This is a genomic window from Micromonospora sp. NPDC048843, from assembly GCF_040649965.1.
Lineage (GTDB): Bacteria > Actinomycetota > Actinomycetes > Mycobacteriales > Micromonosporaceae > Micromonospora > Micromonospora hortensis.
In genome coordinates this window covers 1-55,538 of record NZ_JBEZGJ010000020.1, presented here as the reverse complement: position 1 = coordinate 55,538, position 55,538 = coordinate 1, and the positions used below count along the sequence as shown (strand labels likewise).

Here is a 55,538-nt window from a genome sequence, read left to right as displayed (position 1 = left end):
CGCCGCTACCGCCAGGGCGGGGACAGCGTGCCCGAGGCGGCGTTGATGGCGTACGTCGCGGCCGCCGGCTACCCGGTGCCCATGGTGTACGACGCCCAGGGACCCGACCTGGTGCTCGAACGCCTCGACGGCGAAACTCTCCTGGCGTCGACGCTCGCCGGGCGCACCGGCATCGGCGCGGCCGCCGACCTGCTCGTGGGCCTGCACGACCGCCTTCACAGCGTGCCGGTCCGGTTCAGCGCCGACCCGGCGGACCGCGTCCTGCACCTCGACCTGCATCCACAGAACATCATGGTGACCTCACGCGGGCCGGTGGTCATCGATTGGCGCAACGCGACCGAAGGGCCGCCCGACCTGGACGTGGCCATGACCGCTCTCATCCTCGCCGAGGTGGCGATCAGCACGGACCCGCAGCTCGCCGATCCTGCTCGGGACGGCCTCGATGCCTTTCAGCGACGCGCCGAGCCGCCCCGGGCCAGCCAACTACGGCACGCCGTGGGTCTGCGTCGGGTCGACCCCGCGCTGTCCGCCGTCGAGAAGGCCGCCCTGGGTCGCGCCGCCGCCCTGGTCCACGCCCGCGTCGGCTGAGGCAGAGCCGAGCCCCGGCCGGGCTCGGCGCCACGTTGACGCCCGCGTCGTCGGCGATGTCCCGGACGGTGGTGGCCGCGTAGCCGTCCCGGGCGAAGCGCTGGCGAGCGGCGTCGAGCAGCAACTGCCGGGTCTCGGCCGCGTCCCGACGGCGACGCTGGGCCGGTTCGCCGGCGGTGTGGCTGGTCGCGAGGACAGGCGGTTCTGCTGCTGTCACGACGCGTTCTGCAAGGGCTGCCCACCGACGCGGCGTTCGGTTCGACCTCAACCTGCTCGCGGCGCGCCCAGTCGGAGCTGCCAGCGTGCGCCCTGGCTGGTGAGCCGGACGACGGCCAGGGGCTCCACGTCCACCTGCCGGTACGTCGTCATCGGAAGACCGAGGGCGTGCACCACGGCGACCCGGATCACCAGTGGGTGGGTGACCGCGATGACGCGTCCGCCGGCTCGGTGCTGCTGGTCCAGCCAGCTTCCGACCCGATCCCGCACGGCCGTGACGGACTCACCGCCGTGGGGCGCGGAGTCCGGTGCGGACAGCCAGTCGTGCAGCGCCTGCGGCTGCGACTCAGCGATGTCCTCAAGCGACCGTCCGGACCAGCCCCCGTAGTCACAGTCGGCCAACGCCGTCTCGATCGTCGGCAGCAGGCCAAAGGCGTCGGCGGTCTGTCGGGCGGCCACCGCGGGGCTGGACAGGCAGGTGGCGTTCACGCCGAGGGGCCCACGCCGGTCCGCGCCCGCGCGGGCCTGGGCGAGGGCGGCCCGCAGGCCACCCTCGTCCAGGCCGTCGTCGACGCCGCCGAAGTGGGCGCGGCGCAGCGCGGCGGTGTGACCGTGGGCGACCAGCCGGAGGCTGGTGCCGGTCACGTGCCGGGCAGTGCGGTGCCGGCCCGGCGACGGCGCTCGCGGTGCATCAGGGCCGCGAACAGCAGGCCGATGCCGGTCCAGAGCACGACCTGGGTGCCGAGCGAGGCCAGTCGGAAACTCCACAGCAGGGTCGCCGGGAAGTCCGCCGGAACCTCCTGGAAGGACGGCATCACCACGTACGAGACTGCCGTGACCAGCAGGAACCCGCCCACGGCCGCGGCGGCGCGCAACCACGTCGGCGCCTGGCCGCCGACCGACCGGTAGCCCAGCGAGCCGGCCCACACGGCCACCAGCCCGAGCACCACCATCAACAGGTAGGTGACGGTCCGTTGGTTGATGGTGGCCGGGTCGCCGACCGCCGGTGGGTTCGCCGGGTACTTGAGGAACGGCACGATCACCGCGCCGACCAGCGCCGCACCGGCCAGCAGCAGACCCGACCGCCCGTCGTCGTCGCCGCGCCGTCGACGGGACAGCAGGACGTACGCCGTGGCCAGCAGGCCACCCATCGCGGCCCCGAACAGGCCGGTGGCCAGGAACAGGCCGCCGCGCTGACCCGTCCGGCTGACCAGGGCGTCCTCGTGATCGTGCGCACCAGCGGCGGGCTCGGCGTGCGTCGCCGCCTCCTCGATGGCGATGGCCGCCTCGACGTGCGGTTCGCCGGCGACGTACGCGAACGCTCCGGCCAGCAGGCCGGCGATCAGGCCGGCCAGCAGCCCGCGGACGAGGACGGCGAGGAACGGGGGAGCGGCGGTGGTGTTCAGTGGCACGGGACGCCCAGCAGGTGCCGGCCGTCGTGCATCAGCTCGTGCAGGTACATCCCGCTGCGCGACACCGCCCCCTGGTCGAAGGCGACGAGGTACGCCAGCAGGGTGAGCACTGCGACGGTCGCCAGAGCCGTCCACAGCAGACGGGCACTGCCAGCGGGGTGCACCACCGGCTGGCTGGAAGCGGAGCTAGACATGAATACACGAACCTCCCCAGGGATGACGCGTCCCCATCGCAAGGCTGCGGACGACCGAGCGTCCTGGCTCGCGGGCCCCGGTTGTGGTTGGGGAACGCTCACAGTGGCGCGACCGCGCCGGATTCACACCGGCTTCCCTCGCGTCGCCGCAGATAGTGGGTCGACGGTATCGGTGCCGCCTCAGGCGGTCAACCCGGGCCCCGCGCCCCGAACGCGTCCACATACCGGTAGGCCGACGAGGCGGATCGGCCGCAGGTGCCAGTGGATTCGTCAGACCAAAAGGCGACACTGCCGGAAGCTGGTCGTGACGCGCGTTCCGGGACTCAACAACAGTCTGTTACCGCTAACATGGTCAACCTGCCAGATCGACTCTGTGGCTCCGGGTTGACCCGGAGGGCTCGATCAGCGGCTGGGCGGGGTGTGGGGTGGACGAGAACGCGCCAGGGCGGGTCCGGTGACGACCGGTGACGTCGCGCGACGACCGGGCATCGTCGACGCGCATCATCACCTCTGGGTCCGGGCGCGGCACCCACAGCCCTGGATCGATCCGCACACCATGGCCGCGATCGACGGCGACTTCACGCCGCTCGAGCTCGCCCCGGCGACCCGGGCCGCAGGGGTCACCCAGACCGTTGTCGTCCAGTCCGTCGCCGTTCGGTCGGAGACGCCGGAGCTGCTCGGCATCGCGGCCGACGACCCGCTCATCGCCGGGGTCGTCGGCTGGGTCGACCTCACCGCCGCCGATGTCGACCGTCGCCTCGCCCGACTACGAAGGGCGCGCGGAGGCGAACGGCTGGTCGGGGTCCGGCACCTGGTCCAGTCCGAACCCGACCCGACCTATCTCGACCGCCCCGACGTGCGGCACGGCATCGCGGCGGTCGGTGCCGCCGGACTCGCGTTCGACCTCCTGGTGCGCCACAGTCAGCTTCCGGCAGCCGCCCGGCTCGTCCGCGACATGCCGCAGGTGCGGTTCGTCCTGGACCACCTCGGCAAGCCCCCGCTCGGGCGCGCCGATCCCGGTGACTGGCGGCGCGACCTGCGGGCGCTCGCGGCCGAGCCCAACACGACGGCGAAGCTCTCCGGTCTGGTGACCGAGGTGCACGGCGGGCCCTGGACGACGGCCGACCTGCGGCCCGCAGTCGAGCACGCCCTCGACGTGTTCGGGCCGGATCGGCTGATGTTCGGCTCGGACTGGCCGGTGTGCCTGCTCGCCACCTCGTACACCCGATGGGTCACCGTCCTCGGTGACCTGCTGGACCCGCTGTCCGATGACGAGCGGGCCGCGATCTGGCGCCAGACCGCCGGCCGAGTCTACCGGCTGGCCCCGTCCTGAGGCTGCAGCGCTTTTCGACCTGGGGACATAGGATGTTATCGATAACATGCTAGCGGCTGCAGTCGATGTCGATTTGGTCTGACGTATGGCTTCGGTGGTGCAGGTAACGATGGCAAAACATGCTCGCAAGACCTTGGCAACATACGTGAATGCGTGGCAAGGTAACGCCTGATCGTGGGAAACATCCGACCTATCCCCAAGGGGTGTGCGGGCGCCTAGCCGCACCACCATCCGAGCGGGGTCGGTCGCTCACAGGCGTTCGGCTCGTCGGCGGGTCCCCGTCGGGCGCCGGCGCCACGCTTGGGGAGGTCAGGGCCGACGATGAGTAGCGCCGAGGCAACCGCCGACACGCAGCGCGGCGAACTCAGCGACTGGTTCCGGGAACGGATCTCCCACGCCGTCTCCGAGTTCACCGCCGCGACCGCGCTGGTCGTCCTGTTCATCGCCCTGACCTTCGCGAGTCCGTACTTCCTGACGGCGGACAACCTCTTCAACATCGGGGCCCAGACGGCGGTCATCGCCATCATCGCCACGGCCCAGACGATGGTCATCATCACGAAGGGCATCGACCTGTCCGTGGGATCGGTCGCCGCGCTCGCCGGTGTGTTGGGCGCGATGGTCGTGCGCGACCTCGGCTTCTCGCTCTGGGCGGCGACGGCGGTCGCGATCGGCGTCGGCGCGCTGGCGGGGCTGTTGAACGGGCTGCTGGTGACTGTGGCCCGGATTCCGCCGTTCATCGCGACGCTGGGGACGATGTCCGTGGGCCGCGGCCTTGTCTTCATCATCACCGGCGCCGTCGGCGTCTACGGCCTGCCCCGGTCCTTCCAACTACTCGGCAACGGGCAGATCCTCGGCATCCCGTTCGCCGTGGTGATCACCGTCCTGGTCGCCGTCGGGGTCGCCTTCCTGCTCTCCCAGACCCGCTTCGGTCAGTACACCTACGCGATGGGCTCCAATCTGGAAGCGGCGCGCCGCTCCGGCATCCGGGTCGGGCGGCACCTCACCGGGGTGTACGTGCTGGCCGGCGTGCTGGTCGGGCTGGGCGGCATGATCGCGGCCTCCCGGGTCAACTCCGGCCAGCCCAACTACGGGATCTCGCTGGAGCTCGACGTCATCGCCGCCGCCGTCATCGGCGGAGCCAGCCTGTTCGGCGGGCAGGGCCGCATCGTCGGGACCATCATCGGCGCGTTCCTCATCGCCCTGGTCCGCAACGGCGCCGTCCTACTCGACATCAGCATCCACTACCAGCAGGTGATCGTCGGCGTGATCATCTGGGCCGCCGTCTACTTCGACCAGTACCGCCGCCGGCGGCTGGAATCACGGGGTTGACATGCCATTTCGAGAGTCCGAACGAGAAGGGACACACACCATGGCACACACCACCACCAGCCGGCGGACGCGAGGACGACTCCTGCGCGCGCAGGCGATCCTGGCCGCGGCAGCGGCGACCGCTCTGCTCAGCGCCTGCGGCGGGGTCGAGGTCCGGGACGGCGGCGACGGCGCGACCAAGGACGCGAGCGGCCCGTTGAAGCTCGCAGTCGTACCCAAGGCGGTCGGGGCCGACTACTGGAACACGGTCAAGGCCGGCGCCGAGTGCGCCGCGCAGCGCGCGGGGGACGTCACCGTCCAGTGGGACGGGGTGACCGCCGAGACCGACGTCGAGGGCCAGGTCAACCTGATCCAGAACTTCGTCACCAAGAAGGTCGACGGCATCGTCTACGCGGCGACCGACTCCAGCGCGCTGGCACCGGCGACCGACAAGGCGCTCAGCGCCAACATCCCGGTTGCCATGATCGACTCTGGCACCAGCCCGCAGCCCTCGAACGTGCCCCTCTTCGCCACCGACAACCGTGCGTCGGCGACCGAGGCGGCGAAGCTGCTCGCCACCGAACTCGGCCCCGGCAACCACGAGGTGGCGCTCGTCGAGTTCCAGCCCGGATCGCAGACCAACACCGAGCGGGTCGACGGCTTCAAGGCCGGCCTCGCCCAGTACCCCAACCTGAAGTTGGTCGGCCAGCAGCCGAGCCGCAGTGACGTCAACGAGGCCCGACGGGTCACCGAGAACATCCTCACCGCCAACCCCAAGCTCGCCGGCGTCTTCGCCGCCAACGAGCCGAGTGTGCTCGGTGCCGCGCAGGCCATCCAGGCGGCCGGCAAGTCCGGCAAGGTGGTCATCATCGGCTGGGACGCGGCCCCGGACGAGATCGCCGGGGTGCGCAACGGCCAGATCTCGGCGCTGGTGGTGCAGAACCCGTTCAAGATGGGCTACTTCGGCGTCGACAAGATGGTCAAGCACCTCCGGGACAAGGCGCCGCTGGCATCGGCCGACACCGGCGTCACGTTCGTCACCAAGGAGAACATCGACTCGGCGGAGATCAAGGCGGTGCTCGAGCCCAGCTGCGCCAACCCGCCGGTGCAGTGATGGTCGCAATCCCCACAACCACCGCGGACAGCGATCAGCAACCCACCGAGGCGGAACCGCCGGTCCTCGAAGCCCGCGGCATCGTCAAGCGGTTCGGGCACGTCGAGGCGCTGCGTGGCGCCGACTTCACGGTCCGCCGCGGTGAGGTCGTCGCGCTGATCGGTGACAACGGCGCCGGCAAGAGCACCCTGATCAAGACCCTGTCCGGTGTGCACCCACCCGACGAGGGCGAGATCAGGGTCGGCGGTCGCCCGGTCCAGTTCTCCACTCCGGTCGATGCCCGACGAGCGGGGGTGGAGACGGTCTACCAGGACCTCGCCGTCGCCGACGACCTCAGCGTGGCCGCCAACCTGTATCTCGGCCGGGAGATCCTTCGCTCCGGACCACTCGGCCGGCTCGGGCTGTTGGACAAGCGCGCCATGCGCCACGGCGCCGCCGCCGCCCTGGACGAACTCGGCGTACGCATCCCTCGGGTCACCACCCCGATCGCGATGCTCTCCGGTGGTCAGCGGCAGTGCGTGGCGGTGGCCCGCGCCATCATCTGGGCGACCAACGTGGTCATCCTCGACGAGCCCACAGCGGCCCTGGGCGTGGTCCAGACCGGGCGGGTGCTCGACGTCGTCCGGCGCGCCCGCGACGCCGGCATGTCGGTGGTGCTGGTGAGCCACAACATGCCGCAGGTGCTCGAGATCGCCGACCGGGTCGAGGTCCTGCGCCTCGGTCGGCGCGCTGCCCAACTCCGCGCCGACGAGGTCACCACCGACGATCTGGTCGCGGCGATGACCGGCAGCACCAACGTGGATCGGGAGGAACGGTGACGGCTGTCGCCCAGCGGGATGCACGCGATCCCGCCCGTCCGGCGACCCGCAGCGGCGTCGTGCCGCCGCTGCGGCTGAGCCCACTGGGCTTCGGCGCCTCGCAGGGCGGCAATCTCTACCGGGCGACCTCGGACGAGCAGTTCGCCGCCGCCGTGGACACCGCCTGGGCAGGCGGCATCCGATACTTCGACACGGCACCGCACTACGGCCTGGGCCTGTCCGAGCGACGCCTGGGCGCGGCCCTGCGCTCCCGCCCGCGCGGCGAGTACGTGGTGTCGACGAAGGTCGGCCGGCTGCTCGTGCCGTCACCGGAGACGGCGCACCGGCGGGACCCGGAGGGGTTCGCCGTTCCCGCCGACCACCGCCGGGTCTGGGACTTCAGCCGCGACGGCGTACGCCGTTCCCTGGAGGCGAGCCTTCGGCGCACCGGCCTGGACCGGATCGACGTGGTGTACCTGCATGATCCGGACGAGCATTGGGCGCAGGCCGCGCACGAGGCGATCCCGGCGCTGGTGGAGCTGCGGGAGCAGGGCGTCATCGGTGCCGTCGGTGCGGGGATGAACCAGTCAGCGATGCTGGCCCGCTTCGTTGCGGAGACCGACGTGGACGTGGTGATGTGCGCCGGCAGGTACACCCTGTTGGAGCAGGGCGCGCTGACCGACCTGCTGCCCGTCGCGCAGGCCCGCCACGTCGGTGTGGTGGTCGCCGGTGTCTACAACTCCGGGCTGCTGGCCCGGGACATGCCGCCGCCCGACGCCGTCTACGACTACCAGCAGGCGCCGGCAGAGGTGATCGACCAGGCCCGCCGGATAGCGCGGGTCTGTCAGATGTACGGCGTCACGCTGCCCCAGGCGGCGTTGGCGTTCGTCCGTCGTCACCCGGCCGTGGTCTCGACAGTGGTCGGCATGCGGGACGAGGCCCAGGTGGCCGAAACCCTGCGCCGGTCTGGTGGCGACGTCCCGGATCAGCTCTGGACGGCGTTGTACGACGAGGGACTGCTCGACGTGCAGCCGTGAGGGTCGGCCGTCACGACCGCGCCGTCACGATGCTGGCGTCAGCGTCGTCGGGTAACCCCTGCAACGACTCCTCCACGCCGATCAGGTGGTTGGCCATCCGGGTGCGCGCCCGCTCCGGGTCGCGCGCCACGAGGGCCTTCAGGATCGCCACGTGTTCGTGATGGGTGCGCAGGTCCGCGCCCTCCTCATGCAGACTCCGCCAGAGCCGGCCGCGGATGGTGCGCCCGGCGAACGCCTCGATCAGGCCGACGAGCACCGGATTCTCGGCGTGCACCGCGATGATCCGGTGGAAGGCGATGTCGATCTCCATGATCCGCTCGTGGTCCGGCGGTGACTGGCCGATCAACCGGGCCGCCTCGTCGAGCAGGTCACCCGCCTGGGCCAGGGCCTCGTCGGTGATCCTGGTCGCCGCCAGACAGGCGGCCTCGCACTCCAGCAGCCGGCGAACGGTGTGGATGTGCCGGGGGTCGCCCTGGCCCTGGAAGTCCACCACGAAACCCATCGGGGCCAGCAGTTGTGGCGCGTCGAGGTTGGTGACGTAGGTGCCGTCACCCTGGCGGATGTTGACGATGCCCAGGATCGACAGGGCCGACATCCCCTCGCGCAGCGACCCCCGCGAGACACCGAGCTGCTCGGCGAGGTCCTTCTCGATGGGCAACCGGTCCCCGGGCCGGAACTGCCCTTCGAGGATCATCCGCTTGATGCCGTTGACCACTTCGTCAGTGCGAGACATATTTCCCCTAGCGGCCGGCGGGGGTGGCCTTCCCACCCGCAGTCACGTACGCCGCCTCCGGAGATGACACGGTAGTCGGGTCTGTCGCGCCCCAGTAGTGGCCGTCGGGAAACCGGTAGAGCGCCACCGACTCCTGACGCATCCGAGTGGAGTAGCCGGGCTGGCTGGGCAGGACGTATCCGCTGCCGGAACCGGTGTCCCGGATGATGCACGGGTCGGTGAAGTGCTCGTGCAGATGGTCGACGAACTCGGTGACCCGGTTGGTGAGGTCTCCCGAGATCGCGACGTAGTCGAGCACCGACACGTGTTGGACCATCTCGCACAGGCCGACACCGCCGGCGTGTGGGCACACCGGGACGTCGAACTTCGCGGCGAGCAGCAGCACGGCGACGATCTCGTTGATGCTGGCCAACCGGCCGGTGTCGAGCTGGCAGAAGTCGATGGCCTCGGCCTGGAACAGCTGCTTGAACATCACCCGGTTGTGGCAGTGTTCGCCGGTGGCGACGCCGATCGGAGCGACGGCGCGGCGGACGGCTGCGTGGCCCAGGATGTCGTCGGGGCTGGTCGGCTCCTCGATCCACAGTGGCGTGAACTGGGCGAGGGCGGTGACCCAGTCGATGGCCTGACCGACGTCCCACACCTGGTTGGCGTCGATCATCAGGTTGCGATCCGGCCCGAGGATCTCGCGCGCGATAGCGCATCGGCGGATGTCGTCGTCGAGGTTTGCGCCCACCTTGAGCTTGACGTAGCCGTAGCCGGTGTCCACCGCCTCCTGGCACAGTCGGCGCAGCTTGTCGTCGCCGTAGCCGAGCCAACCCGCGGAGGTGGTGTAGGCGGGGTAGCCGGTGCGGTCGAGCTCGGCGAGGCGGGCGGCCTTCGTGCCCTCCTTGGCCCGCAGGATGGCCAGTGCCTCGTCGCGGGTCAGCGCGTCGGACAGGTAGCGCAGGTCCGCGATGTCGACGAGTTGCTCGGGGGACATGTCGACGAGCAGCCGCCACAGCGGCTTGTCGGCGACCCGGGCGACCAGGTCCCATGACGCGTTCAACACGGCCGCCAGGGACAGGTGGACGACGCCCTTTTCCGGGCCGAGCCAGCGCAGTTGCGAGTCGGAGGTGAGGAGGCGGTAGACCGCGCCCATGTCCGCTGCCATGGTCGCCACGTCCAGGCCCACCAGAAGCTGTGCCTGGTGGACTGCGGCCGCCGCGACGATGTCGTTGCCTCGACCGATGGTGAAGGTCAGGCCGTGCCCCGCGAGTGGCGCCCCCGCGCCGTCGACGCCGTCGGTGTGCAGGACGACGTAAGCCGCCGAGTAGTCGCCGTCCTTGTTCATGGCGTCTGACCCGTCAGCGGTCAGGGAGGTGGGGAAGCGGACGTCTTCGACGGTGACGGCAGTGATCTGCGGCATGCGCTCCTCGCCCGGCTAGGCTAAAGATCAGATGATCACTGGGAGTATACGGAGGGCTGCTCCAGCACGTCAACGATGTCGATCACCGCTGACCCGCAGACGTATGATGTTTGCGTCGCCGAGCCGCTCCGCCTTATCGCCCATCGTGCCGGTAGGCGGGGGAAGGTGGCGGGGGTGGCGGGGCGTGGAGATCGGATGTTCCACCTCGCGCCGAGGCATTGACGTCGACGTATGGGAGTACTTTGCGGTGCCGTGGCTCCGATACATCAAATCTTTGTCGACTGTCGACACTCGCGCGGAGAGTCCGGTCTCTGGTGCCCGGCCTCGGTCGGCGTGGGGTGGTTGGCCGCGGTGGTGACGGTGGTCACCGAGTGAGCAGCCGACACGCCCGAGACCGACATGTGGGGTGTGACAACGACTGCGTCCCTATATATGGTGTCGAGCGCAGCTGGTTCGGCCGCTCATCCAGTGCGGTCGAGGCAACAGGGAACCCGGTGGAAATCCGGGACTGTCCCGCAGCGGTGAGTGGGAACGACCGCCGTCATCAGCACTGGGCCACCAATCGGCCTGGGAAGCGACGGCCAGTAGGAGACCGGCGAGCCCGGTCGTGCCCGCGAGTCCGAAGACCTGCCAGCGCGCCGCGTACCCGCATCCGGGTGGGCGGCGGTCCGAGGCCGCGTGGGACGGCTGACGCCACCTGACCCACGCCGGGCTGGCGTGGCGTCCGTCGGTGTCTGTCTCCTCGCGTCCGGGCCACCAGGTCTCGAACTCCGAGGAGCGAGTGGTGACAGTCACCGAGGTAGTCCCGGCCAGCGGCGACGCGATCCTGCGGCGGACGCCGATGCGGGTCCGCAAGCGCGACGGCGGCACCGAACGAGTGGACGTGAACAAGATCGTCCGGGCGGTCGAGCGGTGGGCCGACGACCTGGCCGACGTCGATCCGATGCGGGTGGCCACCCGCACCATCAGCGGCCTCTACGACGGCGCGACCACTGCCGAACTGGACCGGCTGTCCATCCAGACCGCCGCCGAGATGATCGGTGAGGAGCCGCAGTACTCACGCCTCGCCGCGCGGCTGCTGGCCGGCTACGTCGACAAGGAGGTGCGTCGACAGGGCATCACCTCGTTCAGCGCGGCGATCCGGGTCGGCCACGCCGAGGGCCTGATCGGTGACGACACCGCCGCGTTCGTCGCCGCACACGCCGCGACGCTCGACCACGCCATCGACCCCGACGGCGACCGCCGGTTCGAGTACTTCGGCCTGCGCACCGTGTACGACCGCTACCTGCTGCGCCACCCCACCAGCCGACTGGTGCTGGAGACCCCGCAGTACTGGCTGCTGCGGGTGGCCTGCGGCCTGGCCCGGACGGCGGACGAGGCTGTCGGCTTCTACCGGCTGATGTCCAGCCTGGCCTACCTGCCCAGCTCACCGACCTTGTTCAACTCCGGCACCCGGCACACCCAGATGTCCTCCTGCTACCTGGTCGACTCCCCGCTCGACGAGCTGGACTCGATCTACCAGCGGTACGCCCAGGTCGCCAACCTGTCCAAGTTCGCCGGTGGCATCGGCATCGCGTACTCCCGGGTCCGCTCCCGGGGAGCGCTGATCCGGGGCACGAACGGGCAGTCCAACGGGATCGTGCCGTGGCTGCGCACGTTGGACGCGAGCGTCGCCGCGGTGAACCAGGGTGGCCGCCGCAAGGGCGCGGCCTGCGTCTACCTGGAGCCGTGGCACCCGGACATCGAGGAGTTCCTGCAACTGCGGGACAACACCGGCGAGGACGCCCGACGCGCCCACAACCTCAACCTGGCCAACTGGATCCCGGACGAGTTCATGCGCCGGGTCGAGGCCGACGAGCTGTGGTCGCTGTTCGACCCGCACGAGGTGCCCGAGTTGCCCGACCTGTGGGGGGAGCGGTTCGACGCCGCGTACCGGGAGGCCGAGGCGCAGGGCCGCTACGTGCGGCAGATCCCGGCACGGGAGCTGTACGGGAAGATGATGCGGACCCTCGCCCAGACCGGCAACGGCTGGATGACCTTCAAGGACGCCGCCAACCGGCTCTGCAACCAGACCGCCGAGCCGGGCAACGTGGTGCACCTGTCGAACCTCTGCACCGAGATCATCGAGGTGTCCAGTGACACCGAGACCGCCGTGTGCAACCTCGGCTCGGTGAACCTCGCCGCCCATCTCACCGCCGACGGCATCGACTGGGATCGGCTGCGCGCCACGGTGCGGACCGCTGTGACCTTCCTCGACCGCGTCATCGACATCAACTACTACCCGACCGCGCAGGCGGCGGCGAGCAACCCCCGCTGGCGGCCGGTCGGACTCGGACTGATGGGCCTACAGGACGCCTTCTTCGCGCTGCGGCTGCCGTTCGACTCGCCGGCCGCCCGGGAGCTGTCCACCCGGATCAGCGAGGAGCTGTACCTGACGGCGCTGGAGACCTCCGCCGACCTGGCGCGCGACTTCGGCGCGCACCCGGCGTACCCGCAGACCCGGGCCGCGCGGGGCCAGCTCCAGCCCGACCTGTGGGGTGTCGAGGGCACGCAGACCGCGCGGTGGGACGCGCTGCGTGAGCGGGTCGAGGCGTACGGGCTGCGCAACTCGCTGCTCGTGGCGGTCGCGCCGACCGCCACCATCGCCTCGATCGCCGGGTGCTACGAGTGCATCGAGCCGCAGGTGTCCAACCTGTTCAAGCGAGAGACCCTGTCCGGGGAGTTCCTCCAGGTCAACACCGCTCTGGTACGCGAGCTGAAGGCCCGCGGTCTGTGGACCGAGCGGGTCCGTTCGGCGATCAAGCGGGCGGAGGGGTCGGTGCAGGACATCGCCGAGCTTCCGGTCGGCGTACGGGAGCTGTTCCGCACCGCGTGGGAGCTGCCGCAGCGGGCGCTGATCGACCTGGCCGCCGCCCGCGCCCCGTTCATCGACCAGTCCCAGTCGCTGAACCTGTTCCTGGCCGCGCCGACCATCGGCAAGCTCTCCTCGATGTACCTGTACGCCTGGAAGGCAGGGCTGAAGACCACCTACTACCTGCGCTCGCGCCCCGCGACGCGGATCCAGCAGGCCACCGTCAGCGCCATCGCACCCGTCGTCGTCGACGCGGAGGCGCTGGCCTGCTCGCTGGAGAACCCCGAGTCGTGCGAGGCCTGCCAGTGACCCCCACCGACGCCGCCACCACAGACGCCAGCACCACCGACACGAGGACCACGCACATGCTGCTCGACCCCGGGATGGACCTCACTCTCCGCCCGATGCGCTACCCGCACTTCTTCGACCGGTTCCGCGACGCGATCCGCAACACCTGGACGGTCGAGGAGGTCGACCTGCACGCCGACCTCGCCGACCTGGACAAGCTGTCGCCGGCCGAACGGCACCTGGTCAGCCGCCTGGTGGCGTTCTTCGCCACCGGTGACACGATCGTCGCCAACAACCTGGTGCTCAACCTCTACCAGCACGTCAACAGCCCGGAAGGTCGCCTCTACCTGTCCCGCCAGCTGTTCGAGGAGGCAGTGCACGTCCAGTTCTATCTCAACCTGCTCGACACGTACGTGCCGGACGAGACCGAGCGCTTCGAGGCATTCGCGGCCATCGAGAACATCCCCTCGATCCGTCGTAAGGCCGAGTTCTGCTTCCGGTGGATCGACTCCCTGAACGAGCTGCGGGAGCTGCGGTCCCGCGAGGACCGGCGTACGTTCCTGCTCAACCTGATCTGCTTCGCGGCCTGCATCGAGGGGTTGTTCTTCTACGGCGCGTTCGCGTATGTCTATTTCCTGCGCTCCCGCGGTCTGCTGCACGGCCTCGCCTCGGGCACCAACTGGGTGTTCCGCGACGAGTCCATGCACATGGCGTTTGCGTTCGACGTCGTCGACACCGTTCGCGCCGAGGAGCCGGACCTGTTCGACGACGACCTCGCCGACCAGGTTCGCCGGATGCTCACCGAGGCGGTCGAGTGTGAGGTGCAGTTCGCCGAGGACCTGGTGGGCCAGGGCGTGCCCGGTCTGACGTTGGCCGACATGCGGGAGTACCTCCAGCACGTCGCCGACCGCCGCCTCGCCCAGCTCGGTATCGCGCCGCACTACGGGTCGAGCAACCCGTTCGGCTTCATGGAGTTGCAGGACGTGCAGGAGCTGTCCAACTTTTTCGAGCGGCGGGTGTCGGCGTACCAGGTCGGGGTGACCGGCACTGTCGCCTTCGACGACGACTTCTAGGCGGCGACCTCGGCCCACGCGTTGCCCGTGAGGACCGCCCCGTCCGCGCCGATCTTGCAGTTTCAGTTGCCGATATGCGCGCAATGCCCTTTTGTGTCGCAACAGGAAGTGCAAGATCGCGGGGAAGGGGCGGTCCGGTCTCGTCGATCATGGAGTTATGGTGCCTGATTTGGTGTTGTGCGGGCACTTTGTCACCGACCACAACTCCATCATCGACGAGGCAGCAGTGCGGGGTTGGCGAACAGCCAGTCCGTCGAGACGCGACGGTACTGGGCTACTTCTCATCAGTCGATCACGGAAGCGGCGCGCTCAGCTCTGGGCTGCTGCGACGTAGACACCTTTGCCTGGATGGCCCTCGACCAGCTCGCGGTCTTTGAGGATCGTCATGACCCGATCGATGGTGGAGTTTCGGCAGCCCAATCTGATCACGGTGAGCTGTGCGGCGCGTTCGACGCCGACTTCTAGGCGGCGACCGATCCGGGGGCCTGGCGCCGCTTGGTGAGCCACCGCATCACGTGCAGGGGGTGCGACGCCGGGTCCGGGATCGGGTGGAAGACGTGTTCGACAGCACCGTCGGCGACGATCAAGGTCAGCCGCTCGTAGAGCGTCATGTCGCCGGCGGCGCGGGTCGGCAGCCGCAGCGCCTCGGCCAGGGTCAGTCTCGGGTCGGGGATCAGCGGGTAGGGCAGCCGCAGCCGGTGCGCGAGTTCCCGCTGATACCCGGTCGACTGCGCGGACAGGCCGTACACCCGGGCGGCACCGGCCGCGCGGAGTTCCGCGTGGTGGTCGCGGAACCAGGCGGCCTGCTCGGTGCTGCCGCGGGCACCGTGGATCTCCAGCAGGCCGTTGGGCAGGTCCACACCCGGTCGTCCGGTCAGTGGGTAGACGAAGATGACGCTGCGCCCGGCCCCGAGCGCGCCGAGATCGACCGGGCGGCCGTCGGTGCCGTAGAAGGACAGCGGTGGCAACCTGACGCCGACCAGCGCGGTGGGGTCGGCGCCTTCGGCGGGAGTGCCGGGTACGACCTGGGTCGCGGCGGCGTCCAGGCGTGCGTCCAGCGCGTCCCGCTGGGCGGTCAACTTGCCGATCCGTTCCTGGAGGTTCGTGATGGTGCTGCGGTACGTGGCCACCGCCGCCGCGCACACGTCGGTGTCGTCGGAACCATCGGCGATCGACTCGACGAACGGGCGGGTCTCCTCGACGGTGAGGCCGAGCGCCATCAGCTCGCGGATCTGCGCCACCAGCCGCACCGCGATCGGGTCGTACTCCCGGTAGCCGTTGCTCAGCCGCCGGGGTACGACCAGCCCGGCCGACTCGTAGTAACGCAGTGCCCGGACCGTGGTTCCGGTCCGGCGTGCCAACTCACCCACCCGCATCCCGCGACCCTAAACCCGCACCCCGGGGTACGGGTCAACGTGTCCATCGTCGCGGTGTCAGGGCCGCCGTTTCCTGCCAGTCTGGCTGCGAAAAGGGCAGCTTGAACAGGGAGTGTGTGATGACGGCAATCAGTCGGGTGTGGGCTCGGCAGATCCTCGACAGCAGGGGCAACCCGACAGTGGAGGCCGACGTGGTCCTCGCCGACGGGTCAACCGGCCGGGCGGCAGTGCCGTCCGGCGCGTCGACGGGGGCGAACGAGGCGGTCGAGCTGCGCGACGGGGACCGGACGCGTTTTCACGGCAAGGGCGTGAGCACTGCCGTTGCCGCTGTCAACGGCGAGATCGCCGACGCGGTGCTCGGGCTCGACGCGGAGGATCAGGCCCTGATCGACGAGACGATGATCGCTCTCGACGGTTCCAAGGACAAGTGTCGACTGGGCGCCAACGCAATCCTGGCCGTTTCCCTGGCGACCGCGAAGGCGGCGGCGTCGGCCCACCGGCAGCCGCTGTACCGCTACGTCGGTGGCGTCGGCGCCCGCCTGCTGCCGGTGCCGATGATGAACATCATCAACGGTGGAGCGCACGCCGACAATCCGCTCGACTTCCAGGAGTTCATGATCGCCCCGGTCGGAGCGCAGACGTTCGCCGAGGCGGTCCGGATGGGCGCGGAGGTCTTCCACACCCTCAAGGCGTCCCTGGCCGCGGCCGGGCACAACACCAACGTCGGTGACGAGGGTGGCTTCGCGCCGAACGTCACGGACGCCGACGAGGCGCTGCGGTTCGTGCTGCGCGCCATCGAGGACACCGGTTACCAGCCCGGCGTCGACGTGCGGATCTGCCTCGACCCGGCCAGCTCGGAGTTCTTCCGCGCGGGTGTCTACGACTACGTCGGCGAGGGACGCCAGCGCACCGTCGAGGAGCACATCGACTACCTGCTCGACCTGGTCTCCCGGTACCCGATCAGCTCGATCGAGGACCCGATGGCCGAGGACGACATCGCCGGCTGGAAGCGGCTGACGGCGGTGGCGGGGGAGCGCGTGCAACTGGTCGGCGACGACGTCTTCTGCACCGACGTCGACCGGCTGCGCGACGGGATCGACGGCGGCTACGCCAACGCGATCCTGGTCAAGGTCAACCAGATCGGCACCCTCACCGAGACCCTGGCGACGGTCGACGCCGCACACAAGGCGGGGTACCGGGTGGTGATGTCGCACCGATCCGGGGAGACCGAGGACACCACCATCGCCGACCTGGCAGTGGCCGTCGGCTGCGGTCAGATCAAGACCGGCTCGCTGTCGCGCTCCGACCGCACGGCCAAGTACAACCAGCTCATCCGCATCGAGGAAGAGCTCGGCGAGCGCGCCAGCTACGCCGGAGGCCGTTGAGGACTGTGCTCCGGTCGGGTGGCGAGGTTCAGCTCGGTGAGGAGCTTCTCCACCCGACCCCGGATCTCGTCACGGATCGGGCGCACGGCGTCGACGCCCTTGCCGGCCGGGTCGTCGAGCTTCCAGTCCTCGTAGCGCTTGCCGGGGAAGACCGGGCAGGTGTCGCCGCAGCCCATGGTCACGATGACGTCGGAGGACTCCGCTGTCGCGTACTCCAGAAGTTTGGGGGTCTGGTCGGTGATGTCGATGCCGACCTCGCGCATGGCCTGCACGGCGGCAGGGTTGATCGTCTCGGCCGGCGCGGAGCCGGCGGAACGGACCTCGACGGTGTCGCGGGCGAGGTGGCGCAGCCAGCCGGCGGCCATCTGGGAGCGGCCGGCGTTGTGGACGCAGACGAACAGGACGCTGGGCTTGTCACTCACGGCGGGTGCCTTCCGGGTTACGCGGTTGCGGTGTTCGTGGAGGTGAAGAAGCGGCGGCGTGCCCACAGCGAGACGTAGACGAGGCCGACGAGGACGGGTACCTCGATCAACGGGCCGACGACGCCGGCGAGGGCTTGGCCGGAGGTGACGCCGAAGGTGCCGATCGCGACGGCGATGGCGAGTTCGAAGTTGTTGCCGGCGGCGGTGAACGCCAGCGTGGTGGTGCGTTGGTAGCCGAGGCCGATTGCGCGGCCGAGGGCGTAGGAGCCGGCCCACATGAGCGCGAAGTACACCAGCAGGGGCAGGGCGATGCGGACGACGTCCAGGGGTCGGCTGGTGATGGCGTCGCCTTGCAGGGCGAACAGGATCACGATCGTGAAGAGCAGTCCGTAGAGGGCGGCCGGGCCGATGCGGGGCAGGAAGCGGGCCTCGTACCAGGTGCGGCCCTTGGCGCGTTCGCCGAGGCGGCGGGTGAGGTAGCCGGCGAGCAGCGGGATGCCGAGGAAGACGAGCACGTTACCGGCGATGTCCCACGCCGAGACCGTCAACTCGGCGCCGGAGAGCCCCAGCCACTGGGGGAGCACGGCGAGGTAGAACCAGCCGAGCAGGCCGAACGCGACGACCTGGAAGACCGAGTTGAGGGCGACCAGGACGGCGGCGGCTTCCCGGTCGCCGCAGGCGAGGTCGTTCCAGATGATGACCATGGCGATGCAGCGGGCCAGGCCGACGATGATCAGCCCGGTGCGGTACGCGGGCTGGTCGGCCAGGAAGATCCAGGCCAGGGCGAACATCACGGCGGGACCGACGAGCCAGTTGAGGAACAGCGAGGAGATCAGCAGCCGGCGGTCGCCGGTGACGGTGTCGAGCCGGTCGTAGCGGACCTTCGCCAGCACCGGGTACATCATGATCAGCAGGCCGACCGCGATGGGTAGCGAGATCCCGCCGATCTGCACCGCGTCCAGAGCGCTGTTCAGCCCGGGGATCAGCCGACCGAGGAGCAGGCCGGCGACCATCGCCAGCCCGATCCACACGGGTAGGAACTGGTCGAGTCGGGAGAGCCGGCCGACGACGGCGCTTTCGGTCGGGTCGCTCCGGAGGGTCGTTGTCACGTCGTCGGCGTCACGGTGAGTAGTGCGGCGAGCTGGCGCAGGATGGCCGGCCGGGCGCGGTAGTAGACCCAGGTGCCTCGGCGCTCGGCGTCGACGAGTCCCGCTTCGCGCAGCGTCCTGAGGTGGTGCGAGATGGTCGGGCCGGTCAGGTCGAACGCGGGGGTCAGGTCGCAGACGCAGATCTCGCCGCTCTCGGCGGAGGCGATCATCGACATCAGTTGCAGCCGCACCGGGTCGCCGAGGGCCTTGAACGCGGGCGCGAGCACCGTCGCGGCCTCGGCCGGTACGCGCCGCTCGGTCAGAGGGGGGCAGCACGACACGTCCATGGTCGGACCTGCTTGATTCGACATTCCTCTAGGTTGACACTTCTCTAATCAGTGTGCAACCGTCTGTTTCGACGGACGTCGAGACAGTCCTCCGATCTCTTCCGGAAGGCAACCCGCTGATGGCCGACATCATCGTGCGCCCCATGACCGACGACGACGCCGACCGAGTGCTGGCGATCTACCAGGACGGTCTGGACGCCGGCAATGCCAGCTTCGAGATCACCGCCCCGACCTGGGCGGCGTTCGACGCCGCGCGCCTGAGCGCGCACCGCTTCGTGGCAGTCGACAGCGACGGGGTGGTGCTCGGCTGGATCGCCGTCTCGCCGACCTCGACCCGCGCGGTCTACGCCGGTGTGGTCGAACACTCCGTCTACGTCGACCCGGCCGCCCAGGGCCGGGGCATCGCCCGGCTGCTGCTGACCGCGCTGATCGCCTCCACCGAGGCCGCCGGCATCTGGACCATCCAGTCCGGAGTCTTCCCCGAGAACACCGCCAGCCTCACCCTCCATCGGCGGGCCGGCTTCCGGGTCATTGGCGTACGCGAGCGGGTCGGTCGCCATCACGACCGCTGGCGCGACGTCGTCCTGCTGGAACGTCGAAGCCCCACCATCACCTGACCAGCCTTGGCCGTCACGACGGGCCACCACACCGAGGAGCCACTGATGAACGCTCTGGACGACAGTCCCACCATCGTCATCGGCGCCGGCCCGACCGGTCTCGCCGCCGCCGCGCACCTGCACGAACGCGGCCTGCCCTTCACCGTCCTCGAAGCCGGCGACACCCCGGGTGCCGCGGTACGCCAGTGGGGGCACGTGCGGGTCTTCTCGCCGTGGCGCTACAACATCGACCCGGCCGCCCGTCGGCTCCTCGACGAGGCCGGCTGGGTCGCCCCCGACCCGGGGGCACTGCCCACCGGCGCGGAGCTGGTCGACGACTACCTCCGGCCCCTCGCGCAGCTGCCACACCTGAAGCCACACGTGCGGTACGGGGCACGCGTCGAGGCGATCAGCCGGCTCGGCCTGGACCGACTGCGTACCGCCGGGCGCGACACCGCACCGTTCCTGCTCCGCCTCGCCGACGGCGACGAGCTGGTCGCCCGCGCCGTCATCGACGCCTCTGGCACCTGGAGCACGCCGAACGTCCTCGGCGCGTCCGGTCTGCGCGCGCGAGGGGAGGCCGATGCGGCGGCGTACCTGGAGCACGCGTTGCCGGACGTCCTCGGCGCCGACCGGGGCCGGTTCGCCGGACGGCACACTCTGGTGGTCGGCGCCGGTCACTCGGCCGCGAACACCCTGCTGTCCCTGGCTGAGCTAGCCGCAGTCGAGCCTGGCACCGAGGTGACCTGGGCCATCCGGGCCGCCGCGCCGACGCGTACCTACGGCGGCGGGGACGCCGACGCCCTCCCGGCGCGGGGCGCGCTCGGCGCACGGCTGCGTTCGCACGTCGACGCTGGCCGGATCCGGCTGCTCACCGGCTTCTCCGTGCAGGCGCTCACCCCGACGGACGGCCGGGTGAGCGTGGTCCTGCGGCACGGCGACGGCAGCGTCGAGTCGATCACCGTCGACCGTGTTGTCGCGGCTACCGGCTTCCGCCCCGACCACAGCATCGCCGCCGAGCTGCGGCTGGACCTCGACCCGGTGCTGGGCGCCACCCGTGCCCTGGCCCCGCTGATCGACCCCAACGAGCACTCCTGCGGCACCGTGCCACCGCACGGCGTGGACGTGCTCGCCCACCCCGAGCAGGGCTACTACGCCGTCGGCATGAAGTCCTACGGCCAAGCGCCGACGTTCCTCATGGCCACCGGCTACGAGCAGGTCCGCTCCGTGGTCGCCGCGCTGGCAGGTGACTGGACCGCCGCCCGCGACGTCCAACTCGACCTGCCCGCGACCGGTGTGTGCAACAGCAACCCTGCCGACTCGGTGGGCGACGACTGCTGTGGGCCGCAACCGACGGGGCGTGGACTGTCCACCGGCATCTCCGGAGGGCTGCGGTCCGCACCGATCAGCCTCATCGCCCTCGACGCCGCGCCCGCAGGAGGTTGTTGCGCCAGCTGATCACCGGTTACGACGGTGCCCGCTGCGCGGCGCGAGGGCGCTCCCGGAGGCCTCATGAGAGCGAGACGCCGGGCAGCCCGCGCAGTCGGACGGTGCACCGTCACCGTCGGCTGGCACAGGCGACACACGTACGCGCGGACGGGCGGGCGACGAGTCGCTCGGCGGGAATCGGCCGGGCGCACCGTTCGCACACGCCGTAGCTGCCGTCATCGACCCGTCGCAGCGCGACGTCCAACTCGGCCAGGCGTCGGCGGGTGGCGTCCAGGACGGCGGTGAGCTGCGCGCGTTCGAAGGCGATGGTGCTTCCCTCCGGGTCGTGCTCGTCATCGGCGTTGGACGACCGGGACGCCTCGAAAAGGCTCCGGAGGTCACCGTCCAGGGCGGTGGCCTGGATTTCGGTCTGCTCGCGAAGCCGCAGCAACTCCTCGCGGACCGCGCTGGAATCCCTGTTCATGGCCGTTCCAGAGTACCTGGGGGATGACGGTGGTCACATCACTGGCATTCCGAGACGACCGGTCATATCGTGGTGTCCGTCAGTCAGCCGGAACCCCGGGCGAGAGGAGTGCCACGAGATGCCACGAACGAAGTCGCCGGCCTCCGCCGGGACCCGGCAACGGTTGTCCGACGCCGCGTTGGACCTGTTCCACCTGCGGGGCTACAACGGGACGAGCGTCCAGGACATCGTCGCCGCGGCCGGGGCACCCAAGGGCACCTTCTACAACCACTTCGCCAGCAAGGAGGACCTCGCCCTCGACTCGGTGGCGAGATACTCCGCGGCGATGGGGCTGGAGATGCTCGACGAGAAGCAGGGCGGCACCCCGCTTGAGCGGATCACCGCTCATCTGAGTTACATCACCGGCCTCGGCGACACCATGGGTGACCGCGGATGCCTGCTCGGCAACTTCGCCACCGAGATCCCGGCGCACAGCGATGTCCTGCGCAACGCCGTCGACGCCGGTTTCGGCCGCTGGGTCGCCGCGCTCGCCAGGGTGATCGAGCAAGCACGGGCTGCCGGTGAACTGCACGGCGACGAACCCGCCACTGATCTCGCCGGCTTCGTCGTCTCCAGCTACGAGGGCGCGGCAGCGCGGGCGAAGGCATCCGGTGACCCGGCCGCCCTCCGCGAGTTCTTCACCATCACCACGGCCCGGATCCTCACCTGATCCGCGTCCGATCCCAGCGGTGACAGTCCGCGTCGTTCCAACCGACGCGGCGCGTACCCAATCCAAGACGACCGGTCGTACGCCTTCGACCGGGAAGCTACACCTGCATTGAGGAGTGAGACATGAGCACGTACCTGATCAATCACCTGCGTATCCCGGGCGGAGTGCCGACCGAGGAGTCCCTGCGTTACCTGGAGCAGGTGCAGGCCACCACCGAGGCGTACGGCGCCAAGTGGCTCGTCCTGGATGCCCAGGTGCAGGTCCTCGAGGGCAGCTGGCCCGGTTCGGTAGTGCTGATCGAGTTCCCGGACGCGGAGACCGCCAAGACCTGGTACAACTCGCCCGAGTACCAGGCGATCCTGGCGCTACGCGTCGATCACACCATCAACGACCTGGTCCTGGTGGACTCCGTCGGCCCGGACTTCACGGTGGCCGGCTACGCGCGTCAGATCCGGACCCTGCTCGGTCAGTGACCAGCCCTCGCTGACCTGCCGTACCGCGATCCCCGCGCACGCGCGCGCCGTGCGCGGGGATCGCCTACATGAAGTTGCGGGTGTGCAGGGCGGAGAGCGCCGCCGCCTCGTCGGGCCGGAAACCCAGGCGGACGAGGCGGCGCTGACGGCCCTGATCCATCGCGTGTTGCAGAGCCTGCACCCGATCGAAGCCGGCGGAGACGTCGTTCGGACGCCAACCACCCGCCGCGAGCACCACCAGCGCGTCGAAGACATCCGCGTTGAGGCCCGCAGTGTCGGCAAGCGCGTCGTGGCGGCGGTGGATGGCCGCCCGCAGCCGGTCGCGCAGCAGCGGATCGAGCTGCGCCTGATGCTCCAGGTGTGCCATGCCGAACACCACGTGCCGGCGCTCGTCCTGCATGGCGAGCCAACAGATCCGGCGCGTCACCGGGTCCGGGGCGTTCTCGTGCAGGAACGACAGCAGATCGACGAAGCTGCCCTCACCGAGCACGGAGAGCAGGAACGACGCCAACGCGAAGTCCGACTCCGCGACGAGGGTGAACAGCGACTGCCGACCGCCAGCGGATGACGTGCCCATCTCGGCGCCCCGCAGCAGCGCCCGCCGGCTGAAGACCTCCATGTGCCGGGCCTCGTCGGCCATCTGCACGGCGAGGAGCTGCACCACCTCCCGGAAGTGCGGATGGATGCGCCCCACGAACCGGGCCGGCACGACGAGGGCGGCCTGCTCGTTCTCGACCAGGTAGGTCATCACCTGTACCACAGCGGCTTCGACGTCGGCCGGCAGCGCGAACGGATCGTCCCACGGCACCGCGGTCTGCGGGTCCCACTGTCGGGCGGCGGCCTGCGCGTACAGGTTCGGGGCGATGTCGGCCCAGACCAGGTCGCGGTCGTCCAGGTCGAACCGGGCCTCCGGACCACCGGCTTCAAGGAGTGAACCCCGGGCGCCGAGCCCCCACCTTGCGGGTGGACGGCTGCTGAGCGCCGACGGCAGGGCCGGCCCGGCCCGCTCCGCGCCGAACCAGCGGTCGTCATCCGCCGACCCGCGGACCACCACCGCGACGAGGTCGCTCGCCTCGCCCCGGTCCGGCCACTCGACCCGATGACCCCGCCGACGACACCAGGCGGGCAGGTGTACGCGCAACGCCGGGTCGCGACCGGAGACCGCCAACCTGCCGCCGGGCGGCAACCCGGCCAGGGCGCGCTGCACCAGCAGGTGCGCGCCCCGGCCGAAACCCAGGTCACCGAGGTCGACCTCGGCGACCGGTGTCGCGCTCACGGCCGGTAGTCCGTGGCCGTCACCCGCCCGTCGGGGGAGTAGAAACCGCTGGCGTCGACCGCGTCGACGAGGGCGTCATACCCAGTGGTGCGGCCCTCCCGCCAGGCCGTCAGCCCCTCCAGGTCGAGCAGCGGACGCACCTGCGGATCGGCGTACGACATGCCGAGCAGCAGCGTGCCGAAGAGCCGGACCCCGTCGGACTCCGGCGCGCGGACCGTCATGTTGCAGTGGTCGTAGCGTGCGGTCTGCGCCACGATCCGGGTGCCCTCGGGCGGTAGTGTGCCCTCCTGGACGAACGCCAGGTGGTTGGCGTCGATCATGCAGGCGGCGTCGACCTCCCCGGCCATCAGGGCGCGGGCCGCGTCGCGCTCGCCGCCGATGTGGTCGCCGTGCAGGCCGACACCCACGTCGAAGCGGCGTACGTCGACAGTGACCCCGGCCGCCGCGAGGTGACCCAGTGGAATCAGCGTTGCCTGTGGACTGTCGATCGCCCCGACGCCGACCACCCGTCCGGCGAGGTCGGCGAGCTGGCGCACCGGCGAGTCCGCGCGGACCACCACGATCGAGGTGAGGTCCTGGTCGGTGTCGCGCATGGTGAGCGCGCGGACGGTAGTGCCGTTGGCGGCCGCCAGCCGCTCGGCCCGCAGCCAGGCCAGGGGAGAGTTCCAGGCCGCGTCGATCCGCCCGGCGACGAGGTCCTCGACCTGTCGTTCGTAGTGGGAGTAGAGGACGAAGTCGAAGTCCAGGCCCCGCCCGCGCAACCAGGTGCGGAAGCCCTCCCAGATGGTCACCACCTTCGGGTCGTACGCGACCGCGCCCAGCAGAACTTCTGGCGCGGGCATCAGCGGTTGGCCTCGTCGAGCAGCGGCAGCCCGGTGGCGAGCCGACCGACGAAATCGTGCAGCGCGTCGGTGGTCGGTGCCATCACCCGGGCTGCGCGGGCGTCCCGGAAACGGCGTTCAAGGCCCAACTCCTTGCGGAAGGCGCTGCCGCCGCAGAGCTGCATCGCGCCATCGGTCACGTCGGCGACGGTCTCGCCGCCGAGCGCCTTGACCTGGAGCACCCGCAGCATCGCGTCGTCGCGGCCGGTCTCCAGTGCGGTGAGCGTGTCGCCCAGGAAGGCGCGCAGCGCGTCGGTGCGGATCATCAGCCGGGCGAGGTCGCGTCGCGTGACGGGCGCGTCGCGCAGGGCGGCGCCGGTGTGCGCGAGTGTGGTCCCGGTGAGATGTCGGCCCGCTTCGGCCACCGCGCTGTCGGCGAGACCGAGGCAGAAGGCGGCGTTGAGCACCAGGAACCAGGGCAGGACCGCACCGAGCGCGGTGTCGAGCCCAGCCCCGTCGGCCGCCATCCTCGCCGTCGACGGAACCCGGAGCCCGTCGGCGGTCATCGGCCGAGAGCCGTTGCCCCGCAGACCCAGCCCGTCGAAGTCGCCGGTCACGCTCAGGCCGGCGCTGTCGGCCGGCACCAGCCACAGCGTCATCGGGCCGGCGTCGCGGGTCAGTGGAAGGCTCGACCAGACGTAGCTGTTGGCCTCGCCGGCCGAGGTGACCCAGCTCTTACGGGCGTCGAGGCGGACGGTGTCGTCGTCGGCGGCTGTCGCGGTGCCGGTCGGCGACCAGAAGTGGCTGCGCGAGCCGTACTCGGAGAACGCCAACGTGGTGAGGTGATCGCCGGTGGCGATGGCCGCGCGGACGTCCCGGGGGCCGTGCGCCTCGATGACGGCGGTCGCCGCGTAGTGCATGAGCACCACCATCGCTGTGGACCCGCACTCGGCGGCCAGCCGCTCGATCACCTCGGCGACCACCCGCATGCCGTGGCCGGCGCCACCGACCTCGGTCGAGGAGGCCAGGCCGAGTAGGCCGGCTGCGGCGAGAGCGTCGACACCCGGACGGGGGAAGGCCCCGTCCCGGTCGACGATCGGCGCCTGCGGGCGGATCACGTCGTCGATCACAGTGCCGAGCGTGTCCGTGGCATCGGTGGCGGTCTGGGCATTGTCGACACTGGCCGTCATGCTCGGTACCCCTTAAGGCAGGCCGATGGGACCGCTGTCGACACTATCCGAACCCGAAGACGCAGCGCGAGCGTCGGATTACCGTCTGGCGCGGGCGTTGTCCCGGTGGGGTCGGCCGTGCCCGTCGTCCCGGTCGATGCGCAGCTCGCGCTCCAACTCGGTGATGACCGCCCGCAGGTCGTCCAGCCGTTGGGTGAGCGCGATCCGGTCCACCTCGTCCGGTACGCCGTCGCCGTCCTCGTCGTACCCGGGAGCCAGGCGCTCGGTCATCTCCAACCGGCGGGCCTCCTCCATGGAGTTCACGATGACCGCGATGAGGATGTTGAGCAGCAGGTTGACGGTGATGACCACGTAGCTGACGTAGTAGAGCAGCGTCCATGGTGAGATCGCCATGCCCTGCTCGATGAGGTCGGGCAGCGTCTCCAGCGACAACAGCACGAACAACGTCAGCAGCGATCGGCCGATGTCGCCGTACTCCTCCGGATACCTGTTGCCGAAGATCAGCCAGCCGGCCATGCCGTACACGTAGAGCGTCACCACGGCCAGGGCGAGGAACCCGGTGACGCCCGGCAGGCTGCGCCACAGTGCGGAGACGATGGTCCGCAGACCGGGGGAGAACCGCACCAGGCGGACCATGCGGGCGACCCGGACGACCCGCAGCAGCGCCGGGTCGCCGTGCAGGCCCGGAATGAAGATCGCCGCGATCACCACGAAGTCGAAGACGTTCCAGCCGTGCCGGAAGAAGTCCTGGGGGCGTCTGCCGTAGGCGGCCAGCCGGACGGCGATCTCGACGACGAAGACGGCCCGGAAGAACAGCTCCAGGCCGTGCAGCGCGGTGCCCGCCGGGCTCAGATCGTCGTACGTCTCCAGGCCGAGAACGATGCCGTTGGCGAGGATGACCACGACGATGGCGATCTCGAAGGGCCGTGACCGGGCGAGCCGGTCGCAACGGTCGGTCCATCCTGAACTGTGCGACGGCGGTGTGGACGGAGCACCCCGCTGGGCGGGCGCGGGTGCGTCACTCACCAGTCGGCCGGCTCGATGAGGCGCGCCGGGGCCGGGGCCCACCTCCGGCCGTCGTCGTGGCGGTGCGGATGGTGTGCGGGCATGCCCACCAGCCTAGCCAAGATCAATGACGCTGCGCGACAGTGCCGTCCGTGCAGCGTGACTCGTTCGCTGCGCGTCGGCGCGATCCGTGCGGCGACGACACAAATCGCGAACGCCGTTTGCGGTTTACAGTAGATCAGTGAGTGACGCAGCCGCGAGCGGCCCCGACCGGCAGCCGATCTGGAGCAGGCCCGAACGTGGTAGCCGCGGCCCCGCTCCGGCGCACAGCCGGGACGCCATCGTCGTGGCCGCCATCACCCTGGCCGACACCGAAGGGCTGGCCGCGGTATCGATGCGCGCCGTGGCCTCCGCGCTCGGCACCGGCGCCGGATCCCTCTACCGCTACCTGTCGTCCCGCGATGACCTGCTGGACCTGATGACCGACCGGGCAGTGGGGGAGTTGCGCCCGTACCCGCAGGTGGAGGACGACTGGTTGGAGACGATGGTGCTGCTGGGACGCCGACAGTTGACGCTGTTCGGCGCCCACCCGTGGCTGCTCGATGTGATCCACCGGCCCTCCGGCATCGGCCCGCAGAGCCTGGCCTGGTTCGACAACTGCATCCGGATCCTGGAACCAGTGCGGTGCCCTGCCGCCGCCAAGTTCGAGACCATCGCGATGATGACCGGCGTGGTGAGTCTCTTCGCCCGCCGCGAGTCCGCCGCCGGGGCGTCCAGCTTCGCCGCGGTGGACCTCGCGGCGTACCCGCACCTGGTCGCGGCGTTCAGCCAGCCCCCAGGGCCGGCGCCCCGGGCGGACCTCGTCGAGCGGACCCTGCGCGGCCTGCTGACCGGCCTGCTGCTCGCGGAGTCGACCGAGGCGGGCTGACCGCCTCGGCGGGCCGATGGTTTCGGCCGTTTCTCCGCGACCTCGACTAGGTTCTCGATGGTGGGCCGGACCAGACGACCCCGCGCCAACTGCGGAGAGGTGCGCGATGTCCGACTCTGATCTTGCCGACCTGCGCCAACGGGCCAAGGACGGTGACCGGGACGCGGTCGACCAGCTCGTCGAGCTCGCGGGGGAGCGGGGTGACCTGGTCGAGTGTCGGTGAGCTTCGCTGGCTCGCCGACGGCGGGAACCGGGACGCGGCCGACGTTCTGGCCGAGCTCACCGAAGAGCGGGACGAGGCGGAGTAGTCGGCCGCCGTGGGTGAGGTTGGGGGCGGGCGACGGCGACCGGAGGTCCCGCCGCCCGCTTCGGCGATGGATCCGGTTCAGGCCCGCGCGGCCCGGATGGCGTCACGCAGCGGGGTGCTCGGCCGCCCGAGCAACCGGCTGAGGTCGTCGCTGTCGGTTGCCAGCTCGCCATTGGCGATCGAGTGGTCGAGCGCGGCGACGAAACCGGCGGTCCCCGCGTCCAGGCCGACGTTCTCCAGGGCCGAGGCCAGGTCGGCGGCGGACATGTCCTGGTGGACGACTGTGGTGCCGGTGACCTCGGTGACGGCCTCGGCCAGCTCGTCGAAGGTGAACGCGGTGCCGCCCAGTTCGTAGACGGCGTTGCCGTCCTCCTCCCGGGTCAGCGCGGCCACGGCCGCCCCCGCGTAGTCGGCCCGGGTCGCGGCGGAGATCTTGCTGCCGCCGGTGGCGCCGAGGATCGAGCCCGACCCCAGGTACTGCGGGAGCTGGTCGGTGTAGTTCTCGGTGTACCAGCCGTTGCGCAGCACGGTGTGGGTCAGACCGGACGCGACGAGGATTTCCTCGGTGGCCTTGTGCTCCGGGGCCAGCGGGTTTGCTGTGGTGTCGGCCTTGAGGATGCTGGTGTAGACGAGACGCTCCACCCCGGCGAGCTTGGCGGCGTCGATGACCGCTGTGTGCTGCGCGACGCGCTGACCGGGAGTGTCGCCGGAGATGAGCAGCAGGCGGCGTACGCCGGCCACGGCGCCGGGGAGCGTCGACGGGTCGTCGTAGTTGGCCTTGCGGATCTCGACCCCGTGCGCGGCCAGGTCGGCGGCCTTCTCCGGGCTGCGGACGATGGCGGCGATCTCGGCGGCGGGTACACCGCTGCCGAGCAACTGCTCGATCACCAGGCGGCCCAGCCGGCCGGTGGCGCCGGTGACGGCATAGGTGGGCATGGGAACCTCCGGAGGGTAGGGGTGAATCAGTAAGCACTTACGAATCTACAGCACTAACCAATGGGCAGCATGAGATAGGCTGGTGAGGTGAGCGACATGCCGGCCCAGGACCCGGCGGGGCCTACCCAGGAATTCGTCAGCGATGTCTTCGCGCGGGGTTGCACCTCCCGTGCGGCCTTCGAGGACGTCACCTCGAAGTGGGCCTCGCTGGCCCTGTTGGCGCTCGGCGAGGGCCGCTACCGGTTCAACGCGCTGCGACGCCGCATCGACGGGGTCAGCGAGCGGATGCTGTCCCAGACCCTGCAGACCCTCGAACGCGACGGGATGCTCACCCGCGAGGTGCTCACAGCGATCCCACCGCGCGTCGAATACTCGCTGACCCCGCTCGGCGCCCAGGTCGCCGAGCAACTGCGTGGCCTCGCCGATCTGCTGGAGGCCTCGGTGCCCGAGTTGCAGACCGCCCGCGACAGCCGCGAGCGCGACCGGAGCTAGGCCGATCCCGCGCCGGCCTCGCGTCGCGCCACTACCGTCAGTGGGCGCTGGCGGATGCGCTGGGTCGCCACGACGCATCCCAACACCACCAGCGCCGCCGCGATCGAGGCGGGGGAGACCACCTCGCCGAGCAGCAGCGCCGACCACCCCAGGGTCAGCACCGGCTGGGCGAGTTGGACCTGGCCCACCTGCGCTATACCTCCCCGGGCCAGGCCGGCGTACCAGGCGAAGAAGCCCAGAAACATCGAGACCCCGGTGAGATAACCGAACGCCGACCAGCCGAGAGCGTCGGCCCGCGGCGGACCGGCGGCGGCGGCAACGGCCGTGACGGGAACGGTGATGGGCAGCGAGAGCAGCAGCGCCCAGCAAATCGTCCGAGCGCCGCCCAACTCGCGGGCGAGCGCGCCGCCCTCGGCGTAGCCAAGGCCGCACAGCACGACCGCCGCGAGCAGGAACAGGTCGGGCAGGGTGAGGGCCCCGCGTACCGCGCCGCTGGCGCCGAGGAAAGCGAGAACCGCCAGCAGTCCGCCGGCGCTCACGATCCAGAACAGCGGCGGTGGGCGTTCGCCGGCCCGCAGCACCGCGAACACTGCCGTCATCGCGGGCAGTGCGGCGATGACGACCGCGCTGTGCGCGGAGGTCTGGGTGAGGAGCGCCATCGAGGTGAACAAGGGAAAGCCGACGACGACTCCGAGTGCGACGATCGGCAGCCGTTGCCACTGACCGCGGGTGGGCCGCGGTGCGCCGGTGAGACGCAGGTACGCCCATGCCAGCAGCCCCGCGCCGACAGCCCGGCCGAAGGCGACGAACCACGGGTCGAGCTGCTGCACGGCGATGCGGGTGGCCGGGAGCGACAGACTGAAGCCGAGCACGCCCAGGGCGCCGAGGCCGAGCCCGACGATCCGATCCGCTGTTACCGTGTTTCTGGCAGTAGCGCTACTCTCGTCCCTCATGGAGAACGGTAACGCAGCCCAACGCGTTATCCAAGATCTGCGGGGTCTCGCGGCCGTCGCCGGTCCCGGTGGCCGGCTGCCCTCGGTACGCGAGCTGACCGCCCGCCATCAGGCCTCGCCGGTCACCGTCGCCGAGGCGATCCGCCAGTTGGCGGCCGAGGGGCTGATCGAGGCGCGACCCGGCCGAGGCACCTTCGTGGCCACTCCACCGGACGAGCCAGGCGTACCCGACCTGTCCTGGCAGACCGTCGCGCTCGGGCCCCGCCGGTTCGGTCAGGATGAGATGCAGGCGCTGTTGGCGCTGACGCCCGCCGGAACGATCCCCCTGTCCGGTGGCTACCTCCACGCGGACCTCCAGCCTGCCGCCGCGCTCGGCGCGGCCCTCACCCGAGCCGCCCGCCAGCCCGCGAGCTGGCAGCGTGGGCCGGTCGAGGGTCGCGCGGACCTGCGCGCCTGGTTCGCCCGTGAGGCCGGGGCGGGGCTGCACGCCGACGACATGGTGATCTGCCCCGGCGGGCAGGCCGCCCTGTCGTCCGCGTTGCGGGCGCTCACCGCGCCCGGCGACGCCCTGCTCGTCGAGTCGCCCACCTACCTGGGTGCGTTGGCCGCGGCCCGCGCGGCCGGGCTGCGGGTGGTGCCAGTGCCGGCCGACGCCGACGGGGTACGACCCGACCAACTCGCCGCCGCGTTCGCCCGCACCGACGCCCGGCTCTTCTACTGCCAGCCCCTGTACGCCAACCCGCATGGCGCGACGCTGGCCGAGCACCGCCGGGCGCAGGTCGCCGAGGCCGTACGCGACGCCGACGCGTTCCTGATCGAGGACGACTACGCCCGTGACCTCACCATCGACGATCCGGCTCCGCCACCACTGGCCAGCGATGATCCCGACGGCCACGTCATCTACCTGCGCTCGCTGACCAAGTCGACCGCCCCCGGGCTGCGCGTCGCCGCCATCGGAGCCCGTGGCCCGGCCGGGGCTCGACTGCGCGCTGCCCGGCTGCTCGACGACTTCTTCGTCGCCGGACCACTGCAACAGGCGGCGATCGACTTCCTCACCTCTCCGGCGTGGTCGCGGCATCGTCGGGCACTGCGCACGGCCCTTCGGACACGCCGTGACGCGTTGCTGACCGCGCTACGTCGGCATCTGCCAAGCCTTGCTCCACAGTCGATCCCACGCGGCGGCATGCACCTCTGGGTGCGCCTCGCCGCCGGCGCCGACGATGCGGCACTGGCCGCTGCCGCGGCGGCCGAAGGCGTCGCCGTCTTCCCGGGCCGGCCCTGGTACGCGGCCGAACCCCCGGCCCCGCACCTGCGCCTCACCTACGCGGCAGCCGCACCCGAACTCATGGACGAGGCCGTTCGACGCCTCGCCCGCGTCCTCCGTTGAACCCCGGGCGCCTGGCTGGTTGGCGTCCTGCGAGTGGGTCTCAGGTGTTCAGCGTCTCGCGTGGCGGCACACCGAAGCTGGCGTGGTATCGCGCGGTGAACCTGCTGTGGCTGGCGAAACCCCACCGACTGGCAATCGCCGAGACCGTCTCCTGGCGCGGGTCGGCGCGTACCAGGTCGTGGTGTGCCCGGACGAGCCGGACCCGACGCAGGTAGGCCATGGGGGTGGTGCCCAGGTGACGGCGGAAGGCGAGTTGCACCGCCCGGAGGGAGACGCCGGCGGCGCCGGCGATGTCGGCGGCGCTGATGTCCCGGTCGGCGTGCTCCTCCAGAAACGTGATCGCCCGTCGCAGCGTGGCGGTGGTGGCGTCGTTCCGGTCCGCGGCGGTCGGTTCGGTGAACGCGGTGTTGGGGAAGACCGCGAGCGCCGCCGCGGCCAGCATCCGGGCGGCGTTGCCGATCACCAGCGACTGTGCCCCGGCGGCCGGGCTGTTCAACACGACGTCGCGGACGAAGCTTGTGGTGTTGCGCCACTGCCGGGCGAGGGCCGTGCTGGCGGCACCCAGCTCGGTGAACTCGATCCGCCCGGGCCGGCGGGCCGGGGCGGTGGTGGCCACCTGCGCCAGCACCGACAGGTCCAGCACGCAGAGCTCCACCTCGCCGGGATGCCAGTGGACGGTGCATGGCTCCTCGGGCCTGGTGACGAGGAAGACCTCGCCGGGGCCGAACCGGTGGGCCGATCCGGCGCAGGAGCGATCGACGTGTGCGGTGCGGGTACGACCGATGACCAGCCCGCCGAGGGTGCTGGCATCGATCTCGAGGTGCGCGGTCTGGCGGGTGGTCGCGATGGCGAAGGGGCCCGTGTCGACGCGGTGGTGGGTGAGCCGGTATCCGTTCCTGCTCTGAATGCGCAGTTTCGGGTCGTACGTGGCGGACAGGAATTCCTGAATGGCCGCCGGGTCACGACTGTCGAACTGGCGTGTCTGCACTGGTGATGACGTCATCCGCTGTCTCCGTCCGGTGGAGGTGCCGCCGGGTGCTGGAACGGGTGTCGACGGCAGGTTCGGGACGTGCCGGGGTGCTCGGCGGTGACCCGGCACATCATTGGCCGGCGGTGCGGTGGGATGGAACGTCGCGAGCGGGACGGCAGCGACCGGGTGGAGCGTGTCGGATCTGGTCTGACCATTCACTGACGCTGAGACGCAATATCTGTAGATGGGAATGTCACCATACGACAATCACCGACCTGCCGTCCCGCGAATCACTGTGATGTGTCGGCAGCTCGACTTCGTTTTCCGGCTAGCGCGCCAAATGGTTCTACGTCTGCTGTCCTAGCCACCCTCGTGGCCGACAGCGAAATCTTGTTCATGATTCGTCGGAGGATGACCGGGTCACTGCCGGGAGGCCGACCCACGGAGGGGGAAGCGTTGGACAGTACCGATCCTGACCGCGTCGTTCGGCTGGCCGTCGCCGAGGCGCTGGCCCGGGTGGCGGACGAGGACAGCCTGGGTCTGGGCGAGGGGGACGCGCTGGAGAGGCTCGGGCGTGGGCTCCGCGAGGTGCTGCGCCGCGCACTCGACGACCGGGTGCCACTGACCACGCCGGAGTTCGTCGACCTCTGCCGCGACCTGGGTCTGCACCGTGACGCCTTCGACCTGTTGGGGCACTACCTGATGACCGCGTTGCTGACCCAGCACGTCGGACCGGACGCCCTGATCCGCGTCGGGGTGCTCTTCGGCACCGTCGGGCGTTACCTGCCCGGTGCCCGTCCGGTGGCCCACCGCAACGAAGGTCCCGCGACGCGGCGACGCGACGTGCGTTCGGACAACAGCGTCGTCGGTCGGTACCGCCGCGCCAAGCTGCCGGAGCACCTCCCCAACCCGCCGAGCTGGACCTGCACGGGATGTGGCCGCGAGTGGCCCTGCGCCACCAAGCAGAGCCAACTGCTCGCCGAGTTCGGTGGAGCGCGCGCCTCCCTCGCGGTCTATCTCGGCTCCTGCCTCGTCGCCGCCGCTCAGGACCTGCCCACGATGCCGTTGCCCCGGGTCCGGCTCCGCTTCCTGGGCTGGCTGCCGCGCGCCCGGATCTGATCGGCGTTGCGCGCAGGTCGGGGCAGGGTGTTCATCGTGTGCACCAGCTGCGTACGGCGGCTGTTCACCGCCTTCTCCGAGGCTCCTTGGTCGAAAGAGCATTCGCTTGATCGAGGAGAGGCTCTCAGGTGAGAGACAAGCATCCCGAAGAGACCGAGCACGCGCAGCTGTCCCGGCGCAAGCTGGTCAAGTACGCGGGCGTCGGCGCGACGCTGGCCGCGGCCAGCCCACTGGTCGGTGCCGGCACGGCCTGGGCCGGCGAGGACCGCCGGCCGGGTGACGACGACAAGACCGACCGGGGCAACTCGAAGAACCGGGCGTGGCGTGCGGGCGACCACCACATCCACTCCGAGTACAGCGGCGAGTTCGACACCACGAAGTCCCCGATCGTCTTCCACAAGGGCGCGGACGCGGTCTACCCGATCGTCACCAACGCCATCATGGCGAAGAACTTCGGCCTGACCTGGGCGATGTGCACCGACCACGGTGGACCCACCCACTCGAAGGTGAACATCGAGCAGGCGTACCCCGACCTGCTACGGTCCCGCAAGCTCGTCCCCGAGGTGCTCCAGTTCTGGGGCATGGAGTTCGACGCGCCCTCGCTGGACCACCACACCCTGATGATCCCGCGCCACGAGGACGAGGCGAAGCAGCTCTTCGAACTGGAGAGCCGGTTCGCCAAGTACGACGCGTTCCCCACCGACCCGGCCCGCGACACCGAGGCCAAGATGGTGGAGTTCCTCAAGGTGGCCCGGGGCATGCCGCACAAGCCGCTGGTGATCGCCCACCACGCGTCGCGTTCGGCGCCCGGTCTCGGCGTCTACGGTCAGGACACCCCGCGTGAGTTCCGCAACGGCAACAACGCCGCGCCGGACGTCTACATCGGCTTCGAGGGCGCGCCCGGTCACCAGGCCGGCCCGCTCAACGGCGGCAAGCGGGGCGGCTACGGCAACCACCCCACCTACGGCGGCTTCGACCAGATGACCGCCCGGGTCGGCGGCCTGTGGGACTCACTGCTCGGCGAGGGCCGGCGCTGGTGGATCACCGCGACCTCGGACTCGCACGTGCACTGGACCCGGGGCGGCTCCGACTTCTGGCCGGGCGAGTACAGCAAGACGTACGTGCACGCCCGCCAGGACTACGGCGACATCATGGACGGCCTGCGCAACGGCCGGATCTGGGTCACCACCGGTGACCTGATCCGCAGCCTCGACGTCACCGCCACGTCCCAGGGCAGGACCGCCGAGGTGGGCGAGACGATCACGGTGAGCCGTCGTAGCCGTACCGATGTCGAGATCGAGATCACCTTCCGCCCGCTGGGTGGGGTTAACGCGAACGGCGACCGGCCCGAGGTCCGCCGGGTCGACCTGATCGTCGGCCAGATCACCGGCCCGAGCGCCAGCCTGGACGCCGACACCAACCCCACCACCACTGTGGCGGCCCGGTTCGGCCCACGGGACTGGCGTCGGCACGGCGACAGCTACGTCATCCGGCACACCTTGCGCAACGTCGAGGCGGACACCTACGCGCGGGTGCGTGGCACCAGCACCGACGAGGCCGAGCCGCTCGCCGACGGGCTGGAGAGCCCGTGGGACGACCTGTGGTTCTACTCGAACCCGGTCTTCGTGCACGTGCGCTGACCGAGTGCGGTAGCGACATCGCGGGCCTGTCCGGCACCGCTCGACTGACCACGTCGGGCGGTGCCGGGCGGGCCGCCCGCAGTATCCGCAGGTCAGTCGGGCCTGCTGCGGCGGGCGCGAGGGGTGGCGGTCCGCCCGCTCCGCGCCGCCGCGGCGCCGGTCCGGCGCGCAGCGGGCGCGGGCGTCGGGTCGGGCTGCACCTGGGTCACCACCTCGCAGAGGTCGCGCAACGGGTCTACCGCCTGGGTCGAGCAGGCGACCTTCTGCAGCAGTGACCGCAGCGTCGCCGACTCGGTCGACGTGAGCGCCCCCAGCAGGTGCGACTCGACCTGCCGCAGTGCCAACCGCCGCTGCTCCCAGGCGGCACGGCCGGCGTCGGTGACCTCGATGAGCCGGTTGCGTCGGTCGGCCGGGTCCGCGCGCCGGGCGACGAACCCGGGCCGCTCCAGGTCGTCGATCAGGTAGGTGAGGACGGTGCGGTCGATGCCGATCTCCTCGGCGATCGCGCCCTGGTTCCGGGCCGGCCCGTTGCTGGCCGCGGTGAGCAGTTGGTAGCCGCGCGGGCCACCGGGGAAGTCGGTGAGCGCGTGCTCGGCCGCCCGGACGTAGCCGCGGAAGACGATCCCGAGCATCCAGCCCAGGTCGTCGTCGAGCGGATCGGGCCGGTCCGGCCGGTGAGTGGCACCCGTCATGCCCCGACAATAGCGCAGCAAGTCAGACCTTGTTGGCGGAAGATGTTCTGTGCGGCATAAGGTTAAGGTTGCGACGCATCGTCCGAGGCGTCGAGAAAATCGGGAGGCTCGCAGATGAGCGACTACGGCCAGGACCTGGTCTTCGGCTCCTTCGTCACGCCCAGCGCTGACAATCCGGGCCGTGCGGTCGGTGTCGCCGTCCTGGCCGAGCAGGTCGGGTTGGACCTGGTCACCTTTCAGGATCACCCGTACCAGTCGGCGTTCCTCGACACCTGGACGCTGCTGAGCTTCGTGGCGGCCCGCACCAACCGGGTGCACCTGGCGGCGAACGTGACCAACCTGCCACTGCGCCCGCCGGCGGTGCTCGCCCGCAGTGTGGCAAGCCTGGATCTGCTCAGCGGTGGCCGGGTCAGCCTCGGCCTCGGGGCGGGGGCGTTCTGGGATGCCATCGAGGCGATGGGCGGCCGACGGCTGACCCCCGGTCAGGGCGTACGAGCGCTGGAGGAGGCCATCGAGATCGTCCGTCAGCTCTGGGATGTCGAGACGCGCGGCGGAGTGCGGGTCGACGGTGAGTTCTACCGGGTGGTGGGCGCCAAGCGCGGTCCCGCTCCGGCCCACGCCGTGCCGATCTGGCTGGGTGCGTACAAGCCCCGGATGCTCCAGCTCACCGGTCGTCGGGCCGACGGTTGGCTGCCCACGCTGGGCTACCTCCAGCCCGGTGATCTGACCAAGGGAAACGCGATCATCGACGACGCCGCGCAGCAGGCCGGCCGATCCCCGCAGGACGTGCGTCGGCTGCTCAACATCGCCGGAGAGTTCTCGACCGTCGGGCGCGGCCCGCTGAACGGGCCCGCCGAGCAGTGGGCCGAGGAGCTGGCCGAGCTGGCGCTGGAGGAGGGTGTCGGCACCTTCATCCTGGGTAGCGACGACCCCGACGACCTGCGCCGCTTCGCCGGTGAGGTGGCCCCCGCCGTCCGCGAGCTGGTCGCCGCCGAACGTGACCGGGGCGCGGCTTCGGAGCGTACGCCCGAGCCCGAGCCGGAGCCGGTCGCTGCGCCGGCGGTCCGGGCGAGCCGCGCCACCGCGACCGGTGGTGCGTTCGCCGTGGTGCCGACCCCGGACGACGGCGTACGGCGAAGCGAGCAGCAGGTGTGGGACGAGTCGGCACGGCCGACCGGGCCAGCGCCCGACCCGGAGCGCACCTACACCCCGCAGGAGCAGGCCACCGGAGCGCACCTCGTGCAGATCCACGACGGCCTGCGCGCCGAGCTGGCCCAGATTCACGACCTCATCGAGCAGGTGGCGGCCGGCGAGATCGACGCCGGCGCGGCCCGGTCCCACATCAACACGATGACCATGAGGCAGAACCGGTGGACGCTCGGCGTCTACTGCGAGTCGTACTGCCGCATCGTCACCACGCACCACACGATCGAGGACCAGTCGCTCTTTCCCCGGTTAAGGGCGCGGGACCCCCGACTCGGCCCTGTGGTCGACCGGCTGGAGCAGGAGCATCACGTCATCCACGACGTGCTGGAGGGTGTCGATCGGGCACTGGTCGCGTACGTCGGGTCTCCGGACGGCATCGCCGAGCTGCGCGCTGCGGTGGACCTGCTGACCGACGCCCTGCTGTCGCACCTCAGCTACGAGGAGCGGGAACTGGTGGAGCCGTTGGCGCGGCTGGGCATCGCCTGATCAACGCGCCGCGGCGGTGGCTCGGGGTTGCTCCGATCTAATCTGAGAGACTACTCTCGAAACATGTCTCTCAAGAATCCGTACGGGGATTTCGAGATCACCGAGCCGCAGGCGCTGCGGGCGCTGGCCCATCCGGTGCGCCTGGCGATCCTCGAACACCTTCAGCGGCACGGCCCGGCCACTGCCACCGGGCTCTCACCGCACGTCGGCGCCACGCCGTCGGTGGTCAGCTGGCACCTGCGGCACCTCGCGACGTTCGGCCTGGTCCATGACTGGGATGGCGCCACCAGCAAGCGGGAACGCTGGTGGCAGGCCGTCGCCCGAGGCTTTCGTTTCACCGCCCCCGAGGGCACCGAGGGGCAGACCGCCGTCCAGCAGCTCCGCGCGGAGATGTTCGCCCGCAACTCCGACGCACCCCAGCAGTGGCTGCTGCACGAAGAGCCCCGACTGGACCCCGAGTGGCGCACGCTGGCCGGCATGGCCGACACCCGGTTCGTGGCCACCGCCGACGAGCTGCGGCAACTGGAGGAGTCCATTGAGGAGCTGATCGCCCCGTACGTGCGGCGCAAGGAGAAGTCGGCTCCGGCCGACGCGCGGATCGTCCGGATGCTGCGCTACCTGCTGCCCGAGCCGGGGGACGAAGCCCCGGCCGAGCCCGGCGACGACGACGCGGCCGCGTCATGACCGCCACCGACGCCCCCGCCGACACCGGGCCCCCGCCGGCCCTGCACCGTGACCGGCGGTTCCGCACCTTCTGGATCAGCGAGACGATCTCCCATTTCGGCGATCGGATCAGCGAACTGGCCCTACCGCTGATCGCCGTCACACTGCTCACCGCCACACCCGTGCAGGTCAGCGTCCTCACCGCGCTGATCTGGCTGCCCAACCTGCTGGGCCTGTTCCTGGGCGCCTGGGTGGACCAGCGCACCCACAAGCGGCGACTGCTGATCATCGCCGATGTGATCCGCGCCGCGGTGCTGCTCAGCCTCCCGGTGGCCTATCTGTTCGACGCGATCACCCTCACCCAGCTCTACCTGGTGGCACTGCTCACCGGCTTCGGAGCGGTGCTCTTCGCCATGGCGCGTCAGGCGTTCTTCGTCGGCCTGGTGCCGCGCTCGGCGTACGTGGACGCGAACAGCAAGATGAGCATGAGCCGGTCGCTCTCCTTCATCGCCGGCCCGGCCGTCGGCGGTGGCCTCGTTCAGGCGCTCAGCGCGCCGGTCGCGATAGTCGTCGACGCGGTCTCCTTTCTCGGCTCCGCGCTGTTGCTCAGTCGCATCCCGGTCACCGAGCCCCCGCCACCGCCGCGTCGGACGTCCACCCTCGGCCTGGTCCGCGAAGGGCTCGTGCTGGTCCTGCGGCATCCGGTGCTGCGGGCCGCCCTCGGCTGCACCAGCACTGTCAACTTCTTCACCTTCATCGCCGGCGCGCTGCTGGTGCTCTACGCCAGCCGCGAACTCGACCTGTCGGCCGGCGCGATCGGCATCGCCCTCGGCTTCGGAGCGATCGGCGGATTCATCGGCGCGGCGCTCGCGCCGAGGGTCTCGCGCGCCATCGGTCTGGGCCGTACCGCCATGATCGGCGCGGTGCTCTTCCCCGCGCCGCTGGCGCTGACCGCCCTGGTGTCCGGGCCCACCTGGACGAAGGTGGCCATGCTGGCGGCCATCGAGCTGGTCTCCAGCGTCGGGGTGATGCTGATGGACGTGAACCTCAACGCCCTCCTCATCGCCGTGACACCCGCCGACGCGCTAGGACGCCGGGCCGGTGCCTACAGTGCCGTCAACTACGGCATCCGACCGCTCGGCGCGCTGGTCGGCGGTGCGCTGGGCACCACCATCGGGCTGCGGCCCACCCTGGCCATCGCCGGCCTGGGTGGCGTGCTCGCCGTGCTGTGGCTGCTCGCGTCACCGGTGCGCCACATCCAGACCCTCGACACGGCCTGAGGGCTCCGGGCGTGCGGCTGGCCTGGCTCTGCGGCCTCTGCCAGCGAAGCTCAGCCGGCCTCCGCCAACAGAATCCGAGCCAGCTCGGCGGGCTGGGAGAACATCGGCCAGTGGCCAGTGGCCATGGTGATCAGTCGCCAGTGGTCGCTGGTCAGCAGGTTCGCCACCGTGTCGTTCGGCTCGGGCCCGTCGAGCAGGCACTTGACGTACGTCGCCGGCAGCTCACCCAACGGCCGGGCCAGCACGGCCGGCTCGGTCAGCGTGGCCCCCGGATGCGGCGTGGAGCCCTCGATCAGCCGGGCGATCTGCTCGTCGGTGAGACCCTGACCGTCGAAATCGGCCGGGCCGAGCGGAGCCCAGTAGCCGTTGTTGTCGGCGATCTGCGCCTCGAAGGCCGCCTGGCCCTGCCACCAGCCGGAGGCGAACGACCCACCGTCGACCGGCACCTCAGAATCCACGAAGACCACCCGGCTCAACCGGTCGCCGATCCGCTCGGCGGCCTGACCCACCGGAATGCCCGAGTAGCTGTGCCCGACCAGCACCACGTCGTGCAGGTCGCCGCGCTCAATCTCGTCGACGATGTCCTGAACGTGGGTCTGCTGCCCGGCGGGCACATTCCGCCGGTCGGCGAGGCCGGAGAGGGTCAGCGGGTGGGTGCCGTGGCCGGCCGCCCGAAGTGGTGCCACCACCTCGTCCCATGCCGAGGATCCCAGCCACGCACCAGCCACCAACACGAAATCAGCCATCGGCGGACCCTAGCGGCACCCTCCGACAGCCCCGACACGTCGCTACCAGGCGCGGGCCTGGACCGGTGATCGCGAACGGTCAGCCGGTGGCGTCGAGGTGGGCAGCGATCTGCCTCGGCAGCGGATAGCTTCGTTCGGCCGGCAGGTGGTCCGTGGCCGCCCGCACGTCATCGGCCCGCACCAGTTCCCGTACGCGGTGGACAGCGGGGGTGATGTCCGTGACGCTGACCGTCCAGTCGTCGACGTACCGGGAGACGGCTTCGCCGGACAACCCGACCTGCAACGACCGGTAGGGCAACGCGCTCAGGTGCAGTGTCCGTTCCGGATCCCACTGCACCCGTACCGGGCTGGCCTTGAGTTGCCGCGACCACGTCGCCCGGTCAGCGTGCACGCCCTGGTCGTAGTGACTCAGACAGGCTCGCGCCAGCGCCCACTCGAAGCCCTCCCGCGTGATGTCGATGGACAGCACGCGCTCCTGCCCGGGCTTGGTGGCCCAACCGCAGCGGTACATCATCCACAGGAACGACGGCTTGATCCAGGTCATCCGGTCGCGCTTGAAGGGGGCCACGAAGCGACCGGCGGCCACGGCCGGCAGCGCGATCTCCGGTGGGTACGCCTGGTACACGGTGATCGTGTCGGCCGAGAAACGAGCACGGATCTGACGGGCGGGAACGGACACCCTGCGATCTTCACCCATCGGACCGCGCCTCTCCACCGGGTTTTCGTACCGGGGCCCGGGGAGACCCGGTGCGGACCGGCGGCTGCCGGACTGGGCACTCAGGCGTGGTCCCGGGCGGGCGGCCCGATCTCAACGGGCATCCGATAGATCTGGACCGGGTAGTCGACGGCCGAGACCCCGCCGTTGAGCCCGGCGGTCAGGTGCAGTTGGGCCGCCGGCATCCAGAGCCGGGCATCGGCGTCGAGCCACATCGCGTCCACCCAGGCCAGTCGGGGGTCGGCGACGAGCGTCCGTACGCTGCGGTCGGGTGCGAGGACGAGGATGCGCCGCCGTTCCAGGTCGCTGAGGTAGATGGTGCCGGTGGCGTCGATGGCAGTGCCGCCGGTGCTGGGTGTGTCACACCAGCGTTCGACCCTCCGGGCCAGCTCGACGGCGGACACCGACGGGTCGTCCAACCAGCGGGTGGCGATCCGGGACATCCCGCCGGGGGCCGGCTGGTAGTAGAGCCAGCGACCGTCCGGCGACACCTCCAACTGGTCCACGTGCAGGCGTACCTCGGCGCCGTCCGGGTCACGCAGCACGCGACCGTCGGCGACCACCGGGCCGCCCGCCGTGCTCTGTTGCCCGTCCAACACCCGCCTCGACCGACCCGAGTCGAGGTCGAGCACGATGAGGCCGGCCGCCCCGGCGTCGCTGAGATAGGCCAGCCGGCCGTTGAATCGGACGTCGTCGACGTAGCTGCCCGGGTGCACCGCCTCGTCGAGGTGGTAGACCCGATCCACGTGGTCGTCGTCCGGTTCGACAGCGATCAGCCGAGCGCCGCCCGGCACCTGCGCGCCGCCGATCCGCGGCGAACCCGAGTCGACGATCCACAACCTGCCATCCGGGCCGACGCGTAATCCGTTGACGTGCACGAACGCCCCGCTCGGCGGCTGGTCGGCACGATTCCACGCGGCGTCGGGGTAGGAGACACGACGGCCGTCCGGCAACGCCTCCACCACCTGTACGCCGGGCCGATCCGCCGACGGGTAGCTCAGGAACACCCGCTCGCCCACTGTGGACACGCCCGTGCACACCCGGTCCTCCTGGAACACCGGCGTCAACCGGTGATCCTCCTCGGTGGGCAGCGACGACATCGAACTGCTCCTCACCCGCCCGGCGGCGCCTCGGCTTCCAGCCGCTGACGACGGCTACGGCCGTCCGGCGCGGTATCCCCGGAGCGTGCCGGCCGAAACCGCCGGTCGCGGGACACCGGCGCTCAACCGGCGGCAGGGCGCCGTCGGCGCTCAGCCGATCGGCGGTGCCGGGGGGCCGACCCGGGCGGCGAGTCGCTTGGGGGCCATGACGCAGTAGCTCTCGGTGAGCAACTCACCCACCTCCTCCCAGTCGGTGTCCTCGTCCAGGACCATGCCCATCACGTTCGGACTCCAATCCGGTTTGTAGAAGGGGTGCCCCGTGGCGAGGAGCCCGGCGATCTCGTCGAGTGGCGACCGGAAGGTCAGCAGGCAGGCGGGCTGGTCGAGTGCGGCGGCACGCGCGTGCACCGGCTGGCGATCGGGGTCGACGGTGAGCACGTGGGCGATGGTCCGCTTGCGGATCCGCCAGCGGGTGCCGACCCAGGCGGGCTCCTCGTAGGTCTCCGGCAGCCCGAGACAGATCGGCCGCAGCCGGTCGAGGATCTCGGGCGGGACGTCTCCGGGTGCGGTCACGGACAACGACGCTAACCGGTCGGTGTGACAAGTTCCGCTCGTCGAACCCCGCCCGGGCCGGTGGTGCGCGCCCCGTCGATCCGCCAGGATGGGCGGGGCGACACTGGGCCGTCGCCCCGGCCCGACCGCCCCCGTGCCCGCTGAGGAGTGCCGTGCCGTCCACCCTGCTCTCCCGCCGTGACCTCGACTTCCTGCTGCACGAGTGGCTGCGGGTGTCCGAGCTCGTCGAGCGCCCCCGCTACGCCGAGCACTCCCGGGAGACCTTCGACGACGCCCTGGATCTCGCCGAGCGGGTGGCCACCGAGCAGTTCGCCCCGCACAACCGCGCCGCCGACCTGGCCGAGCCCACCTTCGACGGGCAGCGGGTGCGGCTGATCCCGCAGGTCGGTGCGGCGTTGGACAGCTTCGCCGAGACGGGCCTGCTCACTGCCGGGCTGGACGCCACTGTCGGTGGCCTGCAACTGCCCCACGCCGTAGCGGCCGCGTGCTTCACCTGGTTCCAGGCCGCCAATGTGGCCACCTCGGCGTACCCGTTCCTCACCCTGGGCAACGCCAACCTGCTGCTGGCGCACGGCAGCCCCGAGCAGGTGGACACCTACGTCCGACCCATGCTGGACGGTCGGTTCTTCGGCACCATGTGCCTGTCCGAGCCGCACGCCGGCAGTTCGCTGGCCGACATCACCACCCGCGCCGAACCGCAGGCGGACGGCACGTACCGGCTGTTCGGCACCAAGATGTGGATCTCCGGTGGCGACCACGAGTTGGCCGAGAACATCGTCCACCTGGTGCTGGCGCGCATCCCGGGCGCGCCGCCCGGCGTCAAGGGCATCTCGCTGTTCATCGTGCCGAAGGTGCTGGTCGGCCCGGACGGGTCGCTCGGTGAGCGCAACGACGTGGCGTTGGCCGGCCTCAACCACAAGATGGGGTTCCGGGGCACCACTAACACCCTGCTCAGCTTCGGCGACGGCGCGCACACCCCGGCCGGCCGCGCCGGAGCTGTCGGTCACCTGGTCGGCGCGCCGCATCAGGGCCTGGCGCAGATGTTCCACATGATGAACGAGGCCCGGATCGGGGTCGGTGCGGGCGCCACCGCGCTGGGTTACACCGGCTATCTCAAGAGCCTGGCGTACGCGAAGGAAAGGCCGCAGGGCCGGCCGGTCGGCGCGAAGGACCCGGCCGCCGCGCAGGTGCCGATCATCGACCACCCTGACGTACGACGGATGCTGCTGGCCCAGAAGAGCTACGTGGAGGGGGCACTGGCGCTGGTGCTCTACTGCGCGCGGCTGCTCGACGAGCAGAAGACCGCACCGGCCGAGGCCGACCGCGAGCGCGCGCACCTGCTGCTGGACGTGCTCACCCCGATCACGAAGAGTTGGCCGTCGCAGTGGTGCCTCGCCGCCAACGACCTGGCGATCCAGGTGCTCGGGGGTGCCGGCTACACCCGTGACCACGACGTGGAGCAGCACTACCGGGACAACCGGCTCAACCCGATCCACGAGGGCACCCACGGCATCCAGGCACTGGATCTGCTGGGGCGCAAGATGATCATGCAGGGCGGCGCAGGTCTCACATTGCTGACCACGATGATCGGTGACACTGTCGAACGGGCCCGCAAGGTCGGGGGAGAGGCGTCCGAGCTGGCGGATCGGCTGGCCGCCACGGTGGGCCGGGTCACCGCTGTCACCCGTCGACTCTGGGCCGACGGTGACCCGGTGCTGGCGTTGGCCAACGCCAGCGCCTACCTGGAGGCCGTCGGGCACGTGGTGATCGCGTGGATGTGGCTGGAGCAGGTCCTGGCGCTGCCGGCGGAGGGCGCCGGCGACGCGTTCCACGCCGGCAAGCGGCAGGCCGCCCGCTACTTCTTCGCCGTCGAGTTGCCCCGGACCGGCCCGCAGTTCGACCTGCTGGAGAGCCGGGACCGGACCGCGCTCGACATGCGCCCGGACTGGTTCTGACCGGCCCCGCCGCCGGTCACCGTCGGCGGGACTGGTGGCTCACGGCCTGCCGCCCCTTGACGACGCCCCAGACGATCACGATCACCAGCGCGATCACACCGATGATGATCAGCCAGCGGACCGCCTCGAGAATCAACCCGAGCAGGATCAGCACGCCGGCGACCACGCCGACAACCCAGAGCAGTGCACGCATGTCGACCTCCCGTAACCGGCCGCGCCTGGTGCGGCCGGCCCCGGCTTCTCGTTCCCCGTCCGGCCGACACCATGCGCGCGCGGCATACCGAAGTCGATCAGGGGCCGGTACGCGCCACGTAGACGGTGTTTGCCGACTCCCCGCCGGTCAGCGGGTTGGCGAACGGCACGACATGCGCGCGTACGCTCGCGAACACCTCGGTGAGAGCGGCGGTGAACTCGGCGTCCGGCGGGTCGTCCGACCAGAGCGCGAAGACGCCCTCGGGGCGTAGCAGGGCGGCCAGGCGACGCAACCCGGCCGGCGGGTAGAACGCCGCGTGGCTCGGGTGCAGGACGTTGCGCGGGGAGTGGTCGACGTCGAGCAGCACCGCGTCGAACCGCCGGCCGGGCACCTCGGCGTCGAAGCCGGTGTCACCGGCCACGGCCGCGAAGAAGTCGGCCTGCACGAAGCGGGTCCGGGGGTCCTCGGCAAGCCCCGCCGCGAACGGCAGCAGCCCTCGTTGGTGCCAGTCGATCACGTCCTCGATCGCCTCCACCACGAACAGTGAGCGCACCCGGGGGTCGCCCAGCGCCGCGCAGGCGGTGTAGCCCAGCCCGAGACCGCCCACCACCACGTCGAGCGAGTCACCGGCCACCTCGGCGAGACCGAGCCGGGCCAGCTCGATCTCCGCGACCGGGAAGAGGCTGGACATCAGGTACTCGTCGTCGAGTTTGACCTCGTACACCTCGACCTGGAGTGCCGGGTCCCGGCGTCGGCGCAGACTGATCGCGCCGATCGGGGTCTCCCGCCAGGCCAGCTCTTCGAAACGCGCGCCCACGGGTGCCCTCTCGCCGCCGGATTCGTCCACGGATGGTAGCGGTTGCCCCGCGACGGGCGACCACGCAGGGTCCACGGGAGATCGACGCAGCGCATATCCTGTGCCCGGCCGATCCACCGGAGGGGACTTATGCCGTCGCGGCAGGACCAGCTGCACTCCTACCAGTTCAGCGTCCAGCGGGCAGTCGCCGCCCTGGTCATGCGGGAGACCGACCCCGCACAGTCGCCGTTTCGGCGGCTGGCCGGCGCCGGCCTGGCCAGCGTCCTGGTCGCGGCGATCGGGCTCGGTGGCTTCGCCCTCTACGGCCTGTTCGCCGGCGGCGGCAAGGGGTGGCGCGACCCGGGCGCGGTGATAGTGGAGAAGGAGTCCGGCGCCCGGTTCGTCTACCGCGAGCAGAAGCTGCACCCGGTGCTCAACTACGCCTCGGCGCTGCTCATCGTCGGTGCGGACCGTTCGAAGACCGTCCTGGTGTCCCGACGCACTATCGACGGGGTGCCGCGCGGGCTGCCGTTGGGCATCGCCGACGCGCCCGACTCGCTGCCCGCCCCGGGCCGGCTGGCGGCCACGGCGTGGACGGTCTGCTCGACGGTCCCGGCCGGCACGGGCGTCGAGGCGCCCCGCTCCGCGTTGCTGATCGGCACCGACTCCGACGGGGGTAGGCCGTTGGGCGACGACGCGCTGCTGCTGCGTCACCCCGACGGTGGGCTGCACCTGGTCTGGCACCAGCGCCGCTACCTCGTCCGTGATCCGAGCCGGGTGCTGGCGGCGCTCGCCACCACCCGCGCCCAGGCGGTTCGGGTGGCGCCGGCACTGCTCAACTCGCTGCCCGCCGGCACCGACCTCGCCCCACTCGACCTGCCCGCACTGGGCCGGCCCGCCACCCGGGTGCCGGGTGCCGCGATCGGCACCGTCTACCTGGTGAGCAACTCCGGTGGCGGCCGGCAGTACGCGGTGGCGCTCGACGCCGGCCTGGCCGGCATCACCGAGTTGCAGGCGGGGTTGTTGCTGGCCCGCACCGGGCAGGTCGAGCCGGTGCCGATGACGTTGGGTCGGTTCGCCGCGCTGCCCACTGTGCCTGATCTGGCCCCGACCGGCCCGAACGCCCCGCCACCGACCCCGCCCCGGCTCGCGGCCGGCGACGGCGGGGCGCTCTGCACCCGCATCGGCGACGACGGCGGGGTTGGTGAGGTGCGCTGGGGCGTACCGCTGCGGGACCTGACGGCCGTGCCCCGCACCGCGCCCACCGGCGGCGCGGTGCTGGCCGACCACGTGGTGGTGGAGCCGGGCCGTGGCGCGGTGGTCGAGGCCGCCGCGGCGCCCGGCGCGACCGGCGGCGCGGTCTCCGTGGTCACCGACCTGGGCCGACGGTACGTGCTGGCCGATCGGGAGGTGCTCCCGATGCTCGGCTACCGCGACGTGCGGCCGGTGCGGCTACCGGCCGGGCTGGTCAGCCTGGTGCCCGCCGGCGCCACCCTCGACCCAGCCGCCGCCCGCGCCGTAGCGGCCCCAGACTGAACCCCCAAAGCCCGCCGCCGGCGCGGCATGCCGGCGGTGATCAAGAGGTTTGCGTCAGAACCTGGCGTGATCCTGACGGAAACCTCTTGATCACCGGGAAGTAAGGCGTGGCGGGCGGTGTCAGTCGGCCGGGCGGCGCAGGACGGTTACCGCGAACGGGGCGTCGTCGCGCCACGGGCGCAGGTCCCAGGTGGCGAAGCGCTGCTCCACGCGTAGCCCGGCGGCCACCGCGTCGGCGTCGAACGCGGTCAGTGGGTAGCCGCGCTCGGTGCCGAAGCCCACTGTCAGCACGCCATCGGGTCGCAGGTGCGCCGCCACCCGGCGCAGCACGTCCGGTTCGGTGCCGACGGCGACGAAGGCGAGCACGTTGCCGGCCAGCACCGCCGCGTCGAACGGCTCGGCCTCACCCAGCGCCGGTAGATCCAGCTCGGCGAGGTCGGCGACCAGCCACGTCGGGCCGGGATAGTCGGCACGGGCGGCATCCACCAGCGCGGGGTCGGCATCCACCCCGACCACGGTGTGCCCCCGCTCGGCCAGCGCGGCACCGACGCGGCCGGTGCCGCTGCCGGCGTCGAGAATGCGAGAGCCCGGCGCGACGAGGGCGTCCACCAGTCGGGCCTCGCCGGCCAGGTCCGCGCCCTCGGCCGCGAGCTTGCGGAACCGGTCGATATACCACTGTGAGTGCTCGGGGCCGGTGTCGGTCGCCCAGCGGGTCGGGTTGGCCATGAGGCCACCGTATCCGGGCCGGCGGGGGCCGGGCGGGCGACCCGGACGAGACGATCATCCCTTCTCCGCGCCGCTGGTCAGCCCCTCGGTGAGCAGCCGTTCGCTGGCGAAGAAGAGGATCACGATGGGCAGGGTGAGCACCACCGACCCGGCCATCAGCACGGTCTTGGGGACCTCCACCCCGTCGGCGAGCAGGGACAACCCCAGCGAGACCGTCCACCGGTTGGGTTTGTCGACCAGGAACAGCAGGGCGAAGAGGAACTCGTTCCAGGCGATCATGAAGTCGTAGAGCGCGACCGCCATGATCGAGGGCATCGCCAGGGGCAGGCTGACGCGGCGGATGATGCCGAGCCGGCCGGCGCCGTCGATGGCGGCCGACTCCTCCAGACTGACCGGAATGGTCTCGAAGTAGTTCTTCAGCATGTAGACCGACACCGGCAACGTCTGCGAGATGTAGACCAGCACCAGACCGAACAGTGAGCCGCGCAGCCCGGCCCGGGTGAAGACCACGAACAGCGGGATCGCGATGACGATCGACGGGAACAGGTAGACAGCCAGGAACAGGAAGTCCACCTGCCGCCGGCCGAAGAACCGCAGCCGGGCCACCGCGTACGCGCCGGGGATCGCGACCAGGAGGGTGAGCACTGTCGCCGCGACGGCGACCAGCCCGCTGTTGCGGATGAAGGTGAGGAAACCCTGGCCGCCGTCGTCGGTGGACTTGAGCACCTCGGCGTACGTGGCCACTGTCAGCTCACCGAAGCCGACCACCAGCGCCCCGGGGTCGAGCAGCAGCCGCTCGATGGGACGCACCGAGAGCACGAGCATGTAGTAGAAGGGGAACACCGTGATCACCAGGAACACGGCGATCACCAGGCGGCGCAGCCAACGCAGGCTCACCGTCTCCACCACGTCCCGGTCCATCAACCCACCCTCCGTCCGAAGAAGCGCAGATAGATCAGCACGAACACGATGAGCACCACGGCCAGCACGACCGCCTGGGCGGCCGCGGCCCCGATGTCGGTGCGGGCGGTGAGGAACTCGTACACCCGCACGCTGACCACCTCGGTGCCGGCCGCACCGCCGGTGAGCAGGTAGACGTCGTCGAACTTGTTGAACGTCATGATGAAGCGCAGCACGCCCAGCAGGGCGATCACCGGCAGCAGTTGCGGCAGCAGGATGTGCCGGAACCGCTGGGTGGGGGTGGCGCCGTCGACCCGTGCGGCCTCCTCCAACTCGCCGGGCACCGCCTGGAGCCGGGCCAGCAGGAACAGGAACGCGAACGGGAAGTACCGCCACGCCTCGAAGACGATCACCGTGGCCAGCGCTGTCGACTCCTGGGTGAGGAACGGCACCGGGGCGTCCCAGCCGAGCAGGCGTTGACCCCAGGCGTTGACGATGCCGAGCTGCGGGTCGAGCATCACCTGCCAGACGAACGTCACGGCGACCACCGGTGCCACGTACGGCAGCAGCATGGACGCCCGGACCAGGGTGCGACCCCGGAACGGCCGGCGGACGACCAGTGCGGCCACCAGACCGAGCACTATCGATCCGACGGTGCCGCCGATGCTGTAGATCAGCGTGACCCACAGCGTCTCGGCGAAGCCGGGGGTGTTCAGCACCCGGTCGATGTTGTCCATCGTGAACTCGCCGAACAGGCCGGTCTTGCGCAGCGTGGCCAGCCGGACCCGCTGGAAGGCGAGCACCACCGTCCAGACGATCGGGATGCCGATGACCGCGATGGTGACGAGCAGGGTCGGTGCGACCAGCGCGAGCCCGGCCCGGGATTCGCGGCGGCGCAGGGTCAACGGTCGGCGCCGGGGTGGCACCGACCGCTCCCTGGTGGGGGAGCGGCCGGGGCCGGGCGCGGTGGTGGTCAATTGACGCCCGCCTTGATGGCGTCCACGTCCTTCGTGGCGCGGTTGGCGGTGGCCGCCGCGTCGGACTTGCCGGAGACGAGGTCGCCCAGCACCTTGGGCACCGGCAACTCGCCGAGCATGGCGCCGACGAGCTTGCCCTGCCCCTGGGTGAGCCCCCAGCGCCCAAAGGTGTCCGGGCTGCGGCGCAGCGTGGCCAGCACCTCTTCGCCGTACACGTCGGTGAGGGGCTTCTTCGCGTCCACGCCCGCCTGGCTGGTGTTCCAGGCGGTCAGGTACGCCTCCGGCTCGGCGGGGGTGCCCTTGCGCACCGGGAAGCGGCCCTCGGGGGACATGCCGAACCAGCGCGGGTAGCCGTCACCGAGCATGTACTCCACGAAGGACTTCGCCGGGTCGGTGACCGCACCGTCGAGAACCGCCCATGAGCTGATCTCGCCGTACTGGGCCGGCTCGGTGCCGTTCGGGCCCTTGATCGCGGTGACGAACCCGCTGTTCTTGGCGAGGAACGCCGGGTCCGCCTGGCACTGGGGGCAGGTCGGCTTGGCGTCGTTGCGCAGCCCGGCCAGCTCGTCGAGGATGAACGGCGACCAGATCACCATTGCCGCCTTGCCCGCGAAGTAGGTGGCCCGGGTGGTGTCCACGTCCTGCGCGCCCTTCACCGAGCTGGTGCGGATCAGGTCACCGTAGAAGCGGAACGCCTCGACGCACTGGGGCGAATCCAGTGTCACCTTCCCCGAGTCGTCGGTGAGCTGGCAGCCGTTGGCCAACGCCAGGTGCTCGAAGGTCTGCTGGGTGAACACGTCGCTGGGGGCGGTCGCCGCGGTGATGCCGGCGACGCCGCCGGTGTTCAGCCGGGCCGCGGCGGTGGTGATCCGCTCGTACGTGTCGGGGGCGGGCAGGCCGGCCGCGGCGAACAGGTCCTTGCGGTAGACGAGCAGCTGCCCCCAGCCGTCGCTGGGCACGGACAGCTGTTTGCCGTCGTCGGAGGTGAGCTCCAGCGCTCGGGGGGAGAACGTCTGCTTGCCCAGCTTGTCGACGACCTCCGCGTTCGCCGAGGCGTGCAGCAGCTCGTTGCCGGCGAGCGTACGGATGCCGGCTAGGGAGACCGAACCGACCACGTCGGGCAGGTCGCCGGCGGCGGCGTTGGCGGCGATCAGTGAGGGGAACTGGTCCTCGTTGACGGTCACGAGATCGACCTGGATCCCGGTCTTGGCGGTGAAGTCGGCGATGATCGCCTTGGTGGCGGTGACCCGGTCGGCCACGTCCTCCAGGCTCCAGACGGTGATCTTCTTGCTGTTGCTGTCTGGCTCGTCGTCGCCGCAGGCAAGCAGGGTGGTCGTGGTCAGTGCCAGGATCAGGGTGGTGGCGAGTATCCGCCTCGGAGGTGCAGACATCGATGGCACTCCTCTCGAAGGGTACAAGAAGGATCCAACACCTTCGATTGATCAATAGCAAGACATATCGCGATTTTTTGCTATCCTGGAGCCCAGTGCTACCGGGATGTGACACATGGGCAACTGGGTGGTCTCTCTCGCCGGGCCTCGACGCATCAGCCTCGAGCCCTGCCCGCCGGATCCGCTCGGCCCCGGCCAGGTCCGAGTCCGCACCTGCTACTCGGGCATCTCCGCCGGCACCGAGCTGACCCTCTACCGGGGCAGCAATCCCCGGCTCAGCAAGGACTGGGACGACGCCGCCCGGATGTTCGTCCCTCGGCAGACGCCGGTGCCCTACCCGCTGATCGGCTTCGGCTACGAAGAGGTCGGCGAGGTCATCGAGGTCGCGCCGGGAGTCACCGACCGGCATCCGGGCCAGCTCGTCTGGGGCATCTGGGGGCACCGGGCCGAGGCCGTGCTCGCCGCTGACGCGGTCCGCGCGCTCCCTGCCGGGCTGGACCCGCTCGCTGCGGTCTTCGCCCGCCCCGGCGCCATCGCGCTGACCGCCGTGCTCGCCGGTGACCTGCACCTCGGCGACTGGGTCGGCGTCTTCGGCCAAGGGGTCATCGGGCTGCTCGCCACCCGGCTCGCGGTGCTCTCCGGGGCCCGGGTGGTGGCCGTCGACCCGGTTCCCGACCGGCTGGAGCACGCCGCCCGATACGGCGCCACATCCACAGTGGATGTCACTGTCGCCTCCGCCGCCGCCGTGCTGCGCCAGGCCACCGACGGCCGGGGGGCCGACGTCTGCCTGGAGTTGTCCGGCGCGTACCCGGCGCTGCACGAGGCGATCCGCTCCACCGCCCACGCCGGGCGGGTCGTGGCCGCCGGCTTCTACCAGGGCCAGGCCGAGGCACTCGGCCTCGGCGAGGAGTTCCACCACAACCGCATCCAGTTGGTGGCCGCCCAGGTCTCCGGACCCACCCCCGCGCCGAGCATGGCCGGCCGGTGGACCGGAGACCGGGTCGCGCAGACCTTCATGGACCTGGTGGCCGACCGCAGCGTCGACCCGCTGCCGCTGGTCAGCCACATCGTCGACGCCAGCGCGGTCGCCGACGCCCTCGCGCTGCTCGACCGCGGCGCCGGTGACGTCCTCCAAGTCGTGCTGAGGTTCTCATGACCACCATCGCGCTGGCCTGTCAGGAACAACTCCTGCCGGGCACCAACCTGATCCAGAAGTACGCCCTCGCGGCAGCCCTCGGCTACCAGGGCATCGAGCTACGCGGCCGCGGCGACCTGGCGTTCGCCCGCCGGCTGCCCGAGCTGCGCCGGGCCCGCGCCGCCGGGGTGGTGATGCCCACCGTCTGCGTCGAGATGGACCACTTCATCGGCGACTTCGACCCGGCCCGGTCCGCCGACGCCGTCCGCAACCTGCGCTCCCAGCTCTCGGTGATCGCCGAGCTGGGTGGCGTCGGGGTGATGACCCCGGCCGCCTGGGGGATGTTCTCCCGACGACTGCCGCCGTTCGAGCCGCCCCGGGCCCCCGACGGCGACCGGCAGGTGCTCCTCGACGCCCTCGGCGAGCTGGGCGAACACGCCCGGGCCGAGGGGGTCACCCTCTTCCTGGAACCCCTCAACCGGTACGAGGACCACATGGTCAACCGTCTCGACGAGGCGGTGGCGCTCTGCGCCGCGCTCGGACTTCCGTCGGTCCGGGTGGTCGCCGACACCTTCCACATGAACATCGAGGAGGACGACGTGCACCGCGCGCTGCGCGCCGCCGCGCCGTACCTCGGGCACGTCCAGGTCAGCGACTCCAACCGGTACCAGCCCGGCGCCGGGCACCTGGACTGGCCGGCGCTGGTGCGAACCCTGCTGGAGCTGGACTACCGGGGCTGGCTGGCGCTGGAGTGCCGGCTCCGTGGCGACCCGGTGCGGGCCCTGCAACAGGCCGCCACTGTGCTGCGACACGCGTTGCCCCGGCGGGCCGCCGCGTGACCCCCGACGCAAGGCTGACCAGCGTCGGCGCGCCGGCCGACGCCGAGCCGATCGACGTCGGCGAGCCCGCCGACGCCGGAGCGACGCGTGCCGACGCCGCCGGCACGGGTGGCCCGGCCGACGCGGCCAGGCTGCGTCGACTCGCTGTCGACACGCTCGACGCGAACTGGGAGCACGACCACACGGTGCCCTCGCGCACGCTCTACCCGCATCAGTGGAGCTGGGACTCCGCGTTCATCGCGATCGGGTTGGCCCAGGTCCGTCCCGACCGCGCCTGGCGGGAGCTGGCCAGCCTGTTCCGGGCGCAGTGGGCCGACGGCCGCGTGCCGCACATCGTGTTCAACAGGGCGCTGCGGGTCGGCGCGTACTTCCCGGGGCCGGAGATGTGGCGGTCGGCCGACGTGCCGGGAGCACCGACGGTGGCCACCTCCGGCCTGGTCCAGCCGCCGGTGCACGCGCTCGCCGCGCTGCTGGCGTACCGGCGGGCGCCCGACCCCACCGCCCTGGCCGCGCTGCGCCGGCTCTATCCCGCGTTGGTCGCTCAACAGCGCTACCTGGCCGACCGGCGGGACGTGGCCGGGGACGGGCTGGTCTGCATCGTGCACCCGTGGGAGTCGGGATTGGACAACAGCCCGGCCTGGGACGAGCCGATGGCCGCGGTGCCGGCCGAGGCGGCAGTCATGCGGGCGTACCGTCGGCACGACACCACGCACGCCGACGCCGCGCACCGCCCCACGGACCTGGACTACGCGCGTTACCTGGCGATCGTCGCCGCCTACCGCGAGCACTGCTACTCCGACCGCGACCTGGCCGCCGCGCACCCGTTCCTGGTGGAGTGCCCACTGTTCAACGCGGCGTTCGGGGCCGCCGAACACGCCCTCGCCGAGATCGCCGCGCTCGTCGGCGACGATCCCGGGCCGCACCAGGCCCGCGCCGCCCGGGTCACCGAAGCCCTCCTGCGCCGGTTGTACGACCCGGAAACCGGCACGTTCCAGCCCCGTGACCTGCGCACCGACCGCCTGCTGAGCGCCCGTACCGTGCTCGGGCTGACGCCCCTGATCCTGCCCGGCCTGCCGACCCGGCAGGCCGACGCGCTGATCGTCGAGGCCCGGTCGGCGCGCTTCGGGCTGGCCCGTCGGATGGACCGGCCGCTGCCTACGTACGACCGCACCGCACCCGACTTCGAGCCGGTGCGTTACTGGCGTGGGCCGAGCTGGCTCAACATCGGCTGGATGGTCCGGCGTGGGTTGCTCGAGCACGGTCACCCGGAGCTGGCCGCCGGGCTGCGCCGCTCGATGATCGGTCTGGTCGCCGGCGCGGGCTGCCACGAGTACTTCCACCCGGACACCGGCGTCGGGCTGGGCTCACCGGCGTTCAGCTGGACCGCAGCGCTGCTGCTCGACCTGCTCGCCGACTGAGCGCGGTGCCGGGTGGTAGCGTCCCCGATCCCGGCGGCGGTAAGGAGCATCGTGCGCGAGATCGACAAGGTGGCCTGGATCCTCGTCGAGGACGGTCGGGTGCTGAGCACCCGGTCGGTGGGCAAGGACGTCTGGTACCTGCCGGGCGGAAAGCGTGAGCCGGGCGAAACCGACCTGGAGACCCTGCGTCGGGAGATCGACGAGGAGTTGAGCGTCGAGGTCGACGTGCCCGGCGCCGTGCACCTGGGCACCTTCACCGCTCAGGCGCACGGCCACACGACCGGCGTCACCGTGCGGATGACCTGCTACCGGGCCGACTATCGGGGAGAGCTGCGGCCGGCCAGCGAGATCGCCGAGATGGCCTGGCTCGGGTACGCGGACCGACACCGCACCTCGCCGGTCGACCAGATCATCTTCGACCACCTGAGGGCCGAGGGTCTGCTCACCTAGGGCCTGTTTCATAAGAACTGGCCGGCCTGCGGCGGGCCCGAACGACGACCGGCGGCGTTGCGGTTTCGTCCGGATACCGG

At 70.9% G+C, this 55,538-nt stretch carries 55 protein-coding genes, 1 pseudogene and 2 riboswitches (1 of these 58 running past the window's edge); of the genes and pseudogenes, 27 read left to right on the top strand and 29 right to left on the bottom strand.

The features are described 5' to 3' along the window. On the top strand, positions 1-588 hold the 3' portion of the coding sequence (locus AB0C20_RS07670) for a phosphotransferase (protein ID WP_357567608.1). It extends 72 nt beyond the left edge of the window; 588 of the gene's 660 nt are visible here — the last part of the coding sequence; the start codon falls outside the window, past its left edge; it ends in the stop codon at positions 586-588. Between the two features lie 43 nt (positions 589-631). Here AB0C20_RS07670 and AB0C20_RS07665 read toward each other — a convergent pair. The 4 genes and pseudogenes from AB0C20_RS07665 to AB0C20_RS07650 form a co-directional block, all read right to left on the bottom strand. Beyond that, positions 632-805, bottom strand: a pseudogene (locus tag AB0C20_RS07665) (TetR family transcriptional regulator); the annotation flags it as partial. Positions 806-852: 47 nt separating this feature from the next. Then, a complete protein-coding gene (locus AB0C20_RS07660) occupies positions 853-1,449 on the bottom strand; it encodes a histidine phosphatase family protein (protein ID WP_357567607.1) in 597 nt (198 codons plus the stop codon). Beyond that, the gene (locus tag AB0C20_RS07655; RefSeq protein ID WP_357567606.1) at positions 1,446-2,216 is read right to left on the bottom strand and encodes a CbtA family protein; all 771 of its coding nucleotides are present in this window, start codon (positions 2,214-2,216) and stop codon (positions 1,446-1,448) included. The genes AB0C20_RS07660 and AB0C20_RS07655 overlap by 4 nt, the downstream gene beginning before the upstream one ends. After that, entirely contained in the window at positions 2,207-2,410 is a 204-nt protein-coding gene (locus AB0C20_RS07650; RefSeq protein WP_124822026.1) for a CbtB domain-containing protein, read from the bottom strand. Before AB0C20_RS07650 ends, AB0C20_RS07655 begins: the two co-directional genes overlap by 10 nt. Positions 2,411-2,468: 58 nt before the next feature. Next, positions 2,469-2,547: riboswitch (cobalamin riboswitch) on the bottom strand. A gap of 317 nt (positions 2,548-2,864) precedes the next feature. Here AB0C20_RS07650 and AB0C20_RS07645 point away from each other — a divergent pair. The 5 genes from AB0C20_RS07645 to AB0C20_RS07625 all read left to right on the top strand — a co-directional run bounded on the left by AB0C20_RS07645 (position 2,865) and on the right by AB0C20_RS07625 (position 7,999). Then, on the top strand, positions 2,865-3,743 hold the full coding sequence (locus AB0C20_RS07645) for an amidohydrolase family protein (protein ID WP_357567605.1): 879 nt from the start codon (positions 2,865-2,867) through the stop codon (positions 3,741-3,743). A gap of 321 nt (positions 3,744-4,064) precedes the next feature. Beyond that, positions 4,065-5,072, top strand: a complete 1,008-nt coding sequence (locus AB0C20_RS07640; protein WP_357185768.1) for an ABC transporter permease — start codon at positions 4,065-4,067, stop codon at positions 5,070-5,072. Positions 5,073-5,112: 40 nt separating this feature from the next. Next, on the top strand, positions 5,113-6,165 hold the full coding sequence (locus AB0C20_RS07635; RefSeq protein ID WP_328654835.1) for an ABC transporter substrate-binding protein: 1,053 nt from the start codon (positions 5,113-5,115) through the stop codon (positions 6,163-6,165). Next, positions 6,165-6,983: an ATP-binding cassette domain-containing protein gene (locus AB0C20_RS07630; protein WP_357185772.1), complete on the top strand. Its 819-nt coding sequence runs from the start codon at positions 6,165-6,167 to the stop codon at positions 6,981-6,983. The genes AB0C20_RS07635 and AB0C20_RS07630 overlap by 1 nt, the downstream gene beginning before the upstream one ends. Continuing rightward, on the top strand, positions 6,980-7,999 hold the full coding sequence (locus AB0C20_RS07625; RefSeq protein ID WP_357185775.1) for an aldo/keto reductase: 1,020 nt from the start codon (positions 6,980-6,982) through the stop codon (positions 7,997-7,999). Before AB0C20_RS07630 ends, AB0C20_RS07625 begins: the two co-directional genes overlap by 4 nt. A 10-nt stretch (positions 8,000-8,009) precedes the next feature. On the opposite strand, the gene AB0C20_RS07620 is transcribed toward AB0C20_RS07625, so the two are convergent. Together AB0C20_RS07620 and AB0C20_RS07615 are read right to left on the bottom strand one after the other, a co-directional pair. Beyond that, positions 8,010-8,732, bottom strand: a complete 723-nt coding sequence (locus tag AB0C20_RS07620; RefSeq protein WP_328654832.1) for a FadR/GntR family transcriptional regulator — start codon at positions 8,730-8,732, stop codon at positions 8,010-8,012. 7 nt (positions 8,733-8,739) lie between these two features. Then, entirely contained in the window at positions 8,740-10,137 is a 1,398-nt protein-coding gene (locus AB0C20_RS07615) for an enolase C-terminal domain-like protein (protein WP_357185779.1), read from the bottom strand. Positions 10,138-10,569: 432 nt separating this feature from the next. Beyond that, a riboswitch (cobalamin riboswitch) is annotated at positions 10,570-10,787 on the top strand. 191 nt (positions 10,788-10,978) lie between these two features. Between AB0C20_RS07615 and AB0C20_RS07610 the strand changes: the two genes are divergently transcribed. Further along, positions 10,979-13,297, top strand: coding sequence for a ribonucleoside-diphosphate reductase subunit alpha (locus tag AB0C20_RS07610; RefSeq protein ID WP_357567610.1), 2,319 nt, complete (start codon positions 10,979-10,981; stop codon positions 13,295-13,297). 56 nt (positions 13,298-13,353) lie between these two features. Beyond that, complete coding sequence (locus tag AB0C20_RS07605; protein WP_357185960.1) at positions 13,354-14,349, top strand: ribonucleotide-diphosphate reductase subunit beta; 996 nt, start codon at positions 13,354-13,356, stop codon at positions 14,347-14,349. Positions 14,350-14,810: 461 nt separating this feature from the next. Here the strand turns inward: AB0C20_RS07605 and AB0C20_RS07600 are convergent, their stop codons facing one another. Further along, on the bottom strand, positions 14,811-15,725 hold the full coding sequence (locus AB0C20_RS07600) for a MerR family transcriptional regulator (protein ID WP_357567604.1): 915 nt from the start codon (positions 15,723-15,725) through the stop codon (positions 14,811-14,813). A 119-nt stretch (positions 15,726-15,844) separates the two neighbouring features. On the opposite strand from AB0C20_RS07600, the gene eno reads away from it, so the two are divergent. Further along, a complete protein-coding gene (gene eno, locus AB0C20_RS07595) occupies positions 15,845-17,110 on the top strand; it encodes a phosphopyruvate hydratase (RefSeq protein ID WP_357185786.1) in 1,266 nt (421 codons plus the stop codon). On the opposite strand, the gene AB0C20_RS07590 is transcribed toward eno, so the two are convergent. From AB0C20_RS07590 to AB0C20_RS07580, 3 genes are read right to left on the bottom strand one after another with little or no spacing between them, the layout of a single operon-like run. Next, positions 17,092-17,532: an arsenate reductase ArsC gene (locus tag AB0C20_RS07590; RefSeq protein WP_357185789.1), complete on the bottom strand. Its 441-nt coding sequence runs from the start codon at positions 17,530-17,532 to the stop codon at positions 17,092-17,094. The genes eno and AB0C20_RS07590 overlap by 19 nt on opposite strands. Positions 17,533-17,549: 17 nt before the next feature. Beyond that, positions 17,550-18,641, bottom strand: coding sequence for an ACR3 family arsenite efflux transporter (gene arsB, locus AB0C20_RS07585; RefSeq protein ID WP_357567603.1), 1,092 nt, complete (start codon positions 18,639-18,641; stop codon positions 17,550-17,552). Next, the gene (locus tag AB0C20_RS07580; protein WP_357185795.1) at positions 18,638-18,991 is read right to left on the bottom strand and encodes a metalloregulator ArsR/SmtB family transcription factor; all 354 of its coding nucleotides are present in this window, start codon (positions 18,989-18,991) and stop codon (positions 18,638-18,640) included. Before AB0C20_RS07580 ends, arsB begins: the two co-directional genes overlap by 4 nt. A 95-nt stretch (positions 18,992-19,086) precedes the next feature. On the opposite strand from AB0C20_RS07580, the gene AB0C20_RS07575 reads away from it, so the two are divergent. Then, positions 19,087-19,584: an N-acetyltransferase family protein gene (locus tag AB0C20_RS07575; protein ID WP_357185798.1), complete on the top strand. Its 498-nt coding sequence runs from the start codon at positions 19,087-19,089 to the stop codon at positions 19,582-19,584. A 45-nt stretch (positions 19,585-19,629) separates the two neighbouring features. Further along, a complete protein-coding gene (locus AB0C20_RS07570; protein WP_357185801.1) occupies positions 19,630-21,021 on the top strand; it encodes an FAD-dependent oxidoreductase in 1,392 nt (463 codons plus the stop codon). Positions 21,022-21,121: 100 nt separating this feature from the next. On the opposite strand, the gene AB0C20_RS07565 is transcribed toward AB0C20_RS07570, so the two are convergent. After that, positions 21,122-21,475, bottom strand: coding sequence for a TraR/DksA C4-type zinc finger protein (locus AB0C20_RS07565; RefSeq protein ID WP_091406793.1), 354 nt, complete (start codon positions 21,473-21,475; stop codon positions 21,122-21,124). Positions 21,476-21,593: 118 nt separating this feature from the next. On the opposite strand from AB0C20_RS07565, the gene AB0C20_RS07560 reads away from it, so the two are divergent. Next, positions 21,594-22,184: a TetR family transcriptional regulator C-terminal domain-containing protein gene (locus AB0C20_RS07560; protein ID WP_357567602.1), complete on the top strand. Its 591-nt coding sequence runs from the start codon at positions 21,594-21,596 to the stop codon at positions 22,182-22,184. Between the two features lie 122 nt (positions 22,185-22,306). Further along, positions 22,307-22,657, top strand: a complete 351-nt coding sequence (locus AB0C20_RS07555; RefSeq protein ID WP_357185805.1) for a DUF1330 domain-containing protein — start codon at positions 22,307-22,309, stop codon at positions 22,655-22,657. A gap of 64 nt (positions 22,658-22,721) precedes the next feature. On the opposite strand, the gene AB0C20_RS07550 is transcribed toward AB0C20_RS07555, so the two are convergent. The 4 genes from AB0C20_RS07550 to AB0C20_RS07535 all read right to left on the bottom strand — a co-directional run bounded on the left by AB0C20_RS07550 (position 22,722) and on the right by AB0C20_RS07535 (position 26,970). After that, on the bottom strand, positions 22,722-23,933 hold the full coding sequence (locus AB0C20_RS07550) for a ferritin-like domain-containing protein (protein WP_357567601.1): 1,212 nt from the start codon (positions 23,931-23,933) through the stop codon (positions 22,722-22,724). After that, positions 23,930-24,775: a PhnD/SsuA/transferrin family substrate-binding protein gene (locus tag AB0C20_RS07545; protein WP_357185811.1), complete on the bottom strand. Its 846-nt coding sequence runs from the start codon at positions 24,773-24,775 to the stop codon at positions 23,930-23,932. The genes AB0C20_RS07550 and AB0C20_RS07545 overlap by 4 nt, the downstream gene beginning before the upstream one ends. Then, the gene (locus AB0C20_RS07540; RefSeq protein ID WP_357185815.1) at positions 24,775-25,944 is read right to left on the bottom strand and encodes an acyl-CoA dehydrogenase family protein; all 1,170 of its coding nucleotides are present in this window, start codon (positions 25,942-25,944) and stop codon (positions 24,775-24,777) included. Before AB0C20_RS07540 ends, AB0C20_RS07545 begins: the two co-directional genes overlap by 1 nt. A gap of 78 nt (positions 25,945-26,022) precedes the next feature. Beyond that, entirely contained in the window at positions 26,023-26,970 is a 948-nt protein-coding gene (locus AB0C20_RS07535) for an ion transporter (RefSeq protein ID WP_357185818.1), read from the bottom strand. Between the two features lie 220 nt (positions 26,971-27,190). On the opposite strand from AB0C20_RS07535, the gene AB0C20_RS07530 reads away from it, so the two are divergent. Beyond that, entirely contained in the window at positions 27,191-27,877 is a 687-nt protein-coding gene (locus tag AB0C20_RS07530; RefSeq protein ID WP_357185821.1) for a helix-turn-helix domain-containing protein, read from the top strand. Positions 27,878-28,262: 385 nt separating this feature from the next. On the opposite strand, the gene AB0C20_RS07525 is transcribed toward AB0C20_RS07530, so the two are convergent. After that, the gene (locus AB0C20_RS07525) at positions 28,263-29,120 is read right to left on the bottom strand and encodes an SDR family oxidoreductase (protein WP_357185824.1); all 858 of its coding nucleotides are present in this window, start codon (positions 29,118-29,120) and stop codon (positions 28,263-28,265) included. 96 nt (positions 29,121-29,216) lie between these two features. Between AB0C20_RS07525 and AB0C20_RS07520 the strand changes: the two genes are divergently transcribed. After that, positions 29,217-29,612, top strand: a complete 396-nt coding sequence (locus tag AB0C20_RS07520; RefSeq protein ID WP_357185963.1) for a helix-turn-helix domain-containing protein — start codon at positions 29,217-29,219, stop codon at positions 29,610-29,612. Here AB0C20_RS07520 and AB0C20_RS07515 read toward each other — a convergent pair. Further along, positions 29,609-30,565, bottom strand: coding sequence for a DMT family transporter (locus tag AB0C20_RS07515; protein WP_357185827.1), 957 nt, complete (start codon positions 30,563-30,565; stop codon positions 29,609-29,611). The two genes, AB0C20_RS07520 and AB0C20_RS07515, sit on opposite strands and share 4 nt — an antisense overlap. Between AB0C20_RS07515 and AB0C20_RS07510 the strand changes: the two genes are divergently transcribed. Continuing rightward, positions 30,564-31,952 (top strand): PLP-dependent aminotransferase family protein, encoded by a 1,389-nt coding sequence (locus tag AB0C20_RS07510; protein WP_357185830.1) that lies wholly within the window; start codon positions 30,564-30,566, stop codon positions 31,950-31,952. The two genes, AB0C20_RS07515 and AB0C20_RS07510, sit on opposite strands and share 2 nt — an antisense overlap. 40 nt (positions 31,953-31,992) lie before the next feature. On the opposite strand, the gene AB0C20_RS07505 is transcribed toward AB0C20_RS07510, so the two are convergent. Further along, positions 31,993-32,955, bottom strand: coding sequence for a helix-turn-helix transcriptional regulator (locus AB0C20_RS07505; RefSeq protein ID WP_357185832.1), 963 nt, complete (start codon positions 32,953-32,955; stop codon positions 31,993-31,995). Between the two features lie 423 nt (positions 32,956-33,378). Between AB0C20_RS07505 and AB0C20_RS07500 the strand changes: the two genes are divergently transcribed. Next, entirely contained in the window at positions 33,379-34,041 is a 663-nt protein-coding gene (locus tag AB0C20_RS07500) for a hypothetical protein (RefSeq protein ID WP_357185834.1), read from the top strand. A gap of 128 nt (positions 34,042-34,169) precedes the next feature. Next, positions 34,170-35,681, top strand: a complete 1,512-nt coding sequence (locus AB0C20_RS07495) for a phosphoesterase (RefSeq protein ID WP_357185837.1) — start codon at positions 34,170-34,172, stop codon at positions 35,679-35,681. Between the two features lie 92 nt (positions 35,682-35,773). On the opposite strand, the gene AB0C20_RS07490 is transcribed toward AB0C20_RS07495, so the two are convergent. Beyond that, on the bottom strand, positions 35,774-36,373 hold the full coding sequence (locus AB0C20_RS07490) for a MarR family winged helix-turn-helix transcriptional regulator (protein WP_357185840.1): 600 nt from the start codon (positions 36,371-36,373) through the stop codon (positions 35,774-35,776). A 114-nt stretch (positions 36,374-36,487) separates the two neighbouring features. On the opposite strand from AB0C20_RS07490, the gene AB0C20_RS07485 reads away from it, so the two are divergent. The 3 genes from AB0C20_RS07485 (at position 36,488) to AB0C20_RS07475 (ending at position 40,008) form a co-directional block, all read left to right on the top strand. After that, the gene (locus tag AB0C20_RS07485) at positions 36,488-38,065 is read left to right on the top strand and encodes an LLM class flavin-dependent oxidoreductase (protein WP_357567600.1); all 1,578 of its coding nucleotides are present in this window, start codon (positions 36,488-36,490) and stop codon (positions 38,063-38,065) included. A 63-nt stretch (positions 38,066-38,128) separates the two neighbouring features. Further along, entirely contained in the window at positions 38,129-38,749 is a 621-nt protein-coding gene (locus tag AB0C20_RS07480) for a helix-turn-helix domain-containing protein (protein ID WP_357567599.1), read from the top strand. Next, positions 38,746-40,008 (top strand): MFS transporter, encoded by a 1,263-nt coding sequence (locus AB0C20_RS07475; protein WP_357185849.1) that lies wholly within the window; start codon positions 38,746-38,748, stop codon positions 40,006-40,008. Before AB0C20_RS07480 ends, AB0C20_RS07475 begins: the two co-directional genes overlap by 4 nt. Positions 40,009-40,058: 50 nt before the next feature. Here AB0C20_RS07475 and AB0C20_RS07470 read toward each other — a convergent pair whose 3' ends face one another. The 4 genes from AB0C20_RS07470 to AB0C20_RS07455 all read right to left on the bottom strand — a co-directional run bounded on the left by AB0C20_RS07470 (position 40,059) and on the right by AB0C20_RS07455 (position 43,142). Next, complete coding sequence (locus AB0C20_RS07470) at positions 40,059-40,754, bottom strand: alpha/beta hydrolase (protein ID WP_357567598.1); 696 nt, start codon at positions 40,752-40,754, stop codon at positions 40,059-40,061. Between the two features lie 79 nt (positions 40,755-40,833). Continuing rightward, positions 40,834-41,433 carry a DUF4291 domain-containing protein gene (locus AB0C20_RS07465; RefSeq protein ID WP_357567597.1) on the bottom strand — a complete coding sequence of 200 codons (600 nt, stop codon included), beginning with the start codon at positions 41,431-41,433 and terminating at the stop codon, positions 40,834-40,836. A gap of 98 nt (positions 41,434-41,531) precedes the next feature. Beyond that, positions 41,532-42,569 carry an L-dopachrome tautomerase-related protein gene (locus AB0C20_RS07460; RefSeq protein ID WP_357567596.1) on the bottom strand — a complete coding sequence of 346 codons (1,038 nt, stop codon included), beginning with the start codon at positions 42,567-42,569 and terminating at the stop codon, positions 41,532-41,534. A gap of 150 nt (positions 42,570-42,719) precedes the next feature. After that, positions 42,720-43,142: an MmcQ/YjbR family DNA-binding protein gene (locus tag AB0C20_RS07455; protein WP_357567595.1), complete on the bottom strand. Its 423-nt coding sequence runs from the start codon at positions 43,140-43,142 to the stop codon at positions 42,720-42,722. A gap of 152 nt (positions 43,143-43,294) precedes the next feature. Between AB0C20_RS07455 and AB0C20_RS07450 the strand changes: the two genes are divergently transcribed. Then, positions 43,295-45,097: an acyl-CoA dehydrogenase gene (locus tag AB0C20_RS07450; protein ID WP_357185864.1), complete on the top strand. Its 1,803-nt coding sequence runs from the start codon at positions 43,295-43,297 to the stop codon at positions 45,095-45,097. Positions 45,098-45,113: 16 nt separating this feature from the next. Here the strand turns inward: AB0C20_RS07450 and AB0C20_RS07445 are convergent, their stop codons facing one another. After that, on the bottom strand, positions 45,114-45,290 hold the full coding sequence (locus AB0C20_RS07445; protein WP_238677404.1) for a hypothetical protein: 177 nt from the start codon (positions 45,288-45,290) through the stop codon (positions 45,114-45,116). A 97-nt stretch (positions 45,291-45,387) separates the two neighbouring features. After that, entirely contained in the window at positions 45,388-46,107 is a 720-nt protein-coding gene (locus AB0C20_RS07440) for a spermidine synthase (RefSeq protein ID WP_266302800.1), read from the bottom strand. Between the two features lie 129 nt (positions 46,108-46,236). Between AB0C20_RS07440 and eccB the strand changes: the two genes are divergently transcribed. Beyond that, positions 46,237-47,622 (top strand): type VII secretion protein EccB, encoded by a 1,386-nt coding sequence (gene eccB, locus AB0C20_RS07435; protein WP_357185868.1) that lies wholly within the window; start codon positions 46,237-46,239, stop codon positions 47,620-47,622. A gap of 120 nt (positions 47,623-47,742) precedes the next feature. On the opposite strand, the gene AB0C20_RS07430 is transcribed toward eccB, so the two are convergent. The 4 genes from AB0C20_RS07430 to AB0C20_RS07415 are packed head-to-tail and all read right to left on the bottom strand — an operon-like array spanning position 47,743 to position 51,616. Then, positions 47,743-48,348 (bottom strand): class I SAM-dependent methyltransferase, encoded by a 606-nt coding sequence (locus tag AB0C20_RS07430; RefSeq protein ID WP_357185871.1) that lies wholly within the window; start codon positions 48,346-48,348, stop codon positions 47,743-47,745. A 54-nt stretch (positions 48,349-48,402) separates the two neighbouring features. Continuing rightward, positions 48,403-49,269 (bottom strand): carbohydrate ABC transporter permease, encoded by an 867-nt coding sequence (locus AB0C20_RS07425; protein WP_357185874.1) that lies wholly within the window; start codon positions 49,267-49,269, stop codon positions 48,403-48,405. Beyond that, positions 49,269-50,174, bottom strand: coding sequence for a sugar ABC transporter permease (locus tag AB0C20_RS07420; protein ID WP_357185877.1), 906 nt, complete (start codon positions 50,172-50,174; stop codon positions 49,269-49,271). The genes AB0C20_RS07425 and AB0C20_RS07420 overlap by 1 nt, the downstream gene beginning before the upstream one ends. Positions 50,175-50,221: 47 nt before the next feature. Next, positions 50,222-51,616 carry an extracellular solute-binding protein gene (locus AB0C20_RS07415; protein ID WP_238684900.1) on the bottom strand — a complete coding sequence of 465 codons (1,395 nt, stop codon included), beginning with the start codon at positions 51,614-51,616 and terminating at the stop codon, positions 50,222-50,224. A 115-nt stretch (positions 51,617-51,731) separates the two neighbouring features. On the opposite strand from AB0C20_RS07415, the gene AB0C20_RS07410 reads away from it, so the two are divergent. The 4 genes from AB0C20_RS07410 to AB0C20_RS07395 all read left to right on the top strand — a co-directional run bounded on the left by AB0C20_RS07410 (position 51,732) and on the right by AB0C20_RS07395 (position 55,458). Next, positions 51,732-52,772: a zinc-binding dehydrogenase gene (locus tag AB0C20_RS07410; protein WP_357567594.1), complete on the top strand. Its 1,041-nt coding sequence runs from the start codon at positions 51,732-51,734 to the stop codon at positions 52,770-52,772. Next, positions 52,769-53,590 carry a sugar phosphate isomerase/epimerase family protein gene (locus AB0C20_RS07405; RefSeq protein ID WP_112589707.1) on the top strand — a complete coding sequence of 274 codons (822 nt, stop codon included), beginning with the start codon at positions 52,769-52,771 and terminating at the stop codon, positions 53,588-53,590. The genes AB0C20_RS07410 and AB0C20_RS07405 overlap by 4 nt, the downstream gene beginning before the upstream one ends. A gap of 131 nt (positions 53,591-53,721) precedes the next feature. Further along, on the top strand, positions 53,722-55,008 hold the full coding sequence (locus AB0C20_RS07400) for a hypothetical protein (protein ID WP_357567609.1): 1,287 nt from the start codon (positions 53,722-53,724) through the stop codon (positions 55,006-55,008). A gap of 51 nt (positions 55,009-55,059) precedes the next feature. Further along, positions 55,060-55,458, top strand: a complete 399-nt coding sequence (locus AB0C20_RS07395; protein WP_357185888.1) for an NUDIX domain-containing protein — start codon at positions 55,060-55,062, stop codon at positions 55,456-55,458. Positions 55,459-55,538 lie beyond the last annotated feature (80 nt).

What these genes read in the sequence shown, in the direction of transcription:
- AB0C20_RS07475 (WP_357185849.1), top strand. Translation starts at nt 38,746, where the DNA reads ATGACCGCCACCGACGCCCCCGCCGACACCGGGCCCCCGCCGGCCCTG.
- AB0C20_RS07445 (WP_238677404.1), bottom strand. Translation starts at nt 45,290, where the DNA reads ATGCGTGCACTGCTCTGGGTTGTCGGCGTGGTCGCCGGCGTGCTGATC.
- AB0C20_RS07600 (WP_357567604.1), bottom strand. Translation starts at nt 15,725, where the DNA reads ATGCGGGTGGGTGAGTTGGCACGCCGGACCGGAACCACGGTCCGGGCA.
- AB0C20_RS07470 (WP_357567598.1), bottom strand. Translation starts at nt 40,754, where the DNA reads ATGGCTGATTTCGTGTTGGTGGCTGGTGCGTGGCTGGGATCCTCGGCA.
- AB0C20_RS07520 (WP_357185963.1), top strand. Translation starts at nt 29,217, where the DNA reads ATGCCGGCCCAGGACCCGGCGGGGCCTACCCAGGAATTCGTCAGCGAT.
- AB0C20_RS07650 (WP_124822026.1), bottom strand. Translation starts at nt 2,410, where the DNA reads ATGTCTAGCTCCGCTTCCAGCCAGCCGGTGGTGCACCCCGCTGGCAGT.
- eccB (WP_357185868.1), top strand. Translation starts at nt 46,237, where the DNA reads ATGCCGTCGCGGCAGGACCAGCTGCACTCCTACCAGTTCAGCGTCCAG.
- eno (WP_357185786.1), top strand. Translation starts at nt 15,845, where the DNA reads ATGACGGCAATCAGTCGGGTGTGGGCTCGGCAGATCCTCGACAGCAGG.
- AB0C20_RS07560 (WP_357567602.1), top strand. Translation starts at nt 21,594, where the DNA reads ATGCCACGAACGAAGTCGCCGGCCTCCGCCGGGACCCGGCAACGGTTG.
- AB0C20_RS07485 (WP_357567600.1), top strand. Translation starts at nt 36,488, where the DNA reads ATGAGCGACTACGGCCAGGACCTGGTCTTCGGCTCCTTCGTCACGCCC.
- AB0C20_RS07580 (WP_357185795.1), bottom strand. Translation starts at nt 18,991, where the DNA reads ATGTCGAATCAAGCAGGTCCGACCATGGACGTGTCGTGCTGCCCCCCT.
- AB0C20_RS07430 (WP_357185871.1), bottom strand. Translation starts at nt 48,348, where the DNA reads ATGGCCAACCCGACCCGCTGGGCGACCGACACCGGCCCCGAGCACTCA.
- AB0C20_RS07480 (WP_357567599.1), top strand. Translation starts at nt 38,129, where the DNA reads ATGTCTCTCAAGAATCCGTACGGGGATTTCGAGATCACCGAGCCGCAG.
- AB0C20_RS07565 (WP_091406793.1), bottom strand. Translation starts at nt 21,475, where the DNA reads ATGAACAGGGATTCCAGCGCGGTCCGCGAGGAGTTGCTGCGGCTTCGC.
- AB0C20_RS07635 (WP_328654835.1), top strand. Translation starts at nt 5,113, where the DNA reads ATGGCACACACCACCACCAGCCGGCGGACGCGAGGACGACTCCTGCGC.
- AB0C20_RS07575 (WP_357185798.1), top strand. Translation starts at nt 19,087, where the DNA reads ATGGCCGACATCATCGTGCGCCCCATGACCGACGACGACGCCGACCGA.
- AB0C20_RS07555 (WP_357185805.1), top strand. Translation starts at nt 22,307, where the DNA reads ATGAGCACGTACCTGATCAATCACCTGCGTATCCCGGGCGGAGTGCCG.
- AB0C20_RS07615 (WP_357185779.1), bottom strand. Translation starts at nt 10,137, where the DNA reads ATGCCGCAGATCACTGCCGTCACCGTCGAAGACGTCCGCTTCCCCACC.
- AB0C20_RS07405 (WP_112589707.1), top strand. Translation starts at nt 52,769, where the DNA reads ATGACCACCATCGCGCTGGCCTGTCAGGAACAACTCCTGCCGGGCACC.
- AB0C20_RS07490 (WP_357185840.1), bottom strand. Translation starts at nt 36,373, where the DNA reads ATGACGGGTGCCACTCACCGGCCGGACCGGCCCGATCCGCTCGACGAC.
- AB0C20_RS07515 (WP_357185827.1), bottom strand. Translation starts at nt 30,565, where the DNA reads ATGAGGGACGAGAGTAGCGCTACTGCCAGAAACACGGTAACAGCGGAT.
- AB0C20_RS07640 (WP_357185768.1), top strand. Translation starts at nt 4,065, where the DNA reads ATGAGTAGCGCCGAGGCAACCGCCGACACGCAGCGCGGCGAACTCAGC.
- AB0C20_RS07410 (WP_357567594.1), top strand. Translation starts at nt 51,732, where the DNA reads ATGGGCAACTGGGTGGTCTCTCTCGCCGGGCCTCGACGCATCAGCCTC.
- AB0C20_RS07610 (WP_357567610.1), top strand. Translation starts at nt 10,979, where the DNA reads ATGCGGGTCCGCAAGCGCGACGGCGGCACCGAACGAGTGGACGTGAAC.
- AB0C20_RS07545 (WP_357185811.1), bottom strand. Translation starts at nt 24,775, where the DNA reads ATGCCCGCGCCAGAAGTTCTGCTGGGCGCGGTCGCGTACGACCCGAAG.
- AB0C20_RS07605 (WP_357185960.1), top strand. Translation starts at nt 13,354, where the DNA reads ATGCTGCTCGACCCCGGGATGGACCTCACTCTCCGCCCGATGCGCTAC.
- AB0C20_RS07505 (WP_357185832.1), bottom strand. Translation starts at nt 32,955, where the DNA reads ATGACGTCATCACCAGTGCAGACACGCCAGTTCGACAGTCGTGACCCG.
- AB0C20_RS07510 (WP_357185830.1), top strand. Translation starts at nt 30,564, where the DNA reads ATGGAGAACGGTAACGCAGCCCAACGCGTTATCCAAGATCTGCGGGGT.
- AB0C20_RS07415 (WP_238684900.1), bottom strand. Translation starts at nt 51,616, where the DNA reads ATGTCTGCACCTCCGAGGCGGATACTCGCCACCACCCTGATCCTGGCA.
- AB0C20_RS07525 (WP_357185824.1), bottom strand. Translation starts at nt 29,120, where the DNA reads ATGCCCACCTATGCCGTCACCGGCGCCACCGGCCGGCTGGGCCGCCTG.
- AB0C20_RS07570 (WP_357185801.1), top strand. Translation starts at nt 19,630, where the DNA reads ATGAACGCTCTGGACGACAGTCCCACCATCGTCATCGGCGCCGGCCCG.
- AB0C20_RS07630 (WP_357185772.1), top strand. Translation starts at nt 6,165, where the DNA reads ATGGTCGCAATCCCCACAACCACCGCGGACAGCGATCAGCAACCCACC.
- AB0C20_RS07540 (WP_357185815.1), bottom strand. Translation starts at nt 25,944, where the DNA reads ATGACGGCCAGTGTCGACAATGCCCAGACCGCCACCGATGCCACGGAC.
- AB0C20_RS07460 (WP_357567596.1), bottom strand. Translation starts at nt 42,569, where the DNA reads ATGTCGTCGCTGCCCACCGAGGAGGATCACCGGTTGACGCCGGTGTTC.
- AB0C20_RS07620 (WP_328654832.1), bottom strand. Translation starts at nt 8,732, where the DNA reads ATGTCTCGCACTGACGAAGTGGTCAACGGCATCAAGCGGATGATCCTC.
- AB0C20_RS07425 (WP_357185874.1), bottom strand. Translation starts at nt 49,269, where the DNA reads ATGGACCGGGACGTGGTGGAGACGGTGAGCCTGCGTTGGCTGCGCCGC.